The sequence below is a fragment of the Sphingomonas elodea ATCC 31461 genome (genome assembly GCF_000226955.1).
Taxonomy (GTDB): Bacteria; Pseudomonadota; Alphaproteobacteria; order Sphingomonadales; family Sphingomonadaceae; genus Sphingomonas; species Sphingomonas elodea.
The window spans coordinates 1-55,859 of the sequence record NZ_AGFU01000009.1; the positions used below are offsets into that span (position 1 = coordinate 1).

Sequence of the window (55,859 nt, forward strand, 5' to 3'; positions counted from 1 at the left end):
TTTGGGAATCCCTCGACGATTCAGCTCGGTCGAAATCCGCTCTAGCCATGCTACAAGCGAAGGTCGCAGGATGTAGATCGCCGCCTGATTTTGCTGAGCGAAGCCCACGATCAACGCGATGCCGCCAGCGCTGGCGATCGCGACCCAGTTCACGAATTGCTGCCGCTGCTTGTCGGCTTTCTCCCGAAACTCATCGCCGAGTTCGTCCCTGCGGCCTGCTTCGCTCATGACGCGGTTCCGGTGCGTGCTGAGATTTCCCCCGACGAAATCGCGATCAGCTGTTGGCGATATGCGTCCCTTTTTATCCCGCCCTTCCCCAAGAGATCGATGTAAAGAGGCGAATGGCATGTCAAAAGGGTGTCGTAAAGCCGATGCCTTAACGGGGTGTCCCCTGCCGCATTGCTTCCTGACAATCAGTGCCGAAAGTTGATTTGGCTCAGTTAAACTCGGCGCTCAAGACCGGACAGTCCGAAACCGGCCCACCGTCAGTCAATCGCCGATGGCATTCGTGCAAGGCTGGAGCGCCTGCTCTCTCCGAAAGCCGCCATCCAAGTAGGGAGCCATTTACGTCGGCTTCGTCCCAAATTCAGACTGTCACGCAGGCCACTTTTAGCAAGACCCCAAAGCACAAACCCTAGCCAAAGCTAGGACAGCAGAACGACATAAGGTGGGATCAACGAACCACGTCGAGCTGGTCGTCTCGATCATAGAGGGCCGAAATAATACGCTCAACAACAAGGTCTTCAGCTTTTTCCCGCCTCCCCTCGTCCGCCGATGAAAGATCGCGGCGGACCGACTCGGGGGTCGAGGCAAGGCTCGCCGTCAGAATGGCGTTGGCCAGAAATGGGTGCATGACCTCGCCTAAGGGGGGCTTGGCGATGTCGCCCGCGGTCGGCCTGCCACATTGAAGCAGCGCGTCGATGCTGGTCATTGGCACAAGGGTGAGGGTGTGGACGTAGGCTTTCGAAATGCCCTTCGACTGCGGACTGCGGACGGGCGCGAAGCACGGCTTCGGGCCTAGCTGGCGTGCAAAGATGCGGATGTCACGTGCGGTGTACGCCGACCGTGGCGGAGGGCGGCGGCCATGTCCTGCGCTTTCAGGGAGGGCCGATCGTCTCCAACCTCGTGCTGGTCGACGAGATCGACCACGCCACGCTCAAAACCCATTCCGCGCTGCTCGAGGGTATGCAGGAACGCTGGACGACGGTGGCCCAGCGCACCATCCGCATGCCCGAGACGTTCTGCGTGATGGCGAGGCAAAACCCGGTCGACCACGAAGGCACCTATCCGCTCTCCGAGGCGCAGCACGACCGCTTCCTGTTAAAGCTGCTCGTCATCTATCGGAGAGCGCCCGAAAATCACGGGATTATCGACCGCTCGACCAGCGGCGAACGGTTAAAGCTACGCCCGGTGACAGAGGTTGCCAAGGCCCATGCGATGCGCCTGGTGATGGCCACCCAGCCGAGCAGCGACCATGTGACCGCCGCGATCAGTCGCACCGTGGCGCTCGACGCTTCGCCGCGCGGCATCCTGGGGCTGGTGCTCGCAGCCAAGGCGCAAGCGCTGCTCGACGGGCGCTTCGCCATCGCCACCGATGACCTCGCCGCGGTAGCGATGGCGGTGCTGCGCCACCGGGTGGTGACCAGTTTCCACGCCCGGGCGGCGAACCCAACACAGATGACCTGATCGGAGAGCTGCTGTCCATAGTAGGGGCTTGAAGCCGGGGTCTTCGCCATCCCCTGCACGCCGGCCCGCGTCAGGGATGGACCTAGCGGACCGGATGCCCGATCAGGCACATATTCAACCCTCCAGCCATCGGGCTGTGATCTCGCCCCGATGCCCTTCCGGCGCCAGTGCGGCGCGGAGTGCCTCCAGTATAGGCGGCAGCTGCTGCATGAAGGCATAGGGCGGATTGACGATGAAGAGTCCCGCGCCGTTATAGATGCCGGGCTGATCGGCATCGTAGAGCCAATGCTCCACCGAAAGGAATTTCGGGATACTAAGCCTGCGCAGCTTGTTCTTCCACTGCTGGTGCGTCGTGCGGTCTTTCAGCGGATACCAGATCAACGTTACGCCATGGGCCCATTTACGGTGCGCTGCCGCGAGGGTGTCGGTGATACGGGCTCGTTCGTCGGTCTGCTCATACGGCGGATCGACCACCACCACACCGCGCGGCGTTCGGCTCGGCAGCATCGCCAGCCAGAGCTCGTACGCATCGCGCTCGTGTACGGCGGCAGGCGTGCCGCGCATGGCGCCGCGCAGGGCAACGGCGTCCTCGGGATGCTTTTCGTTGAGGATCAGCAAGTCCTGCGGGCGTAGCAACTGCGCCAGGAACCCCGGCGAGCCGGGATAGAGGCGGGGGTTTGGTCCGGCATTCACCGTTTGTATGGCGGCGCGATAGTCGTCCAGCAGGGGATTCGGGTCGGCGAAGGCACGCAGCACGCCGTGCGCGGCCTCGCCCGTGCGCTGGGCCTGCTCGCCGCCGAGATCGTAGAGCCCGCAACCGGCATGGGTGTCGATCAGGGTCAACGCACTGGGCTTCTGCTGCAAGGCCCGGACAAGCGCGATCAGCAGGCTGTGCTTCACGACGTCGGCGCTGTTGCCGGCATGAAAGGAATGGCGATAATTCATCGGAATGCAGAATCCTTGCCAGGGCTGGAGACCTCCGCGAACGCGCCCGGGGCGATGCCGGCGACGGACCAGTCGCCGATCGACCAGCGGACCAGCCGCAGGGTGGGCAACCCGACCGCCGCCGTCATCCGGCGCACCTGCCGGTTGCGCCCTTCGCGGAGGGTGATTTTCAGCCAGCTGTCCGGGACGGACTTGCGCTGGCGGATCGGCGGATCGCGCAGCCAAAGATCCGGCGCGTCGATCCGGGCGACCTCGGCAGGCAGGGTCATGCCGTCGTTGAGCAGGACTCCCTGCCGCAGGCGCTCCAGTTCCGGCGCCTGCGGATCGCCCTCGACCTGCACGAGATAGGTCTTCGGCATCTTGAAGCGCGGGTTCGCGATGCGCGCCTGCAGCCGCCCGTCGTCGCACAGCAGCAGCAGGCCCTCGCTGTCCCGATCGAGCCTGCCGGCGGGATAGACGCCCTTGACCGCGATGAAGTCCGACAAGGTCGACCGCGCCGTCGGCGATCCGCGATCGGTGAATTGCGACAGCACCCCGAAGGGCTTGTTGAACAGAAGCAGCCGGGCCATCCCGCGCCCTTATACGATATTGCGCGCAGGAGAACCCATCGCCGCGGCCCCCTCCCCCTGGACGTCACGCCCCCCGCCTTACTCCGGCAGGATCTCCACGGCCGATACGATCGCCTTGCCCACCTTCGGCACGAAGCGGAGGTCGAGCGTGTCCCCGGCCACGGCAACCACCGCCTCCCGCTGCACGGCGATGGCCGCGCCGCCGGCCGCGCCCGCCACATCCAGCGCCTGGACGATCGGCTGCCCGTTCGCCACGACATCGAAGACCCGCCCGCCCTGCGCCAGCGCCGGTTCCACGAAGGTCAGCCGCACGCGGTAGCGACCGGGGCGCAGCGGAACCCGATAGCCGAAGCTTCCTTCACGGAAGGTAGCGACGACGGCCGGATCCCCGGTGTTGCCGATCGGCGTCTGGACGGCCGGCTTGCCATAGTCCGCCGGCTTGTTGAGCGTGCCGGCCAAGCCCCCCTCGAAGAAGCTGTCCGAGCCGAATCGGGTGGAGGCCGCTGCCGCGACGAGCGCACCGGCGTCGATCCGGACGGCCCGGGCAGCATCGGCGGCAAGATCCCACGCAACCTTGTCCTCGACCGGACCGGAGGCGAAGCGGCCGCGCGCGACCACGACATTGCTTCCGGGCGCGAGCGCAACCTTCTCCCAGACACAGACCCGATCGGGGCAGGTGCTGCGGCTGCCGATCGAGCGCCCATTGACGATCAGCTCGGTCGTGGGCGCGTTGCTGTACACGCGGACATCGGTCACCCGATAGGCACGCGCGGTGTAGCGCCGGCCGTTGATGTGCACGGTCGGGGTGGCCGTCCAGTTCGCCTTGTAGAAATAATAGGGATCCTTGCGGATCCGCCGGTCATAGGTGACGAGCCCCTTGGTGTTGATATCCTGCGCATCCCCCTCGGCACGGATCGTCGTGGCGAAGTCGAAGCTGTTCCACAGCCAGGTTCCCCATAGATAGGGCCGCGCCTTCAGCGTCTTCCACGCCGCCTCATGGATATGGCTGGCATATTCCTCCGGCTGGTTGACGCCGCGCGAATCGACCGGGCCGCCCAGCACGTCGTCGGTATGGATGGTGGTGGCGGCACCGGCGCCATATTCGGTGACGGACAAGGGCTGGCGCGGGCGCTTCGCGTGCAGCGCGTCGAGTTGCGGGCCGAGATCGCCCGGGACGCCGAAATACCATCCGAAATAGCGATTGGCCCCGCCCAGATCCGCCGCTTCCGCGGTGGTGGGGATTTCCACCCCGGCGTCGAACAGCCGCCCTTCGCAGCAGGTGGCGAGCGCGGTCGGGCGGCCGGGATCCTCGGCTTTCGCGAGCGCCTGCAACTGGTGCAGCAGCGGCATCGGATCCGGCGCCTTGCCGTCTGCGAAGCCGGTGAGGAACAGCGGGAAGGAATTGCCGAAATCGACTTCGTTGGCGATGCCCCAGTTGATGACCGAGGGGTGGTTGCCGTTCTGGCGGATCAGTTCCTGCAGCTGCTGCCGGGCATTGGCGACCAGCGCGGCACGCGGTTCACGCTCGCCGCGCCGCGTCCAGGCAGAGACCAGCGGAATCTCGTCCCACACCAGCAGGCCTTGGCGATCGGCAAGATCGTGGATCGTCTGGCCATGCTGGTAATGCGTCAGGCGGATGGCGTTCACCCCCATCTCGCGCATGATCGCCAGATCCTGCGCCACGTCCTCCGCCGAGATCGCCCAGCCCTTGCCCTCGCGATCCTGGTGATAGCCGACGCCGTGCAGCGCCACATGCCTGCCGTTGAGGAACAGGCCCTTGTCCGGATCAACGGTGATCGTGCGGATGCCGAAGGGCTGGCGGAGCCGGTCGAGTAGCCTGCCCCGGCCATCGGCCACTTCCACCTGCAGCGTGTAGAGATAGGGATCCTCGACGCCCTGCCAGCGGTGCGGCTTCGCCACGTCGAGCACGGCCGCCGCTTCGCCCCTGGCGCCGCCGGCGAGCGACAGCGTGCGCTGCGCCGTCGCCGCGACGCGACCGCGGGCGTCGACGAGGCGCGCGGTCACCCGCACCGATGCCGCGCCGGCCGCATCGTTGGCGACGCGCGCCCGCACCGAGACCGACGCCCGCGCCGCCGTCGCGCTGGTGGTGGCGGCATATACGCCCGGTCCACCGAAATCCGCGAGGTCGAGATGCACCGGATTGGCGACGATCAGGCGGACCGGCCGATAGAGGCCGCCATGAACGAAGAAATCACCGGTGAGGGGGAGCACGTCGGCGGTCGCACCGCCCTCCGCCGGCGGGCTATTGTCGACGCGCACCACCAGCACATTGTCGGCACCCGGCTTCACCGCGTCGCTCACGTCCAGCCGGAAGCGCGAGAAGGGGCCGGCATGGTCGCCGATCTTGCGCCCGTTCAGCCAGATGCTGGCGATGCGGCTGGCGGCGTCGAACTCCAGCCAGACGCGCTTGCCCGCCGTCGCCGGTGCCTGGAAGTGGAGTCGATACCAGCCGCGCCCCTGGGTCTTGTCGACCGTGTCCGCGCGGTGGAGATGGCTGGCGGGATCGGGCCGGTAATAGCCGACGCGGTTCCAGCTGTGCGGCACCTGCACCGGTTTCCAGCCGGAATCGTCATAGCGCTCGGCCGCCGCATCGTCCGCCAGATCGCCGAGATGGAAGCGCCAGCCTTCGCTCAGCGCGGTCACCCGCCGCCCGTCCGGCTGCGCCAAGGCCGGCGGCGCAACCGCCACGACCATCACCGTCGCCGCCAACCATGCCTGCGCTCCGTGCCGCATCGTCCTCTCCCTGCTCTTGTCTGATGGACGGCGTATCATGGAGAAATTGGCTTGACCATAGCGCCTGACCATTATGCTGATCACTGCCAGAATCGTGGCGGATTCCTGCGTTCACGCCAGGCCGATCGTCCGCCGGGAACTGGAACATGGCACGGGCCACGCCACATGCCTTACCAATTCACTGCTCGCTCGACCTCGGCCGGCGCCATCCGCCCCGATTCTTGTGGCGCAGCCCGCACCGCAGCTATAGCGTTGCGTCGGGGAGTGGATTCATGGGGCTATTCGGGTTTCTGTCGAAGCAGTTGGTCGACGTCATTGATTGGGTCGATACGCCGGGTACGCTCGCCGCGCGCCACCCGATGCAGGGCCGCGAGATCCAGAACGGCGCGCAGCTGACCGTGCGCGACGGCCAGGTCGCCTTCTTCTATCGGGAGGGCCAGCTGGCCGATGCCTTCCACCCCGGGCTCCACACGCTGGAAACCGGCACCCTGCCCGTGCTCACCGCGCTGATGCACTGGGACAAGGGCTTTGCCTCGCCGTTCAAGGCCGATGTGTGTTTCTTCAGCCAGAAGGAGCAAACCGGCCTGAAATGGGGAACGGCCCAGCCGATCACCGTGCGCGATCCCGAATTCGGCGCGATCCGGGTCCGCGCGTTCGGCAGCTACAGCTTCCGCATCGAGCAGGTGCCGGCGTTCGCCGTGAAGATGATGGGATCGCTCGAGCGCCTGACCGTCGCCGAGATCGAACCGCAGCTTCGTGCCGCCATCGCTACCGCGATCGCAGCCGCGCTCGGCACCGGCGACATCGCCTTTGTCGACCTCGCCGCCAACCAGGCCGCGCTGTCCGACGCGCTCAAGGCGGCGATCGACCCGGCGTTCGCGCAATGGGGCCTCGCCTGCACCAGCTTCTACATCGAAAGCCTGTCGCTGCCGGAGGCGGTGCAGGCGGCCATCGACAAGGCGGGCGCGATGCGCGTGGTCGGCGATCTCGATCGCTATGCCCGCTTCCAGCGCGCCGAGGCGATCGAAGCGGCGGCAGCCCAGCCCGGCGGCGCGGCGGCCGGGGGCATGGGGTTTGCCGCGGGGATCGCGCTGGGCCAGGAAGCCGCCGGCGCCCCGCCCGCGGCCGGGGAGGATCCGGTCGCGCAGATCGAGAAGCTCCATCGGCTGCTCACCCTCGGCGCGATCACCCAGCAGGAGTTCGACGCCAAGAAGTCCGAACTGCTCGGCCGCATTCGCTGATCGATCGATGCGCCTGCACCTGCCCTGCCCCCATTGCGGCGCGGACGTCGTGTTCCGCTCGCCCGCGCTGCCCAACCGGGTATGCGATGCCTGCCACACGATGCTCGTCCGCAGCGACGACGGCGTGGCGCAGCTCGGCATCGCCGCGGCCCTTCCCTTCGACGTCAGCCCGGTGCGGATCGGCATGCGCGGCACTGCCGATGGCGGCGGTTTCGAGGTGATCGGCCGGGTCCGCTGGAGCTGGAGCGATGGCGCCTGGAACGAATGGCTGCTGTTGTTCGACGACGCCAGCACCGCCTGGCTGGGCGAGGCGATGGGCCAGTTCATGCTGCTGCGCGAGCATCCCTTCAGCGAAGTGCGCTCGAAGACGCTGCGGGCGATCGCCAAGGGCGAGCCCGCCCAGATCGGCCACAAGGTGGAGCTGTTCGGCCGCAAGCTCGTCCTCGCCGACGCGCGCGAGGCGCTGTGCATCACCGCCGAGGGGGAGCTGCCCTTCACCGCGCCGAGCGGCTGGCGGGTCTACAATGTCGATCTGCGCGGGTCGGACGGGGAATGCGCCAGCCTCCAGCGCGACGGCAGCACGGTGAGTTTCTATCATGGCCGCTATGTGACGCTCGCCGATCTGGCGCCGCGCGGTCTGCGCGCGATCGAAGGATGGAGCCTGCCCGGTTATGCAGGCTGAAGCGCCGCTCTCCCCGCCCCCAGCACCCGCGATACGCGCGCTCGCCTGCCCCAATTGCGGCGGCACGGTGGAACTGCGCGCGGCCGGCTATACCGTGCATGTCGGCTGCCAATATTGCGGCTCGATCCTCGATGCCACCGACGGGCTGGTGAAACTGGTCACCCAGGCGCAGACGGCGCTTGCCTATCCGGAGATCCCGCTCGGCACGCGGGGCACGCTGTTCGACGTGGAGTGGGAGGCGATCGGCTATCTCCAGCGCTCGCAGAACGGCGCGTATCGCTGGGACGAGTATCTGCTGTTCAATCCCTATCACGGCTATCGCTGGCTGGTGAACGCGCGGGGCGGCTGGAGCTTCGGCACGATGCTGACGCGCGTGCCGACGATGCAGACCTTCAGCACCTATGCGCTCGACGGGCAGAGCTACACGCGCTTCTTCCGCGGGGATGCCCAGGTCGACCGGGTCGTCGGCGAATTCTACTGGCGCGTGACGGTGGGCGAGACGGTGAAGACGGGCGACTGGGTCCGGCCCGGCTTCATGCTGTCGCGCGAGGCCAATGATCGCGAGATCAGCTGGACGATCAACCAGTGGCTGCCCGAACGCGACGTGGTCGCCGCATTCGGCGTCACCCCTGCGGCCAGGGTCTGGCCGCCCCTGCCGCACCAGCCCTCCCCCTGGGGCGCGTGGCTCGGCAAGGGCGCGAAGATCGGCGGCATCGCGCTTGCCTTCCTGCTGCTCGTCTCGCTCCTGCTGAGCGGCACGCGCTGGCTTGCCTCCGAGGCCCTGCCGGTTGCGGTCGACGGCCGCGAGCAGAGCGCCACGATCGGTCCCGTGCATCTGGTTAGTCGCTGGCAGCGGGTGCGCGTGCGCACCACCGTCCCGCGGCTGGAAAATGGCTGGGTCGATCTCGACTACAGCCTGGTCGATCGCCGCAACCAGCAGGTCTATGCCGCGTCGGGCGCCGCCGAGCGCTACGAGGGGGTGGATTCGGACGGTCCCTGGACCGAGGGTTCGCGCGATTCCGACGTCTCGATCGCAGGCGTGCCGGCCGGCGACTATGACCTGATCGTCGAGTACAAGGGCAACCGCTGGAGCCAGAACGACACAGCCTATCCCGACGGCGGCTGGATGGAGCCGACCAATGCGCCGCAGATCGTGGTCGAACTGGGCACGGGCACGCTGTACGCCGGCAACTTCCTGCTCGCGCTGCTCCTGATCGCGTTTCCCTGGTTCGTCGGGCTGATGCTCCACCTCCGGTTCGAGAAGGCGCGCAAGGAGCAGAGCGATTTCGCACCGGCAGCGTCCGGGGACGGAGACGATTGATGGACACCCGCAGCTTTCTCTACGCGCTCTGGTCGATCGTCGTGCTGGGGCTGTTCCTGCTCGCGGCGGTCTATGGCTGGTCGCCCTTTGCCGAGGGGGGCCGCAGCCGCACCAGCTATGCCTATGGCGGCAGCGGCGGTCATGGCGGGCATGGCGGCTATTACGGCCCGAACCACAAATAGGAGGACGCTTCATGGTCACTACCCTTCCGGCGCTGCTCGCGACGCTGCTCTATGCCGTGGTCGGCATCCTCGTCTTCGTGATCGGCTTCGTCGTGCTCGACCTGCTGACGCCGGGCAAGCTGTGGGAAGAGATCCGCGACAAGCAGAATGTCGCCGTCGCCATCTTCTCCGGCGCGGTCGCGATCGGGCTCGCGATCATCGTCGCCGCCGCCATCCATGGCTGAAGGCGACGCCGCCGGCCCCAAGACCCGCGCGTCGGCACCCGCTGCCGCGCTGCTTGCCTCTGCCTTCGTCGTCTCCACCTGCGGACTGATCTACGAACTGCTCGCCAGCACGCTGGCCAGCTATCTGCTCGGCGACAGCGTCACCCAATTCTCCACCGTCATCGGCACCTATCTGTTCGCGATGGGGCTTGGCAGCTGGTGCTCGCGCTATGTGACCCGCGACGAACTGCGGCTGTTCATCCGCGTCGAGCTGCTGATCGCGGTGCTGGGCGGCGCCTCGGCGGCGGCGCTGTTCGTGCTGTTCCCGCTGGTCGAGCATTTCCGGGTGGCGCTGTACGGGCTGGTGCTCGGCATCGGCTTCCTCGTCGGGCTCGAGATCCCGCTGCTGATCCGCATCCTGCGCGGATTCGACTTCCGCGAGACGGTGTCGAACGTGCTGACCTTCGACTATGTCGGCGCGCTGGTCGCCAGCCTGTTGTTCCCGCTGCTGCTGATGCCGCACCTCGGCATGATCCGCACCGGCTTCCTGTTCGGCATTCTCAACGCCGGGGTGGCGCTGGCGGTGCTGCTCGCGCTGCCGCGGGCGAACCGCTATCGCAGCGAAACCATTTCCGCCACGATCGTTCTGTTGGCGCTCGCTGCCGGTTTCGTCGCATCGGACCGGCTCCAGCGCTGGGCCGAGGTGGCCAGCTACGGCGAACCGGTGATCTATGCGGCCAGCACCAAGTACCAGCGCATCGTGCTGACCCGCCGCGAAGACGATCTGCGGCTCTATCTCAACGGCAACCTCCAATTTTCCTCGCGCGACGAGTATCGCTACCACGAGGCGCTGGTGCAGCCGGTGCTGGGGCGGGTGGCGAACCCGCGCAACGTGCTGATCCTGGGCGGCGGCGACGGCCTGGCCGCGCGCGAGGTGCTGCGACATCCGGAGGTACGACAGCTGACGCTGGTCGATCTCGACGACGAGATGACCGCCTTGTTCTCCAGGACGGCGATGCTGACCGCGCTGAACAAGGGCGCGCTGACCGATCGCCGCATCACCGTGATCAACGCCGACGGCTTTCGCTGGGCGCGCGAGGCGGCCTCGACGCGCGCCGGATCGTTCGACGCGATCATCGTCGATTTCCCCGATCCCGTCGATTACTCGGTGGGCAAGCTCTACACCGAAACCTTCTACCGCGCGGTGCGCCGGCTGATGGCGCCCCGCGGCGCCATGGTGGTGCAGAGCACCTCCCCGCTGGTCGCGCCGATGGCCTATTGGACGGTGGCGACCACGCTGGAGGCCGCCGGCCTCCGGACGCGCGGATATCATGTCTATGTCCCGAGCTTCGGCGAATGGGGCTTCGTGCTCGCCGCCGACCGACCGCTCCCGGACCAGGCGCGCATCCCCGCGGGCGGGCGCTTCCTCACGCCGGCCGGCGATCGCACGCTGTTCGACTGGCCGCCGGACATGGCCCGCCGCCCCACGCCGGTGAACCGGCTCGACAACCAGGTGCTGGTCCGCGAATTCGCCGATGCCTGGAGCCGCTATGAAGGCTGATCGGCGGACCTTGCTCGGGCTCGGCGCGGGGGCGGTGGCCGTGGCGGGCGCCGGCCTCGCCGCCGCGCTCGATCGTGCGGACCCGCTCCCGCCAGGCACGCTGGGCGGTGCCGATCTCGCGCGCGGACACCGGCTGCGCGACGGCGGCTTCCCCGCCCCCAGCCGTTTCGAGGCGGTAGACCTGGTGATCGCCGGGGGCGGTATCGCCGGGCTCTCCGCGGGATGGCGGCTGCACGATGCGGGCTTCCCCCGCTTCCGCCTGCTGGAGCTGGAGGACGAGGTAGGCGGCAATGCGCGGGGCGGCCGCAACGCGGTATCCGCCTATCCGCTGGGCGCGCATTATCTGCCGGTGCCCAACCGTGAGGCCGGCGCCGTGCGCCACCTGCTCCGGCAGCTCGGCATCCTGATCGGCGAGCGCGACGGCGTGCCGGTGTACGATCCCGAACAGCTCTGTGCCGATCTGCAGGAGCGGCTGTTCTGGCAGGGCCGCTGGCAGGAAGGACTGGTCCCCCGCACCGGCCTCAGCCCCCAGGACCGTGCCGATCTCGCCGCGTTCGAGCAGGCCATGGCCGCCTATTCGGCGCGGGTCGGCAGCGACGGTCGTCCGGCCTTCACGGTGCCGATCGCCTATAGCTCGCGCGATGCCGATCTGGTCGCGCTGGATGCGGTCGATTTCGCCAGCTGGCTCGACCGGCAAGGCTGGCGCTCGCCGGTGCTGCGCGCGCATGTCCGCTATGCGATGCGCGACGATTACGGCACCGAGCCGCACGAGGTCTCCGCCTGGGCAGGCGTCCATTACTTTGCCGGACGGCGCGGCTGGACCGTCGACGGCGCCGGCGACAACGAACTGACCTGGCCCGAAGGCAATGCCCGGCTCGCGCGCGGGCTGGCCGGCTTCTTCCCCGATCGGATCGCGCGTGGCCGCATCGTCCACCATGTCGCACAGGACGGTAGGGCGGTGCTGGTCGACAGCTTCGACGTGGCGGCCGGGACCACGGTGCGGACGCGCGCACGCGCCGCCATCCTTGCCATGCCGCATTTCGTCGCTGCCCGCGTCTGCCCTGCGGTCGGCACGGCGGGGGCATGCAGCTACGCCCCCTGGCTGGTCGCCAATGCCACCGTCGACCGCCTGCCCGGGGGGCGGGGCGTGCCGCTCGCCTGGGACAATGTATCGAGCACCAGCAATGCGCTCGGCTATGTCGTGGCGACCCACCAGGCGCCCGAGGCGCATCCGCAAGGCACCGTGCTCACCTGGTACCTACCGCTGTCGGACATGCCGCCCGGAATCGCTCGCCGCCTGCTGGTCGAGCGACCGGCGGAGGACTGGAAGCGCATGGTGCGCGACGATCTGCTGGCGATGCATCCGGAGCTGGAAGGCGCCATCCGGCGCATCGAGCTGTGGCGCTGGGGCCATGCCATGGTACGCCCGACGCCGGGGTTCCTGGGTCGCGGCGCGGCCCACCGCCCTGCCCCGCCCTTGTTCCTGGCACATTCGGACATCAGCGGCCTGTCGCTGTTCGAGGAAGCGCACTATCAGGGCGTGCGCGCCGCCGAGGACGCGATGGCCCTGCTCGGCCATCGCCACGAAAGCCTGTTGTGAGCGGCCAGCATCTCATCGCCGATCTGCGCGATGCCACGCGGCTCGCCGACATCGCGCATGTCGAGGCGTGCCTGGTCGCGGCGGCAGCGGCGGCGGGCGCCACGCTGCTCGAAGTTCGCCTGCACGGCTTTGGCGAGGGCATGGGGGTCACCGGGGTGGCGCTGCTGGCGGAATCGCACATCTCGATCCACACCTGGCCCGAACATGGCACCGCGTGCGTGGACATCTTCCTGTGCGCGCCTACCCATGATCTGCACGCCGGGCTCGACGCCATCGTCCGGCGCCTGGAGGCGACCGTCGCGCGCTGCACGGTCGTGGAGCGGCACTTCGATTGCGGGTCCCCGTCCTCCCCCCGGCCGTAAGAGGCCGTGGCATGCGGACAAAGAAAAAGGGCGGCGCCGCTGCCGGCACCGCCCTTTCCCTGATCCAGGTCTGACGCCTTAGGCGGCAGCGACCTTGGCGACGCTGCGGCGACGACGCAGCGCAGCACCGGCGAGGCCGGCACCAGCGATCATCATGCCCCAGGTGGCGGGCTCAGCAACCGGGCTCGGCGGCGAGGCGAGGCTGAAGCTGCCCGACACGCCATTGCCCGCGCCACCGGCCTGGTTGAAGGTGAAGATCACCGAAGCGGCGCCCGCGGTGTAGCCCGAGAACGCGCCGGTCGGCGTGAAGGTGCCGAGCGTGTAGAGCGACACGGTGTTCAGGCCGGTCGTCACGCTGGTGACGACGCCCGAGAACACACCGAAGCTCGCAGTGAACGATGCGGTGGAGTTCAGGGCAGCCTTGACCGACGAGGTGGTGAAGGCGGTGAACAGGCCGAGCGTCGACAGGTCGCCATAGGAACCCAGAACAACCGAACCGCCGCTGGTGAAGGTGGTGCCAGCGCCGATGCCGGCAGTGTCCGCGGTCACGTTGGCGAGGCCGGCCTGGAAGCCGCCGATGATGGTTGCTGCCGAAGCAGTGGTCGGTGCTGCAACCGCGACGGTGGCGGCGGCAAGCATGGTGAGAATACGGGTGCGCATAGAATCCCCCAATGAGGTTAACCGCCGACCCATGGCCGGCTTGGGCCCTACTCCACGGAAATGGATGAATCGTCAACCAGAATATCTCTGCGCCTCACACCGAATGCTCGCGTTTAGAGGCTATGTGACCCGTTTTAGGTCATATTTTACAGTCGCAGCCGGTAACGAACTTGAATCCATGGAAAACGTGATCATCGATTGTGACGAAAATTGAGCGCGGAGGGCGTTGTCAACTCCAAAACCCAGAGCCAGTTCCACTTGATTTTATCTTGAAACTTAAAAACATCTTCTGATGATCACAATGAAATCACCAAAGTAATTTTTCAGTAACTAAAAAATCAAGGCTATAATGTTTTAAATTTATAGCTAAGATTTTATTAAATATCTCGATGTTCACGAAACAACGCAGATTTAATGCACCCACAATCGCAAATTCTGTATAGTATTGATCGAATACGACCGAAATCATCAACAATTCATCACCCCGAAACAGCGGTCAGTTCACAGCCGAAATGAAACGTTCGTACTGCAATGCAAAATGTACGGGGCTGAATAACTCCAAAAAGGATCGTTTTTGATCAGGACAGCACGGAAAATCCGTTGACAATCTCGACCAGCTCTTTGGCAACCTCAGGTTGAAAGAAGATGTCGCAATCGACGAGCCAAGGCGCTCGGCCGGTCCTCCGCGTCCAGAGCGGGAGAGACATGCGTCTATTGCAGGTCCCAACGAACCTGGCGTTCGGCGCGGACGGCATCTGGATCGCACGACAAGCCGATCCTGGCGCTGCCCACGGACGACATGGTCGCAATGCCCTTGACGTCCTCCAATCTACGAAACCATGCATCTATGCGGGAACGTTCGAACGGAACTGCGGCCCGAACAGGAGGGTGTAGCCGCGATGCTCCGAATGCCGCTCGCTTGGGCAGGCTGATGGGCACCGGGCGGTGCGACGCACATGCCGGCGCGAAAAGGATGACCGCGGCACCAGCGTCCTCCCCCTCGGCCGCACCTTCCCCGGGGTCGCAGCCGAGCGATCACCAGCGGGAATGCGGCACGCGTGGGGCGGCCGCACACTCCAGGCACTGCGGGGGAATGCATGAGCTTCGACACCACCAAGACCAGTCTCAAGGACCTGCTGCACGACGTCCATGTGGGCAAGCTCCAGCTACCCGAGTTCCAGCGGGACTATGTGTGGAACGAAAGCGACGTCCGCTCGCTCCTGGAAAGCATCGCCAAGGGCTTTCCGGTGGGCGCCCTGCTGACCCTGGAACGCGGGGGATCGATCGAGTTCAAGCCGCGCGGCGTCGAGGGAACCTCGGTCGCCGAGGTGGTGCCCGAACACCTGCTGCTCGACGGACAGCAGCGCATCACCTCGCTCTACAAGACGATCTTCGCCAAGACACCGGCACGGGTCCGCAGCGTCAAGGGGCAGGTGGTGGAGCGGTATTTCTACCTGAGCATTCCGGCCGCGCTGGCCCCGATGGCAAATCTCGAGGCCGCGATCGAGGTCGTCCCGCCCAGCCGCATCCGCCGCCGGAACTTCGGCAAGGACGTGGATGTCGACGTGTCCAGCCCCGCGCTCGAATATGAAAAGCTGCTGTTCCCGCTCAACCAGGCGCTCGATCCGCTCGGCTGGATCCTCGGCTGCATCGCCCACTGGAACGCGCGCGGCGAACAACGCATGGAGGAAATCCAGCGCTTCCAGAACGAAGTACTCAACCGGATCCAGGCCTATGCGATGCCGGTCATCAAGCTGTCGAAGGACAATAGCCGAGAAGCCGTCTGCACCGTGTTCGAGCGCGTCAATGTCGGCGGCAAGAAGCTGGACGCGTTCGAACTGGTCACCGCAATCTACGCCGCCTCGGGCTTCGACTTGCGCGCGGACTGGGCCGGAACCCAGCAGAAGCGCGGGCGACTGGGTCGTCTGCGGGAAAAGGTGCCGCCCAAGGGCGTCTTCGCGCATCTCGCCGCGACCGATTTCCTCCAGGCCTGCACGGTCCTCCACACCCGCGACCTGCGCCAGCAGGCGATCGCCGCCGGCGCGACCGGCAACGACGTGCCCGCCATCACCTGCACGCGCGAGGCGCTGCTCGGCTTGCCGCTGTCGGCATATCGCAAGTTCGCCGACGCCGTGGAGGCCGGCTTTCTCGAAGTCGCCCGGTTCCTCAACGAACAGAAGATCCTGTGGGGGCACGACGTGCCCTATCCGCCGCAGATGGTCTCGCTCGCCGCCACCTTCGCGGTGCTGCCGCCGCACCTCCGCAACGCCGCTGCAAACGAAAAGCTCGCCCAATGGTATTGGGCCGGCGTGCTGGGCGAGTTTTACGGGTCGGCGACCGAAACCAAGATCGTGCGCGACGTACCCGAACTGCTCGCCTGGCTCGAGGGCGGCCCCGTCCCGCGCACGATTGCCGACAGTTCCTTCCAGTCGATGCGGCTGGAGACGCTCCGCTCCCGCCTGTCCGCCGCCTATAAGGGCTTTCACGCCCTGCTGATGCGCAGCGGCTGCCGCGACTTCATCACCGGCAAGCATGTGGAGACGATGACCGTCTATGCCGACGCCCTCGACGTCCACCACATCTTCCCGCGTGCCTGGTGCGAGAAGCAGGGCATCGCGCCGCGGCGCTACAACAGCATCATCAACAAGACCGCCTTGTCCAAAGGCACGAACATCGCCATCGGCGGCAGCGCCCCCAGCGCCTATCTTGCCCGCATCGAGGAGCGGCATGGCCTGAGCAGCGCGTGCCTGGACGAGATCCTGCGGTCCCACCTCATCGACCCCGCCACGCTGCGTGCCGACGATTTCGAGGCCTTCTGGCATGCCCGCAAGCTCGCCCTAGCCGACCTTGCGGCACGTGCGCAGGGCAAGCCCGTCCAGATGGGCGCGCCCCTACCGGAAGATGGCTATATCGATGACGAGGATCTGACGCTCGACGAGGAACAGGGCATCGAGGAATTCGCCTGAAGGCGAGAGTGGTCGGGGAGACAGGATTCGAACCTGCGACCCTCTGGTCCCAAACCAGATGCGCTACCAGACTGCGCTACTCCCCGACGAGCCGCCGCGCTTAGAGCGTCCGGGCGGCGGACACAAGGCAAAGCGTATTGCTGGTGGGCCCGGCAGGACTCGAACCCGCAACCTAGCCGTTATGAGCGGCCAGCTCTAACCATTGAGCTACAGGCCCCCAGCACGGCCCGCCCTAGCGGAGGCGACGGCATCGCCGCAAGCCCCGCCGCGCCCGTCCGCGCTCACTGGCGCTGGGCCTGCTCCATCGCGGCGGCGGGCGCGGCCGGCAGGCGGAGCGTCAGCAAGTCGGGCGCGATCACCAGGCTGCCGCCCAGCTCACGCGCGAGATTGCGGGCCAGCCGCAGCGCGAAGCCGGTGCCGAGCAACGTCCCGTCCTCGTCCTGCTCGTCGTCGATGCCGAGCACCGACTCGCCCGGATATTGGCCGAGCGCGCCGGGGCGATCGATGAGGATGGCGACGCGCTGCTCGGCCTCCAGCGCGAAGCGCACGCGCAGACGCTCGTCGCGCGCGGTGGCGGAAACCAGGGTGGCGAGCAGCCGCGCCAGCAGCCGCTCGACCGCGCGGCGATCGCCCGAGACATGCAGCTCGTCCTCGGCGATATCGATCGCCGAACCGCGCAGCTTGAGCAGTTCCCCGAGATCGTCCGCGATGCCGGCGAGCAGCGGGCGAAGCGCCACCTGCCCCTCCCCCAGCGACAGCGCCGCGCTCTCGATACGGGCGGCGAGGTCGAGATCGTCGATCGCCCCCAGCAGTTCGCGGGCCTGGGTGCGGATCACCGCCGCGCGATCGCGATAGGCTTCGGGCACCGGCCCCAGCATCTGGCTCTCGATCATCTCCGCGAAGCCGGCGATGGCGTTGGTCGGGGTGCGCAGCTCATGGACGATCTGGCGGAGCGCGTCGGCCTCTGGCGGCGGGCGCAGCGGTTCGGCGCGCTCGTCGGCGCGCGGCCGCCGGGCGGTGCCGCGATAGCCGGTGAAGCGGCCGGTCACCGGCTCGAACGCCGGCAGGGCGGAAACCAGCCAGTCGCCCGCGGCATCCGATTCGCCCTCGATGGTCATGCGCGCATTGGTGAAGCCTGCACGGCGCCGGAACGCGCCGCTCGCCACGCCGTCCAGCCGGCTGCCGCCGGGCAGTCCCTGCAGATCGAGCGACAGGCCGATCAGCGGTCCGCGGCTGACGCCGTCGACCCAACGGACGACGCCGGCCGCATCGGTCTCGAAACGGAAGCTGCGGGCACGTTCGAGGGGGCGTGCGCCCTTCCCTGCCTCGCGCTCCCGGCGGTATCGTTCGATGCGGGCCATCAGATCGGCGACCGCGAACAAGCCTTCCGGCTCGCCCTCGGCCTGGGGAGCCGCCGGCGCCGCCTCGCCCACGACCGGGCTGTGATCGGGCAGGACGAAATCCACCGGGCCGAAGCTTTCGAGCGCGCGCGACACGGCCGGCGGAAGATCGCGACGGCCGCGCAGCACGTGGCGGGCGCCGGGCGCAAGCCGAGGCAGCAGCGCGATCCACGACGCACCGTCCAGCACGGCGCTGCGCAGGATCGGCAGCGCGACGCGCAGTTCGTCGAGGACCAGCAGCGCGACCAAGGGCGGCGGCGGATTGGCACCCTCCAGCGCGCGGGCGCTGGCGATGCGCACCTCCAGCGGCACCAGATCGCGGATCGCGGCCAGCACGTCGAGCGCCCGCGCCTCCGCCGGCACCCGTCCGCGGCCGATCAGGTCGACAAGCTGCCGCCAGGCGAGCGGCGCACCCGCCGCCGAGCACACGTCGCCCGCCAGCACCGTCTCCAGCGTATCATCAAAGCGCAGCGGCAAGTCCCGTCGTCCCCCGAAAGGCGTGTTTCCGATCCCGCCCCTCCATACCGCCAAGCCGGTGCTGGTGGAAACAGTCCATTTCGGCACGTCGCAATGTGGGACAATTGCGTTGAAGCGTAATTTTATTGTGCTAACACGCGCAATCAAGAAACGAACTCGCTCAGGAGCCCCAGAAAAAAATGCGATTCGACGAGATCGACGTCCGGATCCTTGGACTACTCCAGGAAAATGGCCGCATGACCAATGTCGAGCTGGCCGACCGGGTCGGACTGACCGCGCCGCCCTGCCTGCGCCGCGTCCGCGCGCTGGAACAGGAAGGTGCCATCAAGGGATATCACGCCGCGCTGGACCCTGCCGCGCTGGGCTATAACCTCACCGTCTTCGCGATGGTGAGCCTTAAAAGTCAAGCCGAAAGCGATCTGCGGGCGTTCGAACAGCTCGTCGCCGAGATCCCGGAAGTGCGCGAATGCCACATGCTGAACGGCGAGATCGACTTCATCCTGAAGATCGTCGCGTCCGACCTGCAGAGCTTCCAGACGATCCTGACGACCCGGCTTACCACCGCCCCCAATGTCGAGCACGTCAAGACGTCGCTCACCATCCGCACCGCCAAGGCGCTGCCGGGCGTCCCGGTGCCCGATCACAAGGGCTGAACGAAAAAGGGGCGACCTGCACCAGGCCGCCCCTTCCTTTTTCGAGACCCGAAGGATCAGGTCAGCGCCGGCAGATCCAGCGCGACCGTCCACAATGCGGCCAGATCGACCGCCGGGGCCGCCTTGATCTGACCGAAGGCGGTGCGGGCATCGTCCTTGCGGCCGAGATTGTAGAGCGCGATGCCGCGGTGCAGGTTGACGTCGTCGGCCGAAACGCCGCCCTTCTGCAGCGCCACGTCGTACAGTTCGACGGCCTTGGCAAAGTCGCCCGAGGCGAGGAACGCGTCGCCGGTCTGCGCCGCCATCTTGCCGTTCGCGGCAGCCTGCGACTGCTTGACCAGCGGGGTGAGCGAGCCTTCCGCCTTCGCCTTGGCCTGGGCCGAGGCATAGATGCGCGCGACGTCCGGATTGCCCGCCGGGATCTTGCCCGAGGCCTTGCCCTCGTCGATCGCCGCGACGGCTTCCCACGGCAGGCCCGCCGAGTTCACCGATTCCGCATAGTCGATATAGTCGTTCTGGTCGGCCATCACCTTGGTGGTGCGGAGCAGGCGATACAGGTCGATGCGCTGCGCCGAGGTGAGGCGGCCGCCGGCCGAATCCGCGCTGCCGCGCATCACCAGCACGCCCCAGCGCCAGTTCTGCTTGGTCGGATAGTCGGCGATCATCTTCTTCATCCACTCCGCGGTCGCGGCGCGGTTGCCCGTCGCATAGACGCGCGGGATGGCGAACTGGTACCAGGCGACCGGCGGCTTCTGGCCCGACGCCTTCACCGCCTGGATGGCGCGATCGACCTCGGCGACCGATTCGTTCGGCTTGCCGGTCTGCGCATAGGCGTTGGCGAGCGCGATCGAGATGTCGAAGTCGGTGTTGCCGGCCTCGCGCGCCTTCAGCAGATTGTCGATGCCTTCGGCATACTTCTTCTCGTTCAGCGCCTGGTTGCCGACGATCGTGTAATATTGGCGCTTGTAGATCGGCAGCTCGTTCGCGGGGGTACGCGGGCTGGCGATCAGGATCGGCAGCGTCTTGGTGAGACCCGCCATGTCGTTCGAGCCAATCTGCACGCGCGAGCGCAGATAGGCGGCATAATATTTCTCGTCGTCATTCTGCACGACCGCATCGAGCGCGTCGAGCGCGGGGGCGGCAGCGGCCCAGTTCTTCGCCTGCACCGCTTCCATCGCGGGCTGGGCTGCCTTGCGGAAGGCATCGCCCACCTTCAGTGCGTTGGGATCTTCCTTGGCTGCGCCCTTCTTTTCCTTCTGGGCGAGAGCCGGCGTGGTCACCATTGCGGTCGAACCCAGCGCAAGCATCGCGGTCAGCGCAAGCTTCGAAACAAACTTCATCTGAAACTCTCCTCGTCGGCCAGGCGGCGTCGCGGTTCCTGTAAAGGCGCACTGTACACCATTCAAGCACGCTTGCCGTGTGGTGAAACGGCTGAACGCGGCTTGAACAACCGCCATTGCGGACCGGAAACGTTCGTTTCCGCACTTGGCTCCCAATGTTCCCCACGCGCGTGCGTACGCGCGGGCGCGGGGTTGGCAGGAGGCATGCGGGCGGCTAGAGCCATCGCAGCGTAACAAAAACCCGAAAGTATGCCGCTTTGACCGACGAGACCCTGCTCGCCGACCCTTCTGACATTACCCCGATCTCGATCGTCGACGAGATGAAGACCTCGTACCTCGATTACGCGATGAGCGTGATCGTGGCGCGCGCCCTGCCCGACGTTCGTGACGGCCTGAAGCCCGTCCACCGCCGCATCCTCTATGCCGCGCAGGAAGGCGGCTATGTCGCCGGACGGCCCTACCGCAAGTCCGCCCGCCTGGTCGGTGACGTGATGGGTAAATACCACCCGCACGGCGACAGCTCGATCTACGACGCGATGGCCCGCATGGCGCAGGACTGGGCGATGCGCGTGCCGCTGATCGACGGCCAGGGCAATTTCGGCTCGATGGACCCGGATCCGCCCGCCGCGATGCGCTACACCGAAGCACGCCTCGCCCGCGTGGCGACGGCGCTGCTCGACGATATCGAGAAGGACACGGTCGACTTCGTGCCGAACTATGACGGTTCGGAAAGCGAACCGTCGGTACTCCCTGCCCGCTTCCCCAACCTGCTGGTCAACGGCGCGGGCGGCATCGCGGTCGGCATGGCGACCAACATTCCGCCGCACAATCTCGGCGAAGTGATCAACGCCTGCCTCGCCTATATCGATAACGGAGCAGTCACCGCCGAAGAGCTGATGGAGATCGTCCCCGGTCCGGACTTCCCGACCGGCGCGGTGATCCTCGGCCGTTCGGGCTGCCGTTCGGCCTATCAGACCGGGCGCGGCTCGATCCTGGTCCGCTCGCGCCACGAATTCGAGCAGCGCGGCGAACGCCGCTCGATCGTGCTCACCGAAATTCCCTACCAGCAGGGCAAGAACGCCCTCGTGGAGAAGATCGCCGAGGCCGCCAAGGAAAAGCGGATCGAAGGCGTTTCCGACATCCGCGACGAAAGCTCGCGGGAGGGCGTGCGCATCGTCATCGACCTGCGCCGCGACGCAACGCCCGAGGTGGTGCTCAACCAGATCTGGCGGAATACGCCGGCGCAATCGAGCTTCCCGGCCAACATGCTCGCGATCCGCGGCGGCCGCCCGGAACTGCTCAACCTGCGCGACATCATCGAGGCCTTCGTCAAGTTCCGCGAGGAGGTCATCACCCGCCGCTCGAAGTTCGAGCTGGCCAAGGCGCGCGACCGTGCGCACATCTTGCTCGGCCTGGTGATCGCGGTCACCAATCTCGACGAGATGGTGAAGATCATCCGCGGCTCGTCGAGCCCGGCCGCCGCGCGCGAAGCCCTGCTCGCCCGCGAATGGCCGATCGCCGAGATCGCGCCGTACATCCGCCTCGTGGAAGCCGTCGACACCGAAGTCACCGGCGATACCTATCGCCTGTCCGACACCCAGGTCCGCGCGATCCTCGACCTGCGCCTGCACCGCCTCACCGCGCTCGGCCGCGACGAGATCGGCGACGAGCTCAAGGAACTCGCCGATTCGATCGCCGAGCTGCTCGAGATTCTCGGCAATCGTGCGAAACTGTATGAAGTGCTGCGCGGCGAGCTGGTGCTGATCCGCGACACCTATGCCACCCCGCGCAAGACCGAGATCGCCGCTGCCGCCGACGGCATCGACGACGAGGACCTGATCGAGCGCGAGGACATGGTCGTCACCGTCACGGTCCAGGGCTATATCAAGCGCACCCCGCTCGATGCCTTCCGCGCCCAGGCGCGCGGCGGCAAGGGCCGCGCCGGCATGGCGACCAAGGACGAGGACGCGATCACCGAGCTGTTCGTCACCTCGACGCACACGCCGGTGCTGTTCTTCTCCACCCTCGGCCGCGTCTATCGCATGAAGGTGTGGAAGCTGCCCGAGGGCGGCCCCGCCACCCGCGGCCGGCCGATGATCAACCTGCTGCCGCTTGCGAGTGGCGAGACCATCTCCACCGTGCTGCCGCTGCCGGAGGACGAGGACGAGTGGGCGAACCTCCACGTGATGTTCGCCACCGCCAAGGGCAACGTACGCCGGAACAGCATGGACCTGTTCACCAACGTGCCCTCGAACGGCAAGATCGCGATGAAGTTCGAAGGCGAGGACGAGGACGATCGCCTGATCGGCGTCGCCCTGCTCAACGAGGGCGACGACGTGCTGCTGGCGACGCGCGCCGGCAAGGCGATCCGCTTTCCCGGCGAGGACGTCCGCGCCTTCCAGAGCCGGGCTTCCACCGGCGTGCGCGGCATGCGGCTGGCCGATGGCGACCAGGTGATGTCGCTCTCGATCCTCCACCGCTCGGGCGCCAGCCAGGAAGAGCGCGACACCTATCTGCGCTTCGCTCCCTGGAAGGGCGAGCGCGAGGGCGAGTGCGAACTCGCGCCCGAGAAGTACGAGGAGATGAAGGCGCGCGAGCAGTTCATCCTCACCGTCTGCGCCAACGGCTATGGCAAGCTCAGCTCGGCCTATGAATATCGCCGCACGGGCCGCGGCGGCCAGGGCATCACCAATATCGACAACATCGCCCGCAACGGGCCGGTGGTGGCGAGCTTCCCGGCGACCAAGGGCCATCAGCTGATGCTGGTGACCGATCAGGCCAAGATGATCCGCATGTCGCTGGGCGACCTGCGCGTCATCGGCCGCAACTCGGCGGGCGTGCGGCTGTTCAACGTCGCGGCGAACGAGCATGTCGTCTCGGCGGCGCGCATCGAGGAGAGCGAGGACGAGGCCGAGATGAACCTGGGCGACGGCGCGGTGGCCGGCGAAGCGACCCCGGACGCGGTGCCGGGCGAAGACCTGGCCGACGGCGGCGAGGCCTGAGCATGGCCGAGATGCCCCTCACCGCCTACAAGATCCTGACGCAGGACCAGATGGACACGCTCGAACGCGAGCGTGTCTTCCTGGGCGCGCCGATCGATCTGGCGGACGGTTATATCCACCTCTCCACCGCCGCGCAGGCGCAGGAGACGCTGGAGAAGCATTTCGCCGGCCAGACGGGCCTGTGGCTGGCGGCCGTGGACCTCGCGGCGCTGGGCGACACGGTGCGCTGGGAGCCCTCGCGCGGCGGCCAGCTCTTCCCCCACATCTACGGCCCGCTGCCGCTGGGCGCGGTGACCGCGTACAGCGAAGTGGGCTACGCGCCGGACGGCATCCTGCGCCTGCCGGTGGCGGGTTGAAAAAAGTCTGAAAACATCGCTTGACGGCGCCGGCCCCGGAACGTAATTGGCCGCCTCCGCCAAGCAATGGCCCCTTCGTCTAGCGGTCTAGGACGTCGCCCTCTCACGGCGAAAACACGGGTTCGAGTCCCGTAGGGGTCACCATCTCTTGCGCGCCTGGGGTGACGGCATCCCGCCCCGATATGTTTCAAGCATCGTCAAGTAACCAACGGGCGCACAGCCGCTGACGTTGGCGGCCCTCCCCTCCGGACGACCCCGGACACGGCATTCACCGAAATTTATCCGTCTTCGGTCAGAAGGCTACGCAAACCAAAGCAATAGCTGGGGATTGAGAGGTGGCCGTTATGTCGAAGCGCGCGTTCTTGGTTTCTACCGGGGTTCTCGCACTCCTGTCCACGCCGGCGGTGGCACAGGACCTGCGCGGTTCTGCCGCCAACACGCCCGCAGCCGCCGAAAACGAATCTCCGAACACCGCCGACATCGTCGTCACCGCGACCCGCCGCTCCGAACGCCTGTCGAGCGTGCCGATCGCGGTCTCCGCCTTCGGCCAGGCCGCACTCCAGAATTCCGGCGCGACCGATATTCGCCAGATGACGCAGATCGCGCCGTCGCTCCTCGTTTCCTCCACCGGTTCCGAAGCCAATGCCTCTGCCCGCGTACGCGGCATCGGCACCGTCGGCGACAATCCAGGCCTGGAAAGCTCGGTCGCGGTGTTCATCGACGGCATCTATCGCAGCCGCACCGGCTCCGGCCTGAACGACATAGGCGAGATCGAGCGGATCGAGGTGTTGCGCGGCCCCCAGGGCACGCTCTCCGGCCGCAACTCCTCCGCCGGCGCCATCAGCATCTATACCAAGCTGCCCGAGTTCAAATTCGGCGGATTCGGCGAGGCCACCTATGGCAACTACAACGCCGTCCGCCTGTCCGGCGCCCTCACCGGCCCGGTGGTGCAGGACCTGCTCGCCTTCCGTATCGACGGTGTATACTCGAAGCGCGACGGCTATCTGTACGACGTCGTCAACAAGACCGATTTCAACGATCGCAATCGCTATTTCGTTCGCGGCCAGCTGCTGTTCACGGTCAATCCCGACCTCGGCATCCGCCTGATCGCCGACTATACGCATCGCAAGGAAAAGTGCTGCGGCGCGGTCTATGTCGACACGCGCGAGAAGCTGGATGCCACCCCCGGCGTGCCCGGCGACTATGCGATCAACCCCGCCGGCAACCGCGTCTCCGCGATCCTGCGCAGCATGGGCGCCGTACTGCCGAGCGACGGCGATCCGTACAACCGCCAGATCGCGCAGACGCCGGGCCGCGCCTATGCGAATCTTACCACCGACTATGGCATCTCCGCCCGCGTGCGCTGGAACATCGGGGCGACCCAGCTCACCTCGCTGACCGCCTATCGCGAGTACCAGTCCGACGGCGCGGCGGACATCGATTACGGCAATCTGGACATCGCCTACCGGCCCAATGACGGCAACAGCTATCGCCGCTTCCACACCTTCAGCCACGAAAGCCGTTTCTCGGGCACGATCCTGGGCGACAAGCTCGACTGGCTGGTCGGCGGCTATTTCGCGCACGAGACGCTGCAAGTGGCGGACAATCTGCGCTTCGGCACCCAGTATGGCGCCTTCGCGGCCTGCCGGATGGTGGCGACGCTCAATCCGACCGCGGCCTTGCGCGACCCCACCCGCCCCGGCTGCCTGAGCGCCGCCGGCCGCGCGGCGCTCACCCCGGCGGTGGGCCCGCAGATCATCGGCGGCATCGACCGGCTGAGCACGCTCAACGACCTGGGCAGCATCCGTGACCAATATGACCAGACCAGCGAGAACTGGGCGCTGTTCACCCACAATATCTACAAGCTCACCAAGACGCTGAGCTTCACGCTTGGCGCCCGCTACACGCACGAGAGCAAGACGCTGAAGGCGGCGTTCAACAACAACAACACCGTCTGCCCGGCGCAGCAGGCCGCGATGGGGCCGCTGCTCGCCAGCAGCAACGCGACGCTGCAGTCGCTCGCCGCCGGCATCGTGACGCTCACCTGCACCGGCAATTCGACGGCGGCGCTCACCGGCGTACCGTTCAGCGACAGGTTCAAGGAAGGTCAGCTGACCGGCACCGCCGTGCTCTCCTGGAAGCCCTCGGAGCGTACGCTGGCCTATGTCTCCTTCGCGCGCGGCTACAAGGCGGGCGGGTACAATCTCGATCGCTCGGACCTGTCGACGACCGTGTTCGCCACGCCGCAGCCCGCCGCCGCCGCCAATCTGCGCTTCGATCCCGAGACGGTGAACGCGTACGAACTCGGCCTGAAATACACCTCCCGCCGGGTGACCGCGAACGTGGCGCTGTACCGATCGGAATTCGCCAATTTCCAGCTGAATACCTTCAACGGCACCGCCTTTATCGTCCAGAATATCGGCGGGTGCAGCAGCGCGCTGAACGGTGCGGACCGCGACAACAGTTCGGCCACCGGCGCCTGCACCGGCAGCGTCGGCAAGGGCGTGGTGACGCAGGGCGTGGAACTGGAAGTCGGGCTCTATCCCACCTCCAACTTCACCGTGAACCTGGGGTACACGCTGGCCGATGCCAAACACCGCAACAATCTGGTGGGCTCCAAGGCGGGCGAGCCGCTCAACGCGCAGCTTTTCCTGCTGCCGGGCAGCGAGATGTCGAACGCGCCGCGCAACACCGTGACCAGCGCCGTGACCTGGACGCCGGCGATCGGCAGCAGCGGGCTGACGGGCCTGTTCTATGTCGATGGCCGCCTGACCAGCGACTATAACACCGGCTCCGACCTGTTCGCCGAGAAGCGGCAGGATGGCTTCCTGACGGTGAATGCCCGCCTCGGCATCCGCGGCCCCGACGAGAAATGGGCGGTGGAGCTGTGGGCGCAGAACCTGCTCGACACCAACTATCAGCAGGTCGCCTTCAGCCTGCCCTTCCAGGGCTCCGGCAGCCTATCGCAGGTGCGTGCGTTCGGCGCGCCGGCCTTTGCGACCGGCAACGCCCTGTTCGGCTCGTTCCTGGCCGAACCGCGCACCTATGGCCTGACCGTCCGCACGCGGTTCTGACCGGCTGGGTCTTCTCCTGCCCGGCCCGGGGGAGGAGACCCCGCCTGTTTCCCCGCCCGCCCCCCGCCATGGCGGCTGGATCATCGCCGCGTGCATGTGCGCCTCCTAGCCTCGCCTTTCTCGACGGATCGGTGACCAACGTCGCGCTCCCGACGATCGGGGCGAGCCTGCAGGCCAACCCGGCGACGCTGCCCTGGATCATCAACGCCTATCTGCTCCCGCTCTCCGCGCTGCTGCGGTTCGCGGGTGCGACGGGGGACTATTTCGGCCGGCGCCGGATGCTGATCCTGGGTGTCGCGATCTTCGCGCTGGCCTCGCTCGGCTGCGCGCTTTCGCCGGGATGACGATGGGGGGCATCCTTTGCCCCGACGCACCCCACGGGAACTCCCCCATTGCCGCCGCCCTGTCGCCGCCCCATCCTCCCGTCGCCACCACCGGAGGATCCCCCATGCGCCCGCACCGCGAACAGCATCTCGTCGCCCGGATCGGCTGGCTGCGCGCCGCCGTGCTGGGGGCGAATGACGGCATCGTCTCCACCGCCAGCCTGATCCTGGGGGTCGCCGCCTCGGGCGCGGAGCGGCCGGCGCTGCTCGTCGCGGGGGTGGCGGGGCTGGTGGCGGGGGCGATGTCGATGGCGGCGGGCGAATATGTCTCGGTCAGCTCGCAATCCGATACCGAACGCGCCGACCTCGCCCGCGAGCGGCAGGAACTCGCCACCACGCCCGAGGCCGAGTTGGCCGAGCTGACCGCCATCTATGCCGGCCGCGGCGTCGATCCCGCCACCGCGCGCACGGCGGCCGAGCAGATGATGGCGCACGACGCGCTGGAGGCCCATGCCCGCGACGAGCTCCACATCACCGAGATGACCACCGCGCGGCCGGTGGTCGCCGCCTTCACCTCGGCGGGAACCTTCACCGCGGGCGCGGCGCTGCCGCTGCTGCTCGCCGCGCTGCTGCCGATGCGCTGGATGGCGGCGGGCGAAGCGGCGGGATCGATCCTGTTCCTCGCCCTGCTCGGCGCGCTGGGCGCGATCACCGGCGGGGCCAGGCCGCTCAAGCCGGTGGTGCGGGTGGTGTTCTGGGGCGCGCTGGCGATGGCGCTGACCGCGGGGATCGGGCGGGTTGTGGGGACGAATGTTTGAGGGGCGGGCGTTTGCTGCCACCAAGGCTTTCCAAGCACACGCCGCTTGTTTACTATCATGATAGCAATCCGTTCACAGGCAAAGCCAAGGGAACAAGTTGGGCTACTTTCAAGATCAACTCAGCAATGAGTCGAATGAACCGCCGCTAGATATGTGGCTAGTCGATCATGCCTTGGAGATGACACAAGGCTACGTACTTGACTTTAGCGACAAGTCTTTCAACGATTTTGTGCGGCGAAAATTTGGTATCGACGCCACAGTGCCCACGTACACCGTCGATGGAGGATCGAAAGCGAAGCGCTTGCGAGCCTTACTTCGCTCTTTGGTTCCCGGCGCACAGGCAGAGGTTCTGAGAGTGTTTTGGGAATATCGCCAGCAGTTGACCAAGCAAGGCCATCACAGCACACTCGAACCAAAGGTTGAAGCAGATTTCTTGCAGATGATTGCAAACCTAGAAGGTTCATATCAGCCAATAGATTTAGCGATCGTAGAAAACTTCAACGGTGATCAAACCCTTGGAGAGCTCGTAGATGCCATTCAACGTGATATTCAGGCGAATAAACCTCACGCCGCACTTGATCGATTACATACTTACGCGATGAAGAAGTTTGCCGATCTACTCGCTCGCGATGGTATCGACGTAACCCACAACGAAGCCCTTCATGCTCGAGCCGGGCGCTACATCAACAATCTTCGTCTATCGTCTCAGATAGGCGAATACTCAGCAAAAATTGCAAAATCTGCCGTTCAGGTTATGGAGCAATTTAATCAGGTTCGTAACAATCAAAGCCTAGCACACGACAACGAAATGCTAAGCTTAGCCGAAGGCAGATATGTATTTGAAACTGTTCTGAGTCTCTTGCGGTTCATTAAAGCGCTTGATGAGGCTAAATTCGGCCGCTGAATAGTCGTTGACGAGCATTCTTGAACTATTGCGAGAACACCCCCTCCCCTGAATGGGAGGGGCTTGGCAGACTGCACCGCCGGTATGCCTCAATACCCCTCCGGTGCCAGATCGCTGAACTTGGTGAACTGCCGGTCGAAGCGCATGTGCACCGAGCCCGTCGCACCATGGCGCTGCTTGGCGATGATCACCGTCGCCTTGTTCGCCACTTCCAGCTGGCGCGCCTGCCATTCCTCATAGGCCATGCGCTCCTCGGCGGTCTCGGTGCCGTCGGGGATCTTCGTCGGCGCCTTGAAGTCGTGATAATATTCGTCGCGATACACGAACAGCACGATATCGGCGTCCTGCTCGATCGAGCCGGATTCGCGAAGGTCGGAGAGCTGGGGGCGCTTGTCCTCGCGGCTTTCCACCGCGCGGCTGAGCTGGGAGAGCGCCAGCACCGGCACATGGAGTTCCTTGGCCAGCGTCTTGAGGCCGCGCGAAATCTCCGAGATTTCCTGCACGCGCCCGTCGCCCGAGGCCTTGGCCGAGCCGGTGAGCAGCTGGAGATAGTCGACGATCACCATGCCGATCTTGTGCTGGCGCTTGAGTCGCCGCGCGCGGGTGCGCAGCGCCGCGATGGTGAGGCCCGGCGTGTCGTCGATATAGAGCGGCAGCCGCTCCAGATCGCCCGCGGCGCGCGCGAACTTCTGGAACTCGGCATTGCTCAGCTGGCCGGTGCGCAGCTTTTCCGAGACGACCTCGGCCTGCTCGGAGAGGATACGCATCGCCAGCTGGTCGGCCGACATTTCGAGGCTGAAGAACGCCACCGGCGCGCCGATCGACTTTTCCTCGGCGATGCCGGCGTCGAGATCGTCCATCCAGCGCTTGGCGGCGTTGAACGCGATGTTGGTGGCGAGCGAGGTCTTGCCCATGCCGGGGCGGCCGGCGAGGATCAGCAGGTCCGACCGGTTGAAACCGCCGGTCGAGGCGTTGAGGTCGCTCAGCCCCGTGGTGATGCCCGAGATGCCGCCGCCGGAGTTCATCGCCTTCTCGGCCTGCTTCACCGCCAGCGTGGCGGCGCGGGTGAAGGACTTCACCCCGGCTTCCGAATCGCCCTGCTCGGCGACCTGGTAGAGCCGGAGTTCGGCCTGCTCGATCTGCTTGGAGGGATTGATGTCCTGGCTGGTGTCGAGCGCGCCCTCCACCATGCCGCGGCCCACATCGACCAGCGCGCGGAGCTGCGCCAGATCGTAGATCTGGTCGGCGAAGGAGCGCGCGCCGATCAGGCTGGCGGGGTTGCCGGTCAGCTGGGCGAGATAGGCCGGGCCGCCCAGCTCCTTCATCGCGGGATCGTTGGCGAACAGCGGGCGCAGCGTCACCGGCGTGGCGAGACGGTTGTCGCCGACCAGATGCGCGATCTGCTCATAGATGCGGCCGTGCAGCGGCTCGAAGAAATGCTCGGGTCGCAGCTTTTGGAGGACGTCTTCGGCGACTCGGTTGTCGATCATCATCGCGCCGAGAAGTGCTGCTTCCGCCTCCACGTTCTGGGGGAGGCTGAGGCCCTCTTGGGGCTCCTGGGTGGGGAAAGGGATCGGCTGTGCCATCCAGCCCTCATCGGCCAATGTGGCGGGTACGGCAACCGGCATGGCTTGTGGAAAACGGGGAATGCCCCCAAAGCTGCGCCCTATGGCCGATCCGCGGATCCTCGACGTGACCCTCGACGAGCGCACCATCCTGTGGCGCTCGGCCGATATCGAGCAGGAACGCAGAATCGCGATCTACGATCTGCTCGAGGACAATCACTTCGCCCCCCAGCGCGAACAGGCCGATGGCTATGCCGGGCCGTACAAGCTGCATATCAGCGTCGAGGAAGGGCGGCTGGCACTGGCAATCCGGCGGGCGGACGATACGCCGCTGGAGACGATCGTGCTCGGCCTCGCCCGTTTCCGCCGGCCGATCCGCGACTATTTCGCGATCTGCGACAGCTATTACCAGGCGATCCGCAACGCCACGCCCGCGCAGATCGAGACGGTCGACATGGCCAGGCGCGGCATCCACAATGACGCCGCCGAGTTGCTCCGCACTGCGCTGGAAGGCAAGATCGACGTCGATTTCGATACCGCGCGGCGGCTGTTCACGCTGATCTGCGTGCTCCACATCAAGGGATGAGTTTCATGACAACCGACAACAGCGCGCTGATCGCAGCCGCCCGCACCGCCGCGCGCCACGCGCATGCGCCCTATTCGAACTTCGGCGTGGGCGCCGCGGTGCTGCTGACCGACGGCACGGTGGTGACCGGTGCCAATTTCGAGAATGCGAGCTACGGCCTGTCGCTCTGTGCCGAAACCGTGGCGCTGGCGACGGTGTCGGCGCAGGGGCGCTTACGCGACGTGGCGGAGATCGCGGTGATCGGCGGACCGATCGGGCCGGACGGCGTGCCGACCGGCACCGCGCCGGTCAGCCCCTGCGGGCGATGCCGGCAGGTGATCAACGAGGCGGCGCAGCTGGGGAAGCGCGACCTGCCCGTCCATTGCGGCGCGGCCGAGGGGGATGCGGTGGCGAGCTACCGCCTGTCCGAGCTGCTGCCCCAGGCGTTCGGGCCGGGGGATCTGGGGATCGCTTGACGCCGCGCCCCCTCCCCCGCACTACCCGCGCCATGTCCATTCTTTCCGATCGCTGGATTCGCGAGCAGGCGCTCAACCACGGCATGATCGAGCCCTTCGTCGAGAGCCAGCGGCGCGAGGGCTGCATCAGCTACGGCCTCTCCTCCTATGGCTATGACGCGCGGGTGGCGGACGAGTTCAAGATCTTCACCAATGTCGACAGCGCGGTGGTGGATCCGAAGAATTTCGACGCGAACAGCTTCGTCGACCGCAAGACCGATGTCTGCGTGATCCCGCCCAACAGCTTCGCGCTCGCCCGCACGGTGGAGTATTTCCGCGTGCCGCGCGACACGCTGGTGATCTGCCTTGGCAAGTCGACCTATGCGCGCTGCGGGATCATCGTCAACGTGACGCCGCTCGAGCCCGAATGGGAAGGCCATGTGACGCTGGAGTTTTCCAACACCACGCCGCTCCCGGCCAAGATCTACGCCAATGAAGGCGCGTGCCAGTTCCTGTTCCTGAAGGGCGAGCAGCCCTGCGAGACGAGCTATGCCGACCGCGCCGGCAAATATATGGGCCAGCGCGGGGTGACCCTGCCGCGGCTCTGACATCCCGCCCTCGCACCGGGTGCAGGACCTCTGACGGAAGAAAGGGCGGCACCGTCGCGCCGCCCTGCTCCCCTTACGCCTTTTGCAGGTGGCGGCGGCCCAGCAGTTCCGCGATCTGCACCGCGTTGAGCGCCGCGCCCTTGCGGAGATTGTCCGAGACGCACCACAGCGACAGGCCGTTCTCCACCGTCGAATCCTCGCGCACGCGGCTGACATAGGTCGCATACTCGCCGACGCACTCGATCGGGGTGACGTAGCCGCCATTCTCGCGCTTATCGACCAGCATGATGCCCGGCGCCTCGCGCAGGATATTCTGCGCTTCCTCGGCCGAGATCTCGTTCTCGAACTCGATGTTGATCGCTTCCGAATGGCCGACGAACACCGGCACGCGCACGCAGGTCGCGGTCACCTTCACCTTGGGATCGAGGATCTTCTTGGTTTCGGCGACCATCTTGAACTCCTCCTTGGTCGAGCCGTCGTCGAGGAAGCTGTCGATGTGCGGGATCACGTTGAACGCGATCTGCTTGGTGAACTTGGACGGCTCGACCTGGTCGCCGACGAAGATCGCGCGGCTCTGGTTGAACAGCTCGTCCATGCCCGCCTTGCCTGCGCCGGAGACCGACTGGTAGGTCGCGACCACCACGCGCTTGATCTTGGCGGCATCGTGCAGCGGCTTGAGCGCCACCACCATCTGCGCGGTCGAGCAGTTCGGGTTGGCGATGATGTTGCGCGCCTTGTAGCCGTCGATCGCCTCCGGGTTCACTTCCGGCACGATCAGCGGAATGTCCGGGTCCATGCGGTAGAGCGAGGCATTGTCGATCACCGTGCAGCCGGCGGCGGCGAACTTGGGCGCGTAGATCGCGCTGCCTTCGGATCCGATGGCGAACAGCGCCATGTCCCAGCCGGTGGGATCGAAATGCTCGATGTTCTGGACCTTGTACTGTTTGCCCGTCTCGCCGAAGTCCACCATGTCGCCGGTCGAGCGCGACGACGCCAGCACGGCGAGATCGTCGATCGGGAATTCCCGCTCGGCCAGGATGTTGAGCATTTCGCGACCGACATTGCCGGTGGCGCCTGCGACGACGACACGGTAGCCCATTTGTACCTCTTTCTTGCTCACGCCAGCCGGGAGCGGGCGCGGATGCTCTGTAGTGGAGATGAAAGGTGGAATGCACCTGCATTCCGCTGCTTCGCTGCACAAGCGCAGCTATCGCGCCCGATTACGGGCGCGGCGTAATTCGCGTGATAGTGGCGCGTTTTCGAAGCATGGTTGTGGCCGCTAGCAGAAACATGCTTGCGTGGCGAGCCCCTTTTTACGCAATTTCATGCCGTGGCGAGGGTGGGTTCCAAGGCTGCACCTCGCCCGCGCCGAAACGGCTGCCGGCGTATATAGGCGAGCGAGCGCCACGCCCATTCCATCGGCCCCATCGCGAAGACGCGCAGCCACAGATTGGCGACGACCAGCTCGAACGCCAGCACCGCCAGCGCCACCCCGTAGAGGCCGCTCCAGCTGAGCTTCCCCCAAAGCCCCAGCCCCCAGGGCGCGAACAGCAGGTAGATGCCGATGATCTGCTGGAGAAAATAGAGCGAGAAGGCCGTTCGTCCCGCCGCCTTGAACGGCGACAGGACCGCCTGCCCCACCCGGCTGCGCACCACCAGGTTGACCAGCGCGACATGGCCGATGGAGACGAGGATGCGTGCCGGCTCCTCGGTGATCCAGCCGCTATGGGGGACGGGCGTGGGGGACAGTATCTCCTGCACGCCGATCGCCCGCGCCAGCAGGCCCGGTAGATAGCAGCCCAGCATCAGCAGCAGGTAGAAGCGCGTGCTGCGCCCGCCCTGCACCACCTGCCATTTCCACAGCGCGATGCCGATCAGCATCATCGAAAACGCCTCGGCAACGCTCATCCCCAGCTGCGGCAGCATGAAGGTGAGATAGAAGCCGATGCTCATCCCGGCATAGGCGACCCAGCTGCCGCTATAGCCCTTCTTCTCCATCTCGCGGATCTGCTTCACCTGCTCCCCGCCCCCGGCGCGACGCTCGAGCAGTTTGCGCCAGTCCTGCTGCCTGGCCTGCTCTTCCTTGGTGAGCGGCTGGTGCGCCGCGACCTTCTTCTCGATGGCGGGCATGGCGGCGACCAGCGCGCTGCGCTCCAGATAGGTCGGCACCGCCGTCGCCATCATCACCAGCGCGAAGAGCGATCCCAGGCCCAGCAACAGCCGCGGCCCGAGCAGGCGGAACGGGAACAGGAAAAGCGCGGCCAGCGCGTAGATATGGAGGATGTCGCCGGTCCACAGCACGACGAACAGATCGAGCAGGCCGAAACCAAGGAGCCAGAGGGTGCGTCGCACGTAGAGGTCCGCCACTGCGACCGGGCCGTCGGGCTGCATCGCCCGGGCCGCCAGCACCATCAACCCGCAGCCGAACAGGATTTCGAGAACGCCCCGCTGCGTGCCTTCGAGTGCGACCTGCACGAAGGACCAGCTGCTCCGGTCGAGCGCGGTCCAGCCGATGATCTGCGGCTTGCCGAGATCGGCAAGTACCGTCTGCCCCTGGAACGGGATGTTCATGAAAAAGATGCCGAGGATGGCCAGACCGCGCAGAATATCCAACACGTCGATCCGTGCCTTGCCTGCCACCGGCGCAAGTTCCGTCCGACCCTCTGCCGCCATGCCCGCCCCCGATTGCTGACCGGGGGCGAAACTAACCCGCAGGCGACCTTCCGTCGAATGTCATTTCTGCACGATCAGAAGCTGGCCCATTCCTCGACTTCCGCGCTGGTCTGGCGGACCGAGGTGACCGTGGCGGCATGCGCCGGGGTGGACGCGACCGGCATTGCATGAACGCGGGAGCGGACTGGCTTGCGACCGCCGCGATCGCCGGCATTGAAGCGCGAGGCCTGCTCACTGAGCGAGGCAACCTCGGAGGTCAGGTTGCGCGCGGCGGCGGAAGTCTCTTCCACCATCGCCGCGTTCTGCTGGGTGGTCTGGTCGATGCTGTTCACCGCCGTCGCCACCTGGGTGACGGCCGATGCCTGGACCTGGTTGTCCTTGGCCATCACCTCCAGCAGCGAGTGGACTTCGTTGACGTCGCCCACGATCGCGCCGAGCGCGCTGTCGACGCGGCGCACCATGTCCACCGCGGCATTGATGTCGGTCTGGGTGGCGGTCAACTGGTCGCGGGCGCGGCCGGCCTCTTCCTCGGCGCGCATCGCCAACGCGGAGACGAGATCGGCGACCACCGCGAAGCCGCGGCCCGCCTCGCCGGCACGGCCGGCCTCCACCGCGGCGTTCATCGCGAGAACCCGGGTCTGGAAGGCGATCTTGTCGAGACCCTCTATCACATTGTCGATACCCTTGGCGCTTTCGGAAACGCGGGTCATCGCCTGCATCGCCTCGTCCGCCACGCTGCGACCCGAATCCACCACTTCGATGGCACCCGTGGCGCGCTCGACCGTCTTGGTGGCCGCGGCCGCGGTCGCCTTGATCCGCTGGTCCATCTCGCTGACGGCCGCGGAGGTTTCTTCCAGGCTGGCGGCGGCGCCCTCGGTGCGGCGGGCGAGATCCTCGCTGGCCTGGGCGATCTCCGCCGAGCCGGTGGAGATCGTCTCGGCGCTCTCGATCACCGCGGCGATCAGTTCGCGCAGCGCGGCGACGGCGGCGTTGAAGTTCTGCTTCAGCCCTTCATACTCCGGATCGAAGCGGGAATCGATGACAGCGGTCAGGTCGCCGCTGGCCAGCTTGGCCAGGCGATCCTCGAGCGTTTCGACGACGAGCGCCTGCGCGGCTTCCGCGCGCTTCTTAGCCTCGGTCAATTCGTCCTGACGCAGCGCCGCTTCCTTGAAGACCAGCACCGATTTGGCCATCCCGCCGACTTCATCGGCGCGCTCGGTGCCAGGAATGTCGATCTGATGGTTGCCGCCGGCAAGCCCGCGCATCGCATCCTGCAAGCGGTCGAGCGGCCCGGCGATCTGCGACCGCGTGACGAAGAAGGCGAGGCCCAAGCTGCCCGCAACCGCACATAGCGCCACCAGCAACAGCGCCGTGCCGGCCGCTGTCGCACTCGCCGAAAGTCGATCGGATTCCTTCGTGGCGTCGGCGACGCGACGATCGTTATACTCTTTCATCCCCGTCGTGAACGTGACGGCCCGTTCGTCCGCCTTGGCCAGCAGTGCCCGCGCCTCATCTTCGCTGTTGGCCAGCCCCTTTTCAAGCGCCGGGACGACCACCTCCTGCACCGCATCGAGGCGCGCGCGGAGCGGCGCGAGCTCGGCAGCGGCGTCCTTCTCCGTGGCGCTGACTTCGTTTATATATTGAACCGCCTGCTTGTACGACGCCAATTCCTCTGCCGCGGCGGCCTTGGCCTGTGCGGAGCGTCCGTCATACACCAGCGTCTTGTAGGCCGCGTACATCATCGCGTTGCTCAGCCGGTTGACGCGGATCAGCTTGGCCGTGTCCGGCATTTCAACATCGGTAAGTTCCGAATATTGCGCGTCGATCATGCGCATCTTGCTGCCGCCATACCAGGCGACACCCAGCGTCACGATGCCAAGCAGGCCCAGCATCATTATGATCTTGAATTGAATTTTGAGGTTGGCCAGGAAGTGCACGGTCAATTCCTCCTAGGCGCCTCAAAAGGCGCGCAGATATTCCACCAGCGCATTATAGAAAAGGGGCGCGCCATGCTGTGCCGGCGCGCCCCTCGGTCTTCTACGTAACGGTCTAGAGGCGATCGCTCACTTGGCCAGCGAGCGATCCAGGAAATTGAGGATCGTGCCCCACAGATGTTCGCTGATGCCGGGGCCGCCGACACGGTGCGTCTGCCCCGGATACAGCATCATCTCGAACGGCACCTTCTGCTGCTGGAGCGCGGCATACATCGCCGTGCCGTTGTCGAGCACGACATTGTCGTCGGACATGCCGTGGATCATGAGCAGCGGGTCCGCAATCCTGCCCGCATCGCCCAGCGTGCTCGAGGCCTTGTATGCCTCCGGCACCTGGCGCGGATCGCCCATGTAGCGTTCGGTATAATGGGTGTCGTAAAGTTCCCACTTGGTCACCGGCGCGCCGGAGATGCCGGCGGCGAAGCTACCCGGCGCCGCCTCCAGCATCTTGAGCGTCATGTAGCCGCCATAGGACCAGCCATAGATGGCGATCCGCTTCGGATCGACGAACGGCAGCGTCTTGAGATAGGCGGCGCCGGCCAGCTGGTCCTGCACTTCCACGCTGCCCATCGCCTGCCAGATCGCGCTCTCGAACGCGACGCCCCGGTTGGCGGAACCGCGATTGTCGATCTGGAACCAGATATAGCCGTGCTGCACCAGATATTGCTGGAGCGCGCCACCCCAGGCGCGGCTGACCGTCTGCACATGCGGACCGCCATAATGCTGGAAGAACACGGGGTAGCGCTTGCCGGGCTCCAGCTTGGGCGTGATCATCTCCCAGTGCAGTTCGGTGCCGTCCGGGCCCTTGATCGTGCCGAAGGTCCGCTCGCGATGGGCCGAGACATGGGCATTGTACGGGTGCTTGGGATCGCTGACCGCGTTCTCCTGTACCCAGGCGATCCGCTTGCCGTCCGCATCGGCGAGATAGACCTGGCGGGGCTGGTTGACGTTCGAACGGCTGACGATCGCGCGGGTGCCGCTGGCATCCATGCTGGCCGTGTTCCACCATCCCCGCTCGGTGAGGCGGGTGATCGTGCCCGGCTTGCGATAATCGATCCAGTAGAGGTGCCGCTCGAGCGGGTCGTCCTTGTTGCCCTGGAAATAGAGGCGACCGCGTTTCTGGTCGACGCTGATGCCGTCGGGCGCGACTTCCCAGGCGCCCCTGGTCAGCTGGGTGAAGCTGCCCGCCTGCCAGCGATAGAGATGGCCGTGCCCGTCCCGCTCCGACCACCAGAGCAGGCTGCCGTCGTCGAGCGGCTTCAGCCCGTAGCTGAGGTTGATCCAGCTCTTGGCCGCCGCCTTCTCGCTGAACAGCACGCGCGCGGTGCCGGTCGCGGGATCGACGGCGAGCAGGTCGAGCTGGGTCTGCGCGCGGTTCTGCCGCTGGACATACAGGGTCTTGCCGTCCGCCGACCAGTCGACGCGAGCCAGGTAGATGTCGCGGTCCGGCCCGAGATCGACCTTGACCCGCTTCTGCCCGGTCGGTTCGAGCACATAGAGCTCGACCAGGGCATTGGGCGTCCCCGCCTTGGGATAGCGCTGCTGGACGATGCTGGTGCCCTCGGCCCCGATCGCGGCGCGGGTGACGATGCCTACCGGCGCCTCGTCGAACCGCTCGACCGCGACATAGGCGTCGTTCGGCGCCCACCAATAGCCGTCGCTCCGGGCCATTTCCTCCTGCGCCACGAATTCCGCCTCGCCCCAGTGCACCGTACCCGCACCATCCGAGGTCACCCGCGTCGCCTTGCCGCTGGCCAGGTCCATCACGACAAGATTCTGGTCCTGCACATAGCTGGCGAACTTGCCGGCCGGGCTGATCGCGGCGTTGAGCTTGGGTCCCGCCGCCGCCGGCAGCTTGTCGATTTCGCCCGTCAGCCGCGCGCGGAACAGCTCGCCGTCCAGCGGAACCAGGATCGAGCGGCCGTCCGGCGCCCAGTCATAGCTGATGATGCCCTTGGTACCGCCGATGCGCGCTCGCTCGCGCTGCATCTTCTCCGCTTCGGAGAGTTCGGCGCCCGAACCCAGCTTCTTCGAATCGACCAGCATGCGCCATTGGCCGTTGGCGGTATCCATCGCCCAGAGATCGTAGCGCTCGCGATCCTCGTCGCGGTTCCGCAGCAGCGTCAGATACTTGCCGTCCGGCGAGAGCTGCACCGCGCGGGGTGCGGGACCGTCCAGCGACGGGCTCGCGAAGATGCGCTGCAGTGTCAGCGGCTGCGCGGTCTGCGCCTGCGCTGGGGCCTCAGCCATGCCCATTCCCGTCGCAATCGCCACCCCGGTAACGCCCAGCATCCATTTTCGCATCCAACACTCCGCCTTCCCGGCGCCCGACGGCCGGTGGCGCATGGTGTACCGCCCTCCCGCCGCCCGTAAAGGGCCAAGGCGATGCTGGCGGGCCGCTCGCCCCAAAGGGCGCCCTTCCCCCCGCCACCTTATGTGGCGTCACCACAAATGATTGAAAATGCGCCACAACCTTGCACCGCAACAAACCTTCACGTTTGCGCAGTTATTATCTCGACGCGGTGCGGAATCATGTTAAGATGGCGTTCACGCACCGTTCGCAAGAGACGGAACATCGATCGGTTGCGAAGCGGGCGCATCTGATCGCGGAGGAGTAGTTTCCGCATGCCGTTGGACCCTCGTGCCAGGATGCCCAGGGATGTTCCGGTGGAGTCCGTTGCACGGCTGTTGCAGCAGCGCTGGCCGGGATCGACGCTGCTGACGCCGGCAGATGTCGGGCTTGGTCGCGACAAGGACTCGATCGCCACTTTCCTGGCGATGGTGGAGTCGCTCAGCGACTCGGGCTTTCTGTCCTACGAGGCGCTGGTCTTCAACGCCGAAGGGCCGATGGTCATCGATGCGGCACTGACGGCACGCGGCCGCGCCATGCTCGCAGCGGAAGGCGATCTCGCGCACTGACCCGGCACGTGCCGGTCCGACGCGCTATCAGTGCACGCTCGCGAGATGCTGGTCGACCCTGCCGGCCAATGCGCGCAGCAGCGCGATGTCGGCCCCATTGAAGCGGCGTTCCCGGCGGCCCAGCACGGCCAGCGTGCCCACCCGGCGCCCCTCGCGCCACAGCGGCACCGAGATCTGGCTGCGATAGCCGAGGTGGAGGGCATCCATCGGATCGGCCAACCGGCGGGCGCTTTCGCCGGCCTCCACTCCGTCCGCCGCCGCCATCACGAAGCGCGATCCCCGCCGCAGCACCGCCACGTCGCCGCGCAGCAGCGCGACCGCGGCGCGCGCGATGCGCTGCTCGGCCGGGAACATGGCGCCAGCAGAATTGCCTTCGGACTGGTTAACAGTCGCCAAGGTCTCGATACAACAACGCGACATAAACACCCCGGATACCAACGATAGGGTACCTAGGCGACTCGCGGAAATCCGGGGAGTACGGAATAGTACCAGTTGCCGCGGGGCGCGCGCGCCCCCCTATCCTGTTCCAGATCGAGACGGCGGCGGAAAAGTTATCAACCGGTGAATTCGTTTCGCCTTCAAACCATGTCTAGGCAAAATTTGCCGACTGACGTAAATGATGCACCACAGCAACGTCACGGACACGGAAATACCGATTCGGACGGGGTGCTGTTTAGAAATGTTGCGGAACCGGCCGAGGGTCGCGGGCGTGGTTCTGATACATGCACGATGAAGCAGAGGCTGGATGTGGGCGGAGGCCCCATCGGGCCGGCGCGTTTGCATGCGAACCATGTGCGGAGGGAGGACATGATGTCGATGAGCGGGGAAGGGGGCGAGGCGCTTGGCGCACTCGATCCGCGCTGCATCAACGCGATTGCCAGCGAACTGCAGCGTAGCTGGCCCGGCAGTGCGACACTAAGTCCCAACAGGCTGGGTCTCGGTACTACGCTGGATCGGCACCACGCCTTCATCGCGGCCGTTCAGGGCCTGTGCGATCGCGGACTGCTCGCCTATGAAGCGCTGCTGATCGGCATCGGCGGCCCCGAAGTACGCGATGCGGCGCTCACCGCCCGCGGCCGGGCACTGCTGCAGAACAATCTGGTACGCGCAGCCGCCTGACGGCGCATACTCCCTGGTCCAGCAACGAAGATGCGGCGCGGTTCCCGGCGGGATCGCGCCCTTTCCTTTTCCGCAGGCCCAGCGCGCCGAAGCATCGCTGGTTTCCGGCACCCACCGGGTGGCGACTGGAAAAGCTTGCTCGCCCACGCGTTGCTGGAACAGGGACAGCCCGCCTCCAGCGGGAGCAAAAAGAAAGGGCGCGCGAACCGCAAGGTCCGCACGCCCTTTCCTGTGTTTGGGAAGACCAGCCTTATTCGGCGGCCTGCGCCTCGGTGCGGGTGTCGCGGCGCTCGGCGATACGCGCCGACTTACCGGTACGACCACGCAGATAGTAGAGCTTCGCACGACGCACGACACCGCGACGCACGACCTCGATCGAATCGATGTTCGGCGAATAGAGCGGGAACACGCGCTCCACACCTTCACCGAACGAGATCTTGCGGACGGTGAAGTTCGAACCCATGCCCTTGTTCGAGCGGGCGATGCACACGCCTTCGAAGTTCTGCACGCGGGTACGATCGCCTTCGACGACCTTCACACCGATGCGGACGGTGTCGCCCGGGCGGAATTCCGGAATCTTCTTGGCTTCGTTGAACTTGGCAATCTGCTCGGCCTCGAGCGTCTGGATGAGGTTCATCTCAGTCAGTCCCATGTTTTCGCCGCGCGCCAGAGGGAGACTGGACCCGAGCGCCCTCGTGGCGCTCCCACAGATCCGGCCTCCTTAGCCGTGTATCGGTCTCCGCCATGGCTCTGCGCCAGGCTTCGATCCTCGCATGATCCCCCGATCGCAGCACTTCGGGGATCGTGCGCCCTTCCCATTCGACAGGTCGGGTATATTGCGGATATTCGAGCAGCCCCGTTTCGAAGCTCTCGTCCATACCGCTGGAAGCCGCGCCCATTACGCCGGGAACGAGGCGAATGCAAGCATCGAGCAGCGTCAGCGCCGCCATCTCGCCACCCGAAAGGATGTAATCGCCGATCGAGACTTCCTCTATCGCGCGCGCGTCGAAGATGCGCTCGTCAAACCCTTCGAAGCGCCCGCAGAGCACGATCGCGCCCGGGCCCGCCGCCAGGTCCCGCACCCGCTCCTGGGTCAGCGGCCGCCCGCGCGGTGTCATGGCGAGCAGGGGACGCCCGCTGCGCGCAACGCTGTCGATCGCCGACGCCACGACATCCGCGCGCAGCACCATCCCCGCCCCGCCCCCGGCCGGCGTATCGTCGACCGAGCGATGCTTGTCGGTGGCGAAGTCGCGGATCTGCACGGTGTCGAGCGACCAGAGCCCCTCACGCAGGCCCCGCCCGGCGAGCGAGATGCCCAGCGGCCCGGGAAACATCTCCGGATACAGCGTCACGATGGTGGCAGCGAAGGTCACAGCGTCCAGTTCTCGATTCTGAGGTCGGGGATGTCGGCGAAATCCCGTTCGTTGTTGGTAATCAGCGTCAGCCCGGCGGCGAGCGCCTGTGCGGCGATCAGCCGGTCCAGCCGTGCGTGGCGGAACGGCAGCCGGGCATAGGCCGCGGCCGCGGCAGCGTCGAAGGGCAGTGGCTCCACAAGCCGGAAAAACCGCTCGACGACCAACCTGCCGGCAGCATCGCCGCTCGGTACGCCCCGCATGACCTCTGCCAGCACGATCGTGGAACTGACCACGCTTCCTTTGGCCTGCCCCGCGACGGCCTGTGCCGCCGGAGCCAGCGCATCATTGAGGATATAGATGCAGATGTTCGTATCGAGAAGAAAGCGGGGTTCAGCCATCGCGCCGCAGCCTGCGCCCTTCCCAGTCGAGTTCGCGCTCCTCGATCTCACGATCCTCGGGCGCGATCGGTTTCAGCCAAGGGAGCGCGCCCGCGACACCGGTAAGGTCGATCGTCTCCTCGCTATCCACCGGCTCTACCGAGAAGCCGCGGCGTTCCTCGCGGAGGATCACTTCGGCGCCTTCCTTCAGGCCGAGTGCCTTGGGCAGGCGCAGGGCCAGCGAATTGCCCGACTTGAAGATCCTGGCGCGATATTCCTCGCCCATGAGCGGCCTCCGTATATACACGCCGTATATACAATCGCCGGAGAACCGCAACGCCGTCAGAACCAGTCCTCGATCCGAAGGCCCGGCACGCCGCGGAAATCGCGGACATTGTGTGTCACCAGCGTCGCCCCGAACGACAGCGCATGCGCCGCAATCAGCCGGTCGTGGCGGCCACGCGCGGCGCGCGCTGCAGGCAGGCGACGCGCCGCCGTCGCATCGAATGCCAGAACCGGAAGCCGTTCGAGGAGCACATCGAGCGCGCCCCCCGCCCCGCCTGCCAGTTCGGCGAGGCTGATCGCCGACATGGCGATCGCGCCCGGCTGCGCCGCCGCGATCCGCCGCGCGACCGGCGCACCACCACCTCGCAACAGCCGGATGCAGACGCAGGTATCGAGCAGATAGTCGGGCACGGCCATGCCCTGCCCTACACCGGATCGGGGAACCTGCCGCAAGCCCCAAGCGCTGGCGCGCCATGGACGATTGCATCATCATCGGCGGCGGTCCGGCGGGGCTGACGGCAGCCATCTACCTCAGCCGCTATCACCTCAACATCCGGCTGTTCGATTGCGGCTCCAGTCGCGCCGCGCTGATCCCCTGCACCCATAATCATGCCGGCTATCCGGAAGGCATCTCCGGCCTCGACCTGCTCGCCGCCATGCGCGCGCAGGCGGAGCGCTACGGCACCGTTCGGGAAGCCGCGAAGGTCACCGGGCTGCGGGTGCTGGACCATGGCTTTGCGGTCCGCGTCGGCGACCGCCAACTTGCAGCGCGCTCGGTGCTGCTCGCGACCGGCGTCGTCAACCATCGCCCCCCTATGCCGGATGCACTCCACGACATCGCGCTGGCAGAGGGCCGGATCCGCTATTGCCCGGTGTGCGACGGCTATGAAGTCACCGATCGGCGAGTCGCGGTCTACGGCACCGGCGAGCACGGCGCGCGCGAAGCGCTGTTCGTGCGCAGCTTCACGCGGGATGTCACGCTGATCGCCCCGCACCGCCACGACCTGCCGCCGGACCAGCTTGCCCGGTTGGCGGCCGCAGACGTGCATCTGGTGGAGGGGCCTGCAACCGAGTGGGCGATCGAGAGAGAGCAACTCGCGCTCTCCACGGCAGCAGGCCGCCTGGCCTTCGACAGCCTCTACCCCGCATTGGGTTCGCACATCCGCTCCGAGCTGGCGGTGGAGGCTGGCGCCCGCGCGGACGACAGCGGGTGCCTGGAGGTGGACGATCACCAGCGCACCTCCCTCCCCGGCCTGTTCGCCGCCGGCGATGTCGCCAGGGGGCTCGACCAGATCAGCCATGCCATGGGCGAAGCCGGTGTCGCGGCGACGACGATCCGCAACGCACTCGACGCCGAGACGCCGCTGTGGCGGTAGCGCGAGGTGCCATGCTGTTGTCTAGCTGCTGCACCCACCGCACCCGCCGCCACCGCACCCGCCACTTTCACAGCCGCTGCCGCCGTCGCTGCCGGCAGCGCCGCCATCGCTGCCTGAGCTGCGGAGGCGATGCAGGTCCTCCCAGCCCGAGCCGACCAGCACCACCGTGCCGAACAACGCCACGCCCAACCCGACTTCCCCGGTGGCGGGCGCCCGACGCAGCCGCTCGTGCCGCCGCCGCGCTTCCGCCAATATGGCCTGGCCTGCGCGGGTGCGCGTGTCGAGCCCGCCAAAGCGGATCACCGCCACCATCACGGTGACGATCAGCGCGATGACAAGGAAGCCCACTGGCCGCCCTCGCGCCTCACCGATGCCCAGCTTGATCAGGCCAAAGCCGGCGAGCAGGACGAAGGGCAGCGCCTGGGCGATGCGCAGGCGCCACGCCTCGCCCGCCGCCAGCAGCAATCCCCGATCGATCAGCCGCACCTGGATCGCGCGGCCGAGATCTCCCAGCGCGCGATCGACGGCATGCCAGCGCAGCGGAAGCGGGAGCGCTCTCAGCGTGCGCACCGCAGGCGTTGCAGGCGCATCTGCCGCGAGCGACAAGAGTTGCTTCCGATCGACGACGAGATGGCCCGCCGCGACCAGTTCTGCGGCGAGCACTTCGCTGTAGCGCGGCAGGCCGCCGGCCAGCACTGCGATTTCGGTATCGTCGATGGGTGATGCGCGCCGCCCTTCAGGCCGCAGCGCCTGCGCGACGCGAATGCTCGCGATCCAGGCCAGCACGAAGAGCGCGGCGTATAGAAAGAGAAACGGCCCGCCCGAAAGATCGAAGGGTCCGAGTGCCATGTTCATCCACTCCCGAGGAGCAACGCACCAATACCCGCCGCAGCCAGCACCAGCCCAAACAGGCCGATGGCGACGGCAACGTGCCTGCGCGGCACGATAAAGGCATCGCGCGGGTGCACGCGGCGCGCCTTGTGGTCCTGGGTCAGCCGCCGCGCCGCGTCGGGCCACAGATCCGCGGGCGGCGGGCCGAAGACGCGTTCATAGCTGCGCAGCGTTTCGGCATAATGTTGGAAGAATCGGTGCCGCTCTTCGGCGCCGCCCGCGGTGGGGCCGTGATGCAGCGGCCGGCCCAGCACCTGCGGGCAGAAGCGCTCCCAATAATCCCGCGTATAGGTGAGGTGCAGGTGCCAGGCCTGGTCGATCGCGTCGGAGGGCGTGACGATGTGGCCGCAGGTCACCGCCAGGAAGCAGAAACGGCGATATTCCTCGAAGACCCGCTCGGCATGATCGCGGCGCCAGCCATTTTCGCGCGCCAGCCGCTCGACGAACGGCAGTGCCGCGTCTTCGGGGCCGACAATGTAACGGGAGAGCGCCGTCCAGACCGGATGGTCGGCGAGCGGTTCATGCGGGCCAAGAGGCGCTTGCATTGATTTCCCAGTAGCACACTGGGAAATAACTGTCGAGCGTTACTCGACGAACGTGGCGGCAACGACGAGTTTCTCGTCATCCCAGACAGGCACCGCCTCGGGCCGCATCGGCACCATGAAGCGCTTGCCGTCGGGCCGCTCGATCTCGATCACGTCCCCCGCGCCGTAATCGTCGATCGCGACGACGCGGCCGATCGACGCCCCGTCCTCGCCCACCACCGGCAGGTCGAGCAGGTCGATATGGTAATATTCGCCCTCGCCCAGCGGCGGGAGGGCGGAGCGCGGCACCGTGAGTTCGGTGCCGCGCAGTGCCTCGGCGGCATTGCGGTCCGCCACTTCGGCGAAGCGGGCGATCACGCCGTTGGATCCCCCGCGCACCGACTTGAGCGTCAGTTTGCCGCCGTTGAAGCTTTTGTGCGCCGCCAGATCCTCGGCGAACACCTTCAGCCGCACCTCGCCGGCGATGCCGTGCGCGCCGATCACGGCGGCAAGCGTCACCGGGCGATCGCCGCGGGTCGAGGGAGCGGAAGGTTCTGCCATGATGGGATGCAGCGACGCACGAACCGTCCCTCCCGCCAAAAACGGGAGGGACGTTCAGCCTCAGGCCTCGGCAGCCTCTTCGGCCGGCGCGGCAGCGGCTTCGGCGGCTGCCTTGGCCTTCTCGGCACGCTCCTCGGCGCGCTCCTTGGCCTTCTCGCCCGGAACCGCCTTGTTCGGGTTGTTGCGGGCCGCACGCTCCTTGACGCCAGCCGCGTCGAGGAAGCGGAGGACGCGGTCGGTCGGCTGCGCGCCGACGCTCAGCCAGTACTTGGCACGCTCGCCGTCCAGCTTCACGCGCTCGGGCGAATCCTTGGCGAGCAGCGGGTTGTAGGTGCCGATCTTCTCGATGAACTTGCCGTCGCGGGGCGCACGGGCGTCGGCAACGACGATCCGGTAGTACGGGCGCTTCTTGGAGCCGCCGCGCGACAGACGCATGGAGAGAGCCATTCTACTTCACTTCCTTCTAGAGATACGATTGAAAAAAATTGAGTTAAGTTACTTCTTCTTCAGCAAATTCTCGAAGCCCGGCGGCAGCTTGGCACCGCCCGGCAGACCCGGCAGGCCGGCGCCCACCTTGTCCATCATCTCGCCCATCTCGGCGCCGCCCAGGGCATTGCCGATGCCGCCCATGCCGCCGCCCGGACCGCCCTTGGCGAGCATGCCGAGCATGCCCTTCAGGCCGCCCATCTTCTTCAGGCGCTTCATCGCGGTCTGCATCTCCTGATGCATCTTGATGAGCTTGTTAACGTCCTGAACGGTCAACCCGCTGCCCTTGGCGATGCGGATCTTGCGCTTGGCGTTGAGCAGCTCGGGCTTGGCGCGCTCCTTGGGCGTCATCGAACCGATGATCGCGTCCATGCGGATCAGCACCTTGTCGCCGCCGACCTGGTCGACCGCGGCCTGCGCCTTCTTCATGCCGGGGATCATCCCCGCCAGCGCGCCGATGCCGCCCATCTTGCGCATCTGCGCCAGCTGCGCGCGCAGGTCGTTCATGTCGAACTGGCCCTTGGCGAGCCGGTTCGCCATGCGCTCGGCGTCTTCCTGCTCGATCGACGCCGCGGCGCGCTCGACCAGGCTGACCACGTCGCCCATGCCGAGGATGCGGCCGGCGACGCGCTTCGGGTGGAACGGCTCGATCTGGTCGAGCTTCTCGCCCATGCCGGCGAACTTGATCGGCTGGCCGGTGACCGCGCGCATCGACAGCGCCGCGCCGCCGCGCGCATCGCCGTCCATACGGGTCAGGATCACGCCGGTCAGCGGCACCTGCGCGGAGAAGTTGCTGGCGACGTTGACCGCGTCCTGGCCGGTGAGCGAGTCGACGACGAGCAGGATTTCCTGGGGCTTCGAGATGTCGGCCACGGCCTTCATCTCGTCCATCAGCGCCTGGTCGACGTGCAGTCGGCCGGCGGTATCGAGCATCACCACGTCGAAGCCCTGGAGCTTCGCCGACTGGAGCGCCCGGCGGGCGATCTCGACCGGCTGCTGACCGGTGACGATCGGCAGCGTCGCCACTTCGGTCTGGGTGCCGAGCACGGCGAGCTGTTCCTGCGCGGCCGGACGATTGACGTCCAGCGACGCCATCATCACCTTCTTGCCCTGCTTCTTCAGCAGCTTGGCAAGCTTGGCGGTGGTGGTGGTCTTGCCGGAGCCCTGGAGGCCGACGAGCATGATCACCGCCGGCGGCGTGACGTCGATATGCAGTTCGGCGGTATCGGCGCCCAGCATGTCGACCAGTGCGTCATGGACGATCTTGACGACCTGCTGCCCCGGCGTAACCGACCGCAGCACCTGCTGGCCGACGGCCTGCTCGGTTACCTTGTCGACGAATTCGCGGGCGACGGGCAGCGCGACGTCCGCTTCCAGCAGCGCCACGCGCACTTCGCGCATCGCGGTCCGGACATCGGCCTCGGCGAGCGCGCCACGTCCGCGCAGGCGCTCGAAGACGCCGCCCAGCCGATCGCTCAAACTCTCGAACATGATGCCCAGGTCACTCCAAATTCAGCCTCTGTCCCACCAAACGCAAAACACGCCGGCGGACGAAACCTCGTCGGCCGGCGTCACCCCTTGGGGTGGCATATGTCCTGCGTCCACGGAGGAACGGTGGGTCCCCTTAGCGGCAGCGGCGCGCGAAAGCAACTACGAAGGATTTAACGCGATCTACACGACTGGCGTGGAATGGAAGGGTGTATTCAGTACGAAGGGCGAGTTGCGTCGATGACGCGGGACCAGCAACAGGATCGGCATGGAGCGCGGCGGCAACGCAACGCCGCCATCTTCCGCGCCGCCGGGCTGGCATCGGCAGTCCTCGCGCTGGGCATCACCGGCGTGCTCGCACTGCTCTTCGTCCAGAAGGACGCGCCCGATGGCTGGCTGATCGGAGCGCAGCTTCTCAACCTGGCCCTGATCCTGCTCTGCTGTCGGCGGCTCTCGGCGCGTGCGGTACGGGCGCGCGGCACGGACCGCAGCCAGCACTTCGCCAGCCGCGACCCGCTGACCGGCTTCCTCAACCGTCACAGCCTGATCCAGGAAGGCGCGGCGATGTTCACACGCGCCCAGCGTCGCCACCAGGCGATGGCGATGCTCGTGCTCGACCTGGACCGGTTCAAGGCAATCAGCGACCTCCATGGGCACGAGACGGGCGACCTGCTGATCCGCTACATCGCGGCGGAAATTGTCGACGCGCTGCCGCCGATGGCGCTGGTCGGCAAGCTCGGCGTCGACGAATTCGCCTGTGGCTTCCCGTTCGATCCGGATGACCCGGCCGCCGTCGAGCGCATCGCCGAACGAATCGTCACCCGCCTTGCCCAGCCGTTCGAGGTGGACGGCATCCCGCTCCACACCGGATGCTCGCTGGGGATCGGACGTTCCGACTTCGACTGTCCCGGTGTCGAGGCACTGCTGCGCATCGCGGATATCGCGATGCACCAGGCGCAGAAGGCGGGGCGCAACCGCTTCGCCTGGTTCGACCCGGCAATGGAGCGGGCGCTTCAGGCCCGCAGCGCGCTGGAGAGCGGGCTGCGTGTCGCCGTGCCGCACCAGGAAATCGTCCCCTATTTCGAACAGCAGGTGGATCTGGCGAGCGGCCGTTTGCACGGCTTCGAGGTGCTGGCCCGCTGGGAGCACCCCAATCACGGCATGATCCCGCCCGACCGCTTCATCCCCGTGGCGGAGGAAACCGGGCTGATCGGCGACCTGTCGCTGTCGATCATGCGCCAGGCCTTTCATGCCGCACGGGACTGGGATCCGGGGATCAGCCTTTCGGTCAACATTTCGCCGGTTCAGCTGCGCGATGCCTGGCTGGCGCAGAAAATCATCAAGGTGCTGACCGAGACCGGCTTTCCCGCCAGCCGGTTGGAAGTGGAGGTCACCGAAAGCGCGCTGTTCGACAATCTGGCGCTCGCCCAGTCGATCGTCGGCAGTCTGAAGAACCAGGGCGTGCGCCTTGCGCTGGACGATTTCGGTACCGGCTATTCCTCGCTCGCGCACCTCCGTGCGCTGCCGTTCGACCGGATCAAGATCGACAAGAGCTTCATCCTGTCGATCCACGACAGTGCCGACAGCGCGGCCATCGTCCAGGCGATCGTGCGGCTGGGCGAAAGCCTCAATCTGCCGATCACCGCCGAGGGGGTAGAGGATGCGGCGATCGAGGAGCGGCTGCGCGCGCTGGGCTGCGCCAAGGCACAGGGCTGGCACTATGGCCGGCCGCTATCGGTAGCGGGCGCCCGCCGGCTGCTCGCGGAGCGGCGGCTGATCCTTCAGCCGGGTCCGCCGCCGAGCACCACGGATTCTACCAGCCGGCGCCAGGCTGGCTGAGATACGCAAGCTCTTCGGGCGTAGAGATCCGCCCCAGCGCCGCGTTGCGCCCCGGAAAGCGGCCGAAGCGGCGGAACACCGCGGCATGATCGCGGGCATAGGCGAGCAGCTCCTCGTCCTCCAGTCCGGCGAAGCAGCGCAGGCTGAGCGCCTGTAGCTCGGCATCCTCGGCATGTTCGAACGGCATGTAGAGGAACTGGCGATGCTCCTTGGGCATGCGCCGGTCCCAGCCGCGCTCCACCGCCAACCGGGAAAGCCGCTGCGCCAGCGCGTCCCCGGCAAAGGCCTCGGCCGCGCCGCGATGGATGTTCCGCGAGAACTGGTCGAGCAGGATCACCGCGGCGAGCAGCGTTTCGGGCTCCTCGTCCCAGCCTTCGGCGTCGCATTCCAACACGCCGTCCCGCACCGGGCCGAACAGGTCGGCGATCTCCCGATCGAGCCCGTCGGACTTGCGAAACCATTGTTCGGGCAGCAGTGCGTCAAACCAGAACGCCAGCACCTGCCGGGCCTGGTGTTGGACTTCTGCGGTCGGCGTCCTTAGATCGCTGGCCAATGTCCCTCTCCTCGCCCCTTATCCTTAACATGGGTTGCCGGCTGAACCTAGCCGAAGGTGAGTCGATCCGTGCGCTGCTCGGCGAGCGCGATGCGATCGTGGTGAACAGCTGTGCGGTGACCAACGAAGCGGTCAAGCAGACCCGTCAGGCAATCCGCCGCGCGCGGCGCGAACGCCCCGAGGCGGAGCTGGTCGTCACCGGTTGCGCGGCGCAGATCGATCCTGCCGCCTTCGCCGCGATGCCCGAGGTCGACCGGGTGATCGGCAATGCCGAGAAGCTGCTGCCCGCGGCCTGGGCGTCGGACGCGAAGGTGCAGGTGCAGGACATCCTCGCCGTGCGCGAGACGGCACCCCACCTCGCCGCCAGCTTCTCCACCCACGCACGCGCCTTTGTGGAGGTACAGAATGGCTGCGACCATCGCTGCACCTTCTGCGCGATCCCCTTCGGGCGCGGCAACAGCCGTTCGGTGCCCGCCGGCGCGGTGATCGATCGCATCGCGATGCTGGCCGACGCGCATGGCGAGGTGGTGCTGACCGGCGTCGACCTCACCAGCTACGGCCATGACCTGCCCGGCGCGCCGACGCTGGGCTCGCTCGTGGAGCGGATCCTCCGCCATGTGCCCCGCCTCCAGCGGCTGCGGCTATCCTCGCTCGACGGGATCGAAGTCGACGATCGGCTGTTCGCGCTGCTCACCCAGGAGCCGCGCGTGATGCCGCATGTCCATCTGTCGCTGCAGGCCGGCGACGATATGATCCTCAAGCGGATGAAGCGCCGCCATGCCCGCGCCCAATCGGTGGCGCTGGCCGAGCGCCTCCGCGTCGCCCGCCCCGACATCGCGATCGGCGCGGACCTGATCGCCGGCTTCCCGACCGAAGACGATCGCATGTTCGAGAACACGCGGGCCCTGATCGCCGATTGCGGCGTGGTGCATGCGCATATCTTCCCCTATAGCCCGCGCGCCGGCACACCCGCCGCGCGCATGCCGCAGGTGGCGCACGCCACCATTCGCGACCGCGCCGCCCGGCTGCGCGCGGCGGCGGCGGAGCAACGGGCGCGCTGGCTGGAAAGCCTGGTCGGCAGCCGCCAGCAGGTGCTGGTCGAGCGCCCGGGCGACCGCGGCCATGCAGGAAATTTCGCCGAGGTGCGGCTGACCGCGCCCCGGAAGACTGGAGAAACGGTGAACGTGACGATTGCACGCGTCGAAGACGGAATGCTGGTCGCATGAGCGGACCCAGCTGGCACGAAAAGCTGCTCGGCGGCTTTCGCAAGACGTCGGATCGGCTGCTCGGCAACCTCGCCGGCCTGTCGCTCGCCCGGCTGGACGAGGCGACGCTGGACGAGATCGAGGAGGCGCTGATCGCCTCGGACCTCGGCCCCGCCACCGCCGCCAAGGTGCGCGCACGGCTTGCCGAAGGGCAGTTCGAGCGCAACCTGGAAGAACTCGGCATCCGCGTGATCGTCGCCGAGGAAGTCGCCAAGGTGCTGGAGCCGGTCGCCAAGCCGCTCGAGATCGAGGCGTTCCCGCGCCCGCAGGTGATCCTCGTCATCGGCGTCAACGGTTCGGGCAAGACCACCACCATCGCCAAGCTCGCCAAGCAGCTGGTGGACCAGGATTACAGCGTGATGGTCGCCGCCGGCGACACCTTCCGCGCCGCCGCGATCGGCCAGCTGCGTACCTGGGCCGAGCGGATCGGCGTGCCGATCGTCTCGGGCGCCGAGGGCGGCGACGCTGCCGGCATCGTGTTCGAAGCGGTCAAGCGCGCGACCGAGATCGGTACCGATGTGCTGATCGTCGACACCGCCGGCCGCCTGCAGAACAAGCGCGAGCTGATGGACGAGCTGGCCAAGGTCCGCCGCGTGCTCGGCCGCCTCAACCCCGCCGCGCCGCACGACGTGGTGCTGGTGCTGGATGCCACCACCGGCCAGAACGCGCTCAACCAGATCGAGGTGTTCAAGGAAGTGGCGGGCGTGACCGGCCTCGTCATGACCAAGCTCGACGGCACCGCGCGCGGCGGCGTGCTGGTCGCCGCGGCCGAGAAATACGGCCTGCCGATCCACGCGATCGGCGTAGGCGAGAAGGTGGACGATCTGCGCGGGTTCGATGCCTTCGAAGTCGCCCGTATCATCGCCGGAGTGGACGAGGTGGCCCATGGCTGAGGCAGCCCCCCGCCCCCAGGCCTCGGCCGGTCTCCGTATGGCGCTCGATTACGGTCCGCTGATCGTGTTCTTCGCGGTCAACGCCTTCGCGCCGGGCATCCAGCTCCAGCGCATCATGACCGCGACGCTCGCCTTCATGATCGCGATGGCGGTGGCGATCGCGGTTTCCTGGTGGAAGACCCGCCACGTCTCGCCGATGCTGTGGATCACCGGCGTGCTGGTGCTCGTGTTCGGCGGGCTGACCCTCTATTTCCACGACCGGACCTTCATCCAGATCAAGCCGACCGTCGTCTATGTGATGTTCGCGGTGATCCTCGGTTATGGCCTGGTCGCCGACAAACCGCTCCTGGAAACGATGCTGGGCTCGGCCTATCCGGGGCTCAGCGCCAAGGGATGGCGGCTGCTGACGATCAACTGGTCGCTGTTCTTCGTGGCGATGGCGATCGCCAACGAAGTCGCCCGGCACCTGCTGACCTGGGATCGCTGGGTATTCTTCAAGACCTGGATCGTCATCCCGGTCACGCTGGTGTTCGCGATCGCCAACGTGCCCATGCTGCTCCGCCACGGCCTGCAGCTCGACAAGCCCGAGGACGCGCCTCTCCCGCCCGAGGGCTGATCGCACGATGCGCCCGCTGCGCCATCCCGCCACCTTCCACGCGGTGCGCGCGGCCAACGGGCTACGGCGACAGTTCCGGTCGAACACGTTGCTGTTCCTGCTGCTCGCGATCGGAGTCGGCGCCGTCGCGGGCATCGCCGCGATCGTCATCGGCCAGACGGCGCGCGGCATGCAGCGCGTGCTGTTCGGCCTCGCGCAGGGCGAGCATCTGAGCGCCGCCAGCCATATCGCGCCCTTGCGACTGCTGGCCCTGCCGATCGGCGGGGCGCTGCTGGGCCTGACGCTGTGGCTGCTCCGCCGCCGCAAGACGATCGACGTGGTCGAGGCCAATGCCTTGCATGGCGGCCGCATCCCCGCGCGCGACACCGCCACCGTGGTCGGCCAGACGCTGCTTTCCAACGGCTTCGGCGCCTCCGTGGGGCTGGAGGCGGCCTATGCGCAGGCAGGCGGCGGCCTCGCCTCGCTGCTCGGCCAGCGGCTCAAGCTGCGGCGTGCGGACCTGCGCACGCTGATGGCGGCGGGCGCCGGTGCCGGGCTGGGCGCGGCGTTCGGCGCGCCGCTGACCGGGGCGTTCTATGCCTTCGAGATCGTGCTGGGCGCCTACACACCCGCCATCGTTGCGCCGGTGGTGCTCGCCTCGCTCACCGCCGCGCTGATCGCGCGCACGCTCGGCATCCATCCCTATGTGATCAGCGCGGGCGGCGCGCACCCGATCGGCACGGCGGATTACTTCCTCTACGCCCTGCTCGGCCTGCTGTGCGCGGGGTTCGGCATCGCCTTGATGCGGCTGGTGGCGCTCGTCGAGGCCGGGGTGCGCCGCAGCCCGATCCGCCCGGCCTGGGCGCCGCTGATCGGCGGCGTGCTGATGGTCCCGCTGGCGCTGCTCTCGCCGCAGGTGCTGTCTAGCGGGCATGGCGCGCTGGACATCAACCTCGCGGCGGAGGCGACGATCGCGTCGCTGGCCGTGGTGATCCTGCTCAAGCTGCTCAGCTCGGCGGTGTCGCTCGGCTTCGGCTTTCGCGGCGGCCTCTTCTTCGCCTCACTGTTCCTCGGCGCACTGCTCGGCCGCTTCTACCAGCTGGCGCTCGCCGAACTGCCCGGCCTGCACCACCTCGCCCCGGACGATGCCGCCGTGGTCGGCATGGCGGCGCTGGCGGTGGCGGTGGTCGGCGGGCCGATGACGATGTCGCTGCTGGTGCTGGAGGTGACGCACGATTTCAGCATCACCGGGGTGACCATCGCCGCGACGCTGATCGCCAGCACCATCGTGCGCGAGCTGTTCGGCTACAGCTTCTCCACCTGGCGCCTGCACCTGCGCGGCGAGACGCTGCGCAGCGGCCGCGACGTGGGCTGGGTGCGCGCGCTCACCGCCGCCCGCATGATGCGGCGCGACGTGGCGACGATCGCAGCGGATACCGACGTGGCAAGCTTCCGCGCACGCTTCCCGCTGGGGTCGACCAAGCGGGTCGTCCTGCTCGATGCCAGGCAGCATTATGCGGGGATCGCCGAGACCGCCGCCGTTTGGAGCCCCTCGGCGGAACCGACCGACCGGGTCGGCAGCATGGCGAAGCTCGCTGATACCGCCTTGTCCCCCGACATGACGATCGCAGACGTGCTGGAAGCCTTCGACGCGAGCGTGGCGGACGATCTGGCGGTGCTGGCACCCGATGGCGAGGTGCTGGGGCTCATTACCGAGAGCCATGCGCGGCGGCGCTATGCCGAGGAGCTGGAGAAGGCCCAGCGGGACCTGTACGGGGAAAGTTGATCCCCCCGCCCGATCACCGGGCGGAGGGACCGAAGCGGGGTCAGCCCTGCTGGTCGGCGCGGGCGGCGCCTTCGCCGTCGAGGTTCTGGGCAACGAAGTCCCAGTTCGCCAGCTTGGTCAGGATGGTGTCGACGAACGACGGACGCGCGTTACGATAGTCGATGTAATAGGCGTGTTCCCACACGTCGATCGTGAACAGCGGCTTCACGCCGTGCGCGACGGGCGAATCGCCGTCATGGAACGAGGTGACCTTCAGCGTGTCGCCGTCGAGCACCAGCCAGCCCCAGCCGCTGGCGAAGTGGCCGACCGATTCCGCCTTCAGCTTCTCGACCAGCGCTTCCTGGCTGCCGAAGTCGCGGGTGATCATCTCGGCCAGCTTGCCGGTCGGCGCCGCATAGTTCGGCGTCAGGCACTGCCAGAAGAAGCTGTGGTTCCAGATCTGCGAGCTGTTGTTGAACAGGCCCTTGTTGCCCTTGTCCTTGGCATAGGCGATCACGTCCGTCAGCTTCGCGCCGGCCAGCTCGGGAATGTCGGCAACCAGCTTGTTGCAATTGTCGACATAGGCCTTGTGGTGCTTGCCATGGTGGAAGTCGAAGGTCTCGGCCGACATG

The 55,859-nt window shown here is 66.8% G+C and carries 54 protein-coding genes and 3 tRNA genes (1 of these 57 running past the window's edge); 29 read left to right on the top strand and 28 right to left on the bottom strand.

Features of this window, described 5'->3' with window-relative positions; translation table 11 throughout:
- Both KK7_RS20020 and KK7_RS0103380 read right to left on the bottom strand, forming a co-directional pair.
- The coding region (locus tag KK7_RS20020; RefSeq protein WP_010543236.1) for a hypothetical protein at positions 1-228 on the bottom strand (228 nt) is incomplete at its 3' end.
- Positions 229-673: 445 nt separating this feature from the next.
- Positions 674-931: a hypothetical protein gene (locus tag KK7_RS0103380; RefSeq protein WP_010543237.1), complete on the bottom strand. Its 258-nt coding sequence runs from the start codon at positions 929-931 to the stop codon at positions 674-676.
- Positions 932-1,125: 194 nt separating this feature from the next.
- On the opposite strand from KK7_RS0103380, the gene KK7_RS20025 reads away from it, so the two are divergent.
- Complete coding sequence (locus tag KK7_RS20025) at positions 1,126-1,686, top strand: AAA family ATPase (protein WP_237709126.1); 561 nt, start codon at positions 1,126-1,128, stop codon at positions 1,684-1,686.
- Positions 1,687-1,800: 114 nt separating this feature from the next.
- Here KK7_RS20025 and KK7_RS0103390 read toward each other — a convergent pair whose 3' ends face one another.
- The 3 genes from KK7_RS0103390 to KK7_RS0103400 all read right to left on the bottom strand — a co-directional run bounded on the left by KK7_RS0103390 (position 1,801) and on the right by KK7_RS0103400 (position 5,954).
- Positions 1,801-2,631: a 23S rRNA (adenine(2030)-N(6))-methyltransferase RlmJ gene (locus KK7_RS0103390; RefSeq protein ID WP_010543239.1), complete on the bottom strand. Its 831-nt coding sequence runs from the start codon at positions 2,629-2,631 to the stop codon at positions 1,801-1,803.
- Positions 2,628-3,200 carry a pseudouridine synthase gene (locus KK7_RS0103395; RefSeq protein WP_010543240.1) on the bottom strand — a complete coding sequence of 191 codons (573 nt, stop codon included), beginning with the start codon at positions 3,198-3,200 and terminating at the stop codon, positions 2,628-2,630. The genes KK7_RS0103390 and KK7_RS0103395 overlap by 4 nt, the downstream gene beginning before the upstream one ends.
- 78 nt (positions 3,201-3,278) lie before the next feature.
- A complete protein-coding gene (locus KK7_RS0103400; protein ID WP_040597526.1) occupies positions 3,279-5,954 on the bottom strand; it encodes a glycoside hydrolase family 2 TIM barrel-domain containing protein in 2,676 nt (891 codons plus the stop codon).
- Between the two features lie 272 nt (positions 5,955-6,226).
- Here KK7_RS0103400 and KK7_RS0103405 point away from each other — a divergent pair, with 272 nt between their 5' ends.
- The 8 genes from KK7_RS0103405 to speD are packed head-to-tail and all read left to right on the top strand — an operon-like array spanning position 6,227 to position 13,106.
- Positions 6,227-7,195, top strand: coding sequence for an SPFH domain-containing protein (locus KK7_RS0103405; protein ID WP_010543242.1), 969 nt, complete (start codon positions 6,227-6,229; stop codon positions 7,193-7,195).
- A 7-nt stretch (positions 7,196-7,202) separates the two neighbouring features.
- On the top strand, positions 7,203-7,877 hold the full coding sequence (locus KK7_RS0103410; protein ID WP_010543243.1) for a DUF4178 domain-containing protein: 675 nt from the start codon (positions 7,203-7,205) through the stop codon (positions 7,875-7,877).
- Positions 7,867-9,198, top strand: coding sequence for a DUF4178 domain-containing protein (locus tag KK7_RS0103415; protein ID WP_010543244.1), 1,332 nt, complete (start codon positions 7,867-7,869; stop codon positions 9,196-9,198). The genes KK7_RS0103410 and KK7_RS0103415 overlap by 11 nt, the downstream gene beginning before the upstream one ends.
- The gene (locus tag KK7_RS20030; RefSeq protein ID WP_010543245.1) at positions 9,198-9,380 is read left to right on the top strand and encodes a hypothetical protein; all 183 of its coding nucleotides are present in this window, start codon (positions 9,198-9,200) and stop codon (positions 9,378-9,380) included. The genes KK7_RS0103415 and KK7_RS20030 overlap by 1 nt, the downstream gene beginning before the upstream one ends.
- An 11-nt stretch (positions 9,381-9,391) precedes the next feature.
- Positions 9,392-9,604 (top strand): DUF350 domain-containing protein, encoded by a 213-nt coding sequence (locus KK7_RS0103425; protein ID WP_010543246.1) that lies wholly within the window; start codon positions 9,392-9,394, stop codon positions 9,602-9,604.
- A complete protein-coding gene (locus KK7_RS0103430) occupies positions 9,597-11,144 on the top strand; it encodes a polyamine aminopropyltransferase (protein WP_010543247.1) in 1,548 nt (515 codons plus the stop codon). Before KK7_RS0103425 ends, KK7_RS0103430 begins: the two co-directional genes overlap by 8 nt.
- Complete coding sequence (locus tag KK7_RS23215) at positions 11,134-12,744, top strand: flavin monoamine oxidase family protein (protein ID WP_010543248.1); 1,611 nt, start codon at positions 11,134-11,136, stop codon at positions 12,742-12,744. Before KK7_RS0103430 ends, KK7_RS23215 begins: the two co-directional genes overlap by 11 nt.
- Positions 12,741-13,106: an adenosylmethionine decarboxylase gene (gene speD / locus KK7_RS23220; protein ID WP_010543249.1), complete on the top strand. Its 366-nt coding sequence runs from the start codon at positions 12,741-12,743 to the stop codon at positions 13,104-13,106. The genes KK7_RS23215 and speD overlap by 4 nt, the downstream gene beginning before the upstream one ends.
- Before the next feature lie 78 nt (positions 13,107-13,184).
- Here speD and KK7_RS21450 read toward each other — a convergent pair whose 3' ends face one another.
- Positions 13,185-13,766, bottom strand: a complete 582-nt coding sequence (locus KK7_RS21450) for a PEPxxWA-CTERM sorting domain-containing protein (RefSeq protein ID WP_010543250.1) — start codon at positions 13,764-13,766, stop codon at positions 13,185-13,187.
- 1,097 nt (positions 13,767-14,863) lie between these two features.
- On the opposite strand from KK7_RS21450, the gene KK7_RS0103455 reads away from it, so the two are divergent.
- Complete coding sequence (locus KK7_RS0103455) at positions 14,864-16,732, top strand: DUF262 domain-containing protein (RefSeq protein WP_010543251.1); 1,869 nt, start codon at positions 14,864-14,866, stop codon at positions 16,730-16,732.
- A 9-nt stretch (positions 16,733-16,741) separates the two neighbouring features.
- On the opposite strand, the gene KK7_RS0103460 is transcribed toward KK7_RS0103455, so the two are convergent.
- The 3 genes from KK7_RS0103460 to KK7_RS0103470 form a co-directional block, all read right to left on the bottom strand.
- A tRNA-Pro gene (locus tag KK7_RS0103460) sits at positions 16,742-16,818 on the bottom strand.
- Positions 16,819-16,873: 55 nt separating this feature from the next.
- Positions 16,874-16,949 (bottom strand) — tRNA-Ile (locus KK7_RS0103465).
- A 64-nt stretch (positions 16,950-17,013) separates the two neighbouring features.
- Positions 17,014-18,609: a histidine kinase dimerization/phospho-acceptor domain-containing protein gene (locus KK7_RS0103470; protein ID WP_010543252.1), complete on the bottom strand. Its 1,596-nt coding sequence runs from the start codon at positions 18,607-18,609 to the stop codon at positions 17,014-17,016.
- Between the two features lie 179 nt (positions 18,610-18,788).
- On the opposite strand from KK7_RS0103470, the gene KK7_RS0103475 reads away from it, so the two are divergent.
- Complete coding sequence (locus KK7_RS0103475; protein WP_010543253.1) at positions 18,789-19,262, top strand: Lrp/AsnC family transcriptional regulator; 474 nt, start codon at positions 18,789-18,791, stop codon at positions 19,260-19,262.
- A gap of 56 nt (positions 19,263-19,318) precedes the next feature.
- On the opposite strand, the gene KK7_RS0103480 is transcribed toward KK7_RS0103475, so the two are convergent.
- Positions 19,319-20,602: a tetratricopeptide repeat protein gene (locus tag KK7_RS0103480; RefSeq protein ID WP_010543254.1), complete on the bottom strand. Its 1,284-nt coding sequence runs from the start codon at positions 20,600-20,602 to the stop codon at positions 19,319-19,321.
- 257 nt (positions 20,603-20,859) lie between these two features.
- Between KK7_RS0103480 and gyrA the strand changes: the two genes are divergently transcribed.
- From gyrA to KK7_RS22445, 7 genes are all read left to right on the top strand, one after another.
- A complete protein-coding gene (gene gyrA, locus KK7_RS0103485; protein WP_010543255.1) occupies positions 20,860-23,604 on the top strand; it encodes a DNA gyrase subunit A in 2,745 nt (914 codons plus the stop codon).
- A 2-nt stretch (positions 23,605-23,606) separates the two neighbouring features.
- On the top strand, positions 23,607-23,960 hold the full coding sequence (locus KK7_RS0103490; RefSeq protein ID WP_010543256.1) for a DUF952 domain-containing protein: 354 nt from the start codon (positions 23,607-23,609) through the stop codon (positions 23,958-23,960).
- 68 nt (positions 23,961-24,028) lie between these two features.
- A tRNA-Glu gene (locus tag KK7_RS0103495) sits at positions 24,029-24,104 on the top strand.
- A 200-nt stretch (positions 24,105-24,304) separates the two neighbouring features.
- On the top strand, positions 24,305-27,034 hold the full coding sequence (locus tag KK7_RS0103500) for a TonB-dependent receptor (protein WP_010543257.1): 2,730 nt from the start codon (positions 24,305-24,307) through the stop codon (positions 27,032-27,034).
- A 131-nt stretch (positions 27,035-27,165) separates the two neighbouring features.
- Entirely contained in the window at positions 27,166-27,378 is a 213-nt protein-coding gene (locus tag KK7_RS0103505; RefSeq protein ID WP_010543258.1) for an MFS transporter, read from the top strand.
- 104 nt (positions 27,379-27,482) lie between these two features.
- Positions 27,483-28,175: a VIT1/CCC1 transporter family protein gene (locus KK7_RS0103510; protein WP_010543259.1), complete on the top strand. Its 693-nt coding sequence runs from the start codon at positions 27,483-27,485 to the stop codon at positions 28,173-28,175.
- A 97-nt stretch (positions 28,176-28,272) separates the two neighbouring features.
- Complete coding sequence (locus tag KK7_RS22445) at positions 28,273-29,079, top strand: abortive infection family protein (protein WP_010543260.1); 807 nt, start codon at positions 28,273-28,275, stop codon at positions 29,077-29,079.
- 89 nt (positions 29,080-29,168) lie between these two features.
- Here KK7_RS22445 and KK7_RS0103520 read toward each other — a convergent pair whose 3' ends face one another.
- Entirely contained in the window at positions 29,169-30,665 is a 1,497-nt protein-coding gene (locus tag KK7_RS0103520; RefSeq protein ID WP_010543261.1) for a replicative DNA helicase, read from the bottom strand.
- An 82-nt stretch (positions 30,666-30,747) separates the two neighbouring features.
- On the opposite strand from KK7_RS0103520, the gene KK7_RS0103525 reads away from it, so the two are divergent.
- Genes KK7_RS0103525 through dcd form a run of 3 tightly spaced genes read left to right on the top strand, consistent with a single transcriptional unit; the run spans position 30,748 to position 32,272 of the window.
- Positions 30,748-31,230 carry a UPF0262 family protein gene (locus tag KK7_RS0103525; RefSeq protein ID WP_010543262.1) on the top strand — a complete coding sequence of 161 codons (483 nt, stop codon included), beginning with the start codon at positions 30,748-30,750 and terminating at the stop codon, positions 31,228-31,230.
- A gap of 5 nt (positions 31,231-31,235) precedes the next feature.
- Positions 31,236-31,685 carry a cytidine deaminase gene (locus tag KK7_RS0103530; RefSeq protein ID WP_010543263.1) on the top strand — a complete coding sequence of 150 codons (450 nt, stop codon included), beginning with the start codon at positions 31,236-31,238 and terminating at the stop codon, positions 31,683-31,685.
- 32 nt (positions 31,686-31,717) lie between these two features.
- A complete protein-coding gene (dcd, locus tag KK7_RS0103535) occupies positions 31,718-32,272 on the top strand; it encodes a dCTP deaminase (protein WP_010543264.1) in 555 nt (184 codons plus the stop codon).
- 73 nt (positions 32,273-32,345) lie between these two features.
- On the opposite strand, the gene KK7_RS0103540 is transcribed toward dcd, so the two are convergent.
- The 4 genes from KK7_RS0103540 to KK7_RS0103555 all read right to left on the bottom strand — a co-directional run bounded on the left by KK7_RS0103540 (position 32,346) and on the right by KK7_RS0103555 (position 39,186).
- Positions 32,346-33,371, bottom strand: a complete 1,026-nt coding sequence (locus tag KK7_RS0103540; protein ID WP_010543265.1) for an aspartate-semialdehyde dehydrogenase — start codon at positions 33,369-33,371, stop codon at positions 32,346-32,348.
- Positions 33,372-33,595: 224 nt separating this feature from the next.
- On the bottom strand, positions 33,596-34,945 hold the full coding sequence (locus KK7_RS0103545) for a DUF418 domain-containing protein (protein ID WP_010543266.1): 1,350 nt from the start codon (positions 34,943-34,945) through the stop codon (positions 33,596-33,598).
- 74 nt (positions 34,946-35,019) lie between these two features.
- Complete coding sequence (locus tag KK7_RS0103550; RefSeq protein ID WP_237709121.1) at positions 35,020-36,837, bottom strand: methyl-accepting chemotaxis protein; 1,818 nt, start codon at positions 36,835-36,837, stop codon at positions 35,020-35,022.
- A gap of 171 nt (positions 36,838-37,008) precedes the next feature.
- Positions 37,009-39,186 carry a S9 family peptidase gene (locus KK7_RS0103555; RefSeq protein ID WP_237709122.1) on the bottom strand — a complete coding sequence of 726 codons (2,178 nt, stop codon included), beginning with the start codon at positions 39,184-39,186 and terminating at the stop codon, positions 37,009-37,011.
- A 417-nt stretch (positions 39,187-39,603) separates the two neighbouring features.
- Here KK7_RS0103555 and KK7_RS0103565 point away from each other — a divergent pair, with 417 nt between their 5' ends.
- Positions 39,604-39,855: a hypothetical protein gene (locus tag KK7_RS0103565; RefSeq protein ID WP_010543269.1), complete on the top strand. Its 252-nt coding sequence runs from the start codon at positions 39,604-39,606 to the stop codon at positions 39,853-39,855.
- Between the two features lie 27 nt (positions 39,856-39,882).
- Here KK7_RS0103565 and KK7_RS20045 read toward each other — a convergent pair whose 3' ends face one another.
- Positions 39,883-40,251 (bottom strand): GAF domain-containing protein, encoded by a 369-nt coding sequence (locus KK7_RS20045; RefSeq protein WP_237709123.1) that lies wholly within the window; start codon positions 40,249-40,251, stop codon positions 39,883-39,885.
- Between the two features lie 420 nt (positions 40,252-40,671).
- On the opposite strand from KK7_RS20045, the gene KK7_RS0103575 reads away from it, so the two are divergent.
- The gene (locus KK7_RS0103575; protein WP_237709124.1) at positions 40,672-40,974 is read left to right on the top strand and encodes a hypothetical protein; all 303 of its coding nucleotides are present in this window, start codon (positions 40,672-40,674) and stop codon (positions 40,972-40,974) included.
- Positions 40,975-41,224: 250 nt separating this feature from the next.
- On the opposite strand, the gene rplS is transcribed toward KK7_RS0103575, so the two are convergent.
- The 5 genes from rplS to KK7_RS0103600 are packed head-to-tail and all read right to left on the bottom strand — an operon-like array spanning position 41,225 to position 43,408.
- Positions 41,225-41,611: a 50S ribosomal protein L19 gene (gene rplS / locus KK7_RS0103580; protein ID WP_010543272.1), complete on the bottom strand. Its 387-nt coding sequence runs from the start codon at positions 41,609-41,611 to the stop codon at positions 41,225-41,227.
- A 1-nt stretch (position 41,612) separates the two neighbouring features.
- Positions 41,613-42,347 (bottom strand): tRNA (guanosine(37)-N1)-methyltransferase TrmD, encoded by a 735-nt coding sequence (gene trmD, locus KK7_RS0103585; protein ID WP_010543273.1) that lies wholly within the window; start codon positions 42,345-42,347, stop codon positions 41,613-41,615.
- Entirely contained in the window at positions 42,344-42,727 is a 384-nt protein-coding gene (locus tag KK7_RS0103590; protein ID WP_010543274.1) for a type II toxin-antitoxin system VapC family toxin, read from the bottom strand. Before KK7_RS0103590 ends, trmD begins: the two co-directional genes overlap by 4 nt.
- On the bottom strand, positions 42,720-42,992 hold the full coding sequence (locus tag KK7_RS0103595) for an AbrB/MazE/SpoVT family DNA-binding domain-containing protein (protein WP_010543275.1): 273 nt from the start codon (positions 42,990-42,992) through the stop codon (positions 42,720-42,722). The genes KK7_RS0103590 and KK7_RS0103595 overlap by 8 nt, the downstream gene beginning before the upstream one ends.
- A gap of 56 nt (positions 42,993-43,048) precedes the next feature.
- The gene (locus KK7_RS0103600) at positions 43,049-43,408 is read right to left on the bottom strand and encodes a PIN domain-containing protein (RefSeq protein ID WP_010543276.1); all 360 of its coding nucleotides are present in this window, start codon (positions 43,406-43,408) and stop codon (positions 43,049-43,051) included.
- 56 nt (positions 43,409-43,464) lie between these two features.
- Between KK7_RS0103600 and KK7_RS0103605 the strand changes: the two genes are divergently transcribed.
- Positions 43,465-44,367, top strand: a complete 903-nt coding sequence (locus KK7_RS0103605) for an NAD(P)/FAD-dependent oxidoreductase (protein ID WP_010543277.1) — start codon at positions 43,465-43,467, stop codon at positions 44,365-44,367.
- A gap of 21 nt (positions 44,368-44,388) precedes the next feature.
- Here the strand turns inward: KK7_RS0103605 and KK7_RS0103610 are convergent, their stop codons facing one another.
- From KK7_RS0103610 to ffh, 5 genes are read right to left on the bottom strand one after another with little or no spacing between them, the layout of a single operon-like run.
- Positions 44,389-45,216 carry a TIGR04222 domain-containing membrane protein gene (locus KK7_RS0103610; protein WP_051121238.1) on the bottom strand — a complete coding sequence of 276 codons (828 nt, stop codon included), beginning with the start codon at positions 45,214-45,216 and terminating at the stop codon, positions 44,389-44,391.
- Between the two features lie 2 nt (positions 45,217-45,218).
- Positions 45,219-45,803 (bottom strand): glycine-rich domain-containing protein, encoded by a 585-nt coding sequence (locus KK7_RS0103615; RefSeq protein ID WP_010543279.1) that lies wholly within the window; start codon positions 45,801-45,803, stop codon positions 45,219-45,221.
- Between the two features lie 39 nt (positions 45,804-45,842).
- The gene (rimM, locus tag KK7_RS0103620; RefSeq protein WP_029622742.1) at positions 45,843-46,343 is read right to left on the bottom strand and encodes a ribosome maturation factor RimM; all 501 of its coding nucleotides are present in this window, start codon (positions 46,341-46,343) and stop codon (positions 45,843-45,845) included.
- A gap of 60 nt (positions 46,344-46,403) precedes the next feature.
- Positions 46,404-46,790, bottom strand: a complete 387-nt coding sequence (gene rpsP, locus KK7_RS0103625; RefSeq protein ID WP_029622744.1) for a 30S ribosomal protein S16 — start codon at positions 46,788-46,790, stop codon at positions 46,404-46,406.
- Positions 46,791-46,838: 48 nt separating this feature from the next.
- Positions 46,839-48,320: a signal recognition particle protein gene (gene ffh / locus KK7_RS0103630; RefSeq protein WP_010543282.1), complete on the bottom strand. Its 1,482-nt coding sequence runs from the start codon at positions 48,318-48,320 to the stop codon at positions 46,839-46,841.
- Between the two features lie 237 nt (positions 48,321-48,557).
- On the opposite strand from ffh, the gene KK7_RS0103635 reads away from it, so the two are divergent.
- Positions 48,558-50,156, top strand: a complete 1,599-nt coding sequence (locus tag KK7_RS0103635) for a putative bifunctional diguanylate cyclase/phosphodiesterase (protein WP_010543283.1) — start codon at positions 48,558-48,560, stop codon at positions 50,154-50,156.
- Here the strand turns inward: KK7_RS0103635 and KK7_RS0103640 are convergent.
- Positions 50,131-50,709 carry a DUF924 family protein gene (locus KK7_RS0103640; RefSeq protein ID WP_010543284.1) on the bottom strand — a complete coding sequence of 193 codons (579 nt, stop codon included), beginning with the start codon at positions 50,707-50,709 and terminating at the stop codon, positions 50,131-50,133. The genes KK7_RS0103635 and KK7_RS0103640 overlap by 26 nt on opposite strands.
- A 29-nt stretch (positions 50,710-50,738) precedes the next feature.
- Here KK7_RS0103640 and mtaB point away from each other — a divergent pair, with 29 nt between their 5' ends.
- The 4 genes from mtaB to KK7_RS0103660 are packed head-to-tail and all read left to right on the top strand — an operon-like array spanning position 50,739 to position 55,248.
- Complete coding sequence (mtaB, locus tag KK7_RS0103645; RefSeq protein WP_420186395.1) at positions 50,739-51,935, top strand: tRNA (N(6)-L-threonylcarbamoyladenosine(37)-C(2))-methylthiotransferase MtaB; 1,197 nt, start codon at positions 50,739-50,741, stop codon at positions 51,933-51,935.
- Complete coding sequence (ftsY, locus tag KK7_RS0103650) at positions 51,932-52,867, top strand: signal recognition particle-docking protein FtsY (protein WP_010543286.1); 936 nt, start codon at positions 51,932-51,934, stop codon at positions 52,865-52,867. Before mtaB ends, ftsY begins: the two co-directional genes overlap by 4 nt.
- 37 nt (positions 52,868-52,904) lie before the next feature.
- Positions 52,905-53,483 carry a septation protein IspZ gene (gene ispZ, locus KK7_RS0103655; protein WP_010543287.1) on the top strand — a complete coding sequence of 193 codons (579 nt, stop codon included), beginning with the start codon at positions 52,905-52,907 and terminating at the stop codon, positions 53,481-53,483.
- 7 nt (positions 53,484-53,490) lie between these two features.
- Positions 53,491-55,248, top strand: coding sequence for a chloride channel protein (locus tag KK7_RS0103660; RefSeq protein ID WP_010543288.1), 1,758 nt, complete (start codon positions 53,491-53,493; stop codon positions 55,246-55,248).
- Positions 55,249-55,288: 40 nt separating this feature from the next.
- On the opposite strand, the gene KK7_RS0103665 is transcribed toward KK7_RS0103660, so the two are convergent.
- Positions 55,289-55,859: the 3' portion of a superoxide dismutase gene (locus tag KK7_RS0103665; RefSeq protein ID WP_010543289.1), read on the bottom strand. It continues 53 nt past the right edge of the window; only the last 571 of its 624 coding nucleotides appear in the window; its start codon lies beyond the right edge, outside the window; it ends in the stop codon at positions 55,289-55,291.

Excerpts from the sequence above, each read along its gene's own strand:
- KK7_RS0103480 (WP_010543254.1), bottom strand. The coding sequence starts at position 20,602 with ATGAAGTTTGTTTCGAAGCTTGCGCTGACCGCGATGCTTGCGCTGGGT.
- ffh (WP_010543282.1), bottom strand. The coding sequence starts at position 48,320 with ATGTTCGAGAGTTTGAGCGATCGGCTGGGCGGCGTCTTCGAGCGCCTG.
- KK7_RS0103380 (WP_010543237.1), bottom strand. The coding sequence starts at position 931 with ATGACCAGCATCGACGCGCTGCTTCAATGTGGCAGGCCGACCGCGGGC.
- KK7_RS0103545 (WP_010543266.1), bottom strand. The coding sequence starts at position 34,945 with ATGGCGGCAGAGGGTCGGACGGAACTTGCGCCGGTGGCAGGCAAGGCA.
- KK7_RS0103600 (WP_010543276.1), bottom strand. The coding sequence starts at position 43,408 with ATGGCCGTGCCCGACTATCTGCTCGATACCTGCGTCTGCATCCGGCTG.
- KK7_RS0103660 (WP_010543288.1), top strand. The coding sequence starts at position 53,491 with ATGCGCCCGCTGCGCCATCCCGCCACCTTCCACGCGGTGCGCGCGGCC.
- KK7_RS20030 (WP_010543245.1), top strand. The coding sequence starts at position 9,198 with ATGGACACCCGCAGCTTTCTCTACGCGCTCTGGTCGATCGTCGTGCTG.
- KK7_RS0103595 (WP_010543275.1), bottom strand. The coding sequence starts at position 42,992 with ATGGGCGAGGAATATCGCGCCAGGATCTTCAAGTCGGGCAATTCGCTG.
- KK7_RS0103475 (WP_010543253.1), top strand. The coding sequence starts at position 18,789 with ATGCGATTCGACGAGATCGACGTCCGGATCCTTGGACTACTCCAGGAA.
- mtaB (WP_420186395.1), top strand. The coding sequence starts at position 50,739 with ATGGGTTGCCGGCTGAACCTAGCCGAAGGTGAGTCGATCCGTGCGCTG.
- KK7_RS0103615 (WP_010543279.1), bottom strand. The coding sequence starts at position 45,803 with ATGCAAGCGCCTCTTGGCCCGCATGAACCGCTCGCCGACCATCCGGTC.
- KK7_RS0103575 (WP_237709124.1), top strand. The coding sequence starts at position 40,672 with ATGAGCGGGGAAGGGGGCGAGGCGCTTGGCGCACTCGATCCGCGCTGC.
- KK7_RS0103395 (WP_010543240.1), bottom strand. The coding sequence starts at position 3,200 with ATGGCCCGGCTGCTTCTGTTCAACAAGCCCTTCGGGGTGCTGTCGCAA.
- KK7_RS21450 (WP_010543250.1), bottom strand. The coding sequence starts at position 13,766 with ATGCGCACCCGTATTCTCACCATGCTTGCCGCCGCCACCGTCGCGGTT.
- rplS (WP_010543272.1), bottom strand. The coding sequence starts at position 41,611 with ATGAACCTCATCCAGACGCTCGAGGCCGAGCAGATTGCCAAGTTCAAC.
- ispZ (WP_010543287.1), top strand. The coding sequence starts at position 52,905 with ATGGCGCTCGATTACGGTCCGCTGATCGTGTTCTTCGCGGTCAACGCC.
- ftsY (WP_010543286.1), top strand. The coding sequence starts at position 51,932 with ATGAGCGGACCCAGCTGGCACGAAAAGCTGCTCGGCGGCTTTCGCAAG.
- KK7_RS0103390 (WP_010543239.1), bottom strand. The coding sequence starts at position 2,631 with ATGAATTATCGCCATTCCTTTCATGCCGGCAACAGCGCCGACGTCGTG.
- rimM (WP_029622742.1), bottom strand. The coding sequence starts at position 46,343 with ATGGCAGAACCTTCCGCTCCCTCGACCCGCGGCGATCGCCCGGTGACG.
- KK7_RS0103400 (WP_040597526.1), bottom strand. The coding sequence starts at position 5,954 with ATGCGGCACGGAGCGCAGGCATGGTTGGCGGCGACGGTGATGGTCGTG.
- KK7_RS0103415 (WP_010543244.1), top strand. The coding sequence starts at position 7,867 with ATGCAGGCTGAAGCGCCGCTCTCCCCGCCCCCAGCACCCGCGATACGC.
- rpsP (WP_029622744.1), bottom strand. The coding sequence starts at position 46,790 with ATGGCTCTCTCCATGCGTCTGTCGCGCGGCGGCTCCAAGAAGCGCCCG.
- KK7_RS0103610 (WP_051121238.1), bottom strand. The coding sequence starts at position 45,216 with ATGGCACTCGGACCCTTCGATCTTTCGGGCGGGCCGTTTCTCTTTCTA.
- KK7_RS0103455 (WP_010543251.1), top strand. The coding sequence starts at position 14,864 with ATGAGCTTCGACACCACCAAGACCAGTCTCAAGGACCTGCTGCACGAC.
- KK7_RS0103525 (WP_010543262.1), top strand. The coding sequence starts at position 30,748 with ATGGCCGATCCGCGGATCCTCGACGTGACCCTCGACGAGCGCACCATC.
- KK7_RS0103405 (WP_010543242.1), top strand. The coding sequence starts at position 6,227 with ATGGGGCTATTCGGGTTTCTGTCGAAGCAGTTGGTCGACGTCATTGAT.
- KK7_RS0103540 (WP_010543265.1), bottom strand. The coding sequence starts at position 33,371 with ATGGGCTACCGTGTCGTCGTCGCAGGCGCCACCGGCAATGTCGGTCGC.
- KK7_RS0103410 (WP_010543243.1), top strand. The coding sequence starts at position 7,203 with ATGCGCCTGCACCTGCCCTGCCCCCATTGCGGCGCGGACGTCGTGTTC.
- KK7_RS0103490 (WP_010543256.1), top strand. The coding sequence starts at position 23,607 with ATGGCCGAGATGCCCCTCACCGCCTACAAGATCCTGACGCAGGACCAG.
- KK7_RS0103510 (WP_010543259.1), top strand. The coding sequence starts at position 27,483 with ATGCGCCCGCACCGCGAACAGCATCTCGTCGCCCGGATCGGCTGGCTG.
- KK7_RS0103530 (WP_010543263.1), top strand. The coding sequence starts at position 31,236 with ATGACAACCGACAACAGCGCGCTGATCGCAGCCGCCCGCACCGCCGCG.
- KK7_RS0103425 (WP_010543246.1), top strand. The coding sequence starts at position 9,392 with ATGGTCACTACCCTTCCGGCGCTGCTCGCGACGCTGCTCTATGCCGTG.
- KK7_RS0103520 (WP_010543261.1), bottom strand. The coding sequence starts at position 30,665 with ATGGCACAGCCGATCCCTTTCCCCACCCAGGAGCCCCAAGAGGGCCTC.
- KK7_RS0103635 (WP_010543283.1), top strand. The coding sequence starts at position 48,558 with ATGACGCGGGACCAGCAACAGGATCGGCATGGAGCGCGGCGGCAACGC.
- KK7_RS0103550 (WP_237709121.1), bottom strand. The coding sequence starts at position 36,837 with ATGCTGGGCCTGCTTGGCATCGTGACGCTGGGTGTCGCCTGGTATGGC.
- KK7_RS0103555 (WP_237709122.1), bottom strand. The coding sequence starts at position 39,186 with ATGGCTGAGGCCCCAGCGCAGGCGCAGACCGCGCAGCCGCTGACACTG.
- KK7_RS0103590 (WP_010543274.1), bottom strand. The coding sequence starts at position 42,727 with ATGGCTGAACCCCGCTTTCTTCTCGATACGAACATCTGCATCTATATC.
- KK7_RS23215 (WP_010543248.1), top strand. The coding sequence starts at position 11,134 with ATGAAGGCTGATCGGCGGACCTTGCTCGGGCTCGGCGCGGGGGCGGTG.
- KK7_RS0103500 (WP_010543257.1), top strand. The coding sequence starts at position 24,305 with ATGTCGAAGCGCGCGTTCTTGGTTTCTACCGGGGTTCTCGCACTCCTG.
- dcd (WP_010543264.1), top strand. The coding sequence starts at position 31,718 with ATGTCCATTCTTTCCGATCGCTGGATTCGCGAGCAGGCGCTCAACCAC.
- KK7_RS0103430 (WP_010543247.1), top strand. The coding sequence starts at position 9,597 with ATGGCTGAAGGCGACGCCGCCGGCCCCAAGACCCGCGCGTCGGCACCC.
- KK7_RS0103605 (WP_010543277.1), top strand. The coding sequence starts at position 43,465 with ATGGACGATTGCATCATCATCGGCGGCGGTCCGGCGGGGCTGACGGCA.